The following is a 57,354-nucleotide window of genomic DNA, read 5'->3' on the forward strand; positions in this document are numbered from 1 at the left end:
CCGTGCCGGTACTCCATCGCGGCGTACGACTCGGTCCAGGACAGCGACGCCTCCTTCATCTTCAGCGCCGCCTCATTGGCGAGCCCGGTCGTCCAGCCGCTCCCGAGGAACGTGAACTGCGTGCAGTCCACCAGGCCCTCCGGCAGCGGCTCGGCCAGCGCCCGCTCCGCGTCCCGGACCACGGCGTCGGTGTGCAGACCGAGGTGCGCGCGCAGCAGCGTGAGCAGCGTGGTGGCGAACCGGGTCTGGACGACGGACCGTTCGTCCGCGAAGCCGAGGACGACGACCGCGTCGGCGGCGGTCATCACCGGGGTCTCCGGGTCGGCGGTGATGGCCACCGTGGGCGTGGTGCCGCGCAGCCGGCCGAGGAGTTCGAGGACCTCGGTCGTGGTGCCGGAGCGGGTGAGCGCGACGACCCGGTCGTAGCGGCGGCGGGCGGGGAACTCGGACGCGGCGAAGGCATCGGTCTCGCCCTGCCCGGACTCCTCACGGAGCGAGGCGTATGCCTGAGCCATGTAGAACGAGGTGCCGCAGCCGACGACGGCGACGCGCTCGCCCGGCGCGGGCAGCGCGGCGGCGTGACTCGGTGCCAGCTCCGCTGCGCGGCGCCAGCACTCCGGCTGACTGGCGATCTCGGTCTCGACAAATGACACTTTTGCACTCCGTACTGGTGATGGGATGCTCGTTTACGCACGTTACTCGCGATGAGCGAGCATTATCAAGCATTCCGCGTGCACGGGGCTTGACTCGCCGGAGCCTTGTGCGACCCTTGCGCCTGTCCGGTGATCGCGCCCAAGGGGATGGGCGCACGCAGCCCGGACCCGTGAGGAGAACCGTCTTGTCCAGGGATGCCCGGTGGAACGCGCTGCTGGAACTCGTAGGTAAGAACGGCCGGGTGGACGTCGAGGACGCGGCGAAGGCGCTGGACGTCTCGGCCGCGACCATCCGGCGCGACCTGGACCAGCTCGCCGAGCAGCAACTTCTCACCCGCACCAGGGGCGGCGCGATCGCCCACGGCGTCAGCTACGAGCTGGCCCTCCGGTACAAGACGGGGCGCAACGCCCCGGAGAAGCAGGCCATCGGCCGCGCCGTCGCCGAACTCGTCGCGGTCGGCGAGGTCGTCGGCCTCACCGGCGGCACCACCATCACCGAGGTGGCCCGCTCGCTCGCCGTCCGCGCGGACCTGGTGGGCGACGGCGCCGGCGGCGCGGCGGGGCAGCCGACGCTGACGGTGGTGACCAACGCCCTCAACATCGCCAACGAGCTGGTGATCCGGCCGCAGATCAAGATGGTCGTCACCGGCGGAGTCGCCAGGCCCCAGTCGTACGAGCTGACCGGCCCGCTGGCCAGCGGGGTGCTCGGCGAGATCACGCTCGACGTGGCCGTGCTCGGCGTCAACGCCATCGACACCGAACGCGGCGCGTACGTCCACCACGAGGGCGAGGCCAGCATCAACCGGCTGCTCGCCCAGCAGGCCCAGCGCGTGGTGGTCGCCGCCGACTCCTCGAAGATCGGCAAGCGGGCCTTCGCCCGGGTCTGCGACCTCTCCCTGGTCGACTTCCTGGTCACCGACCGGGGTATCGCCCCCGAGGCGTCCGCCCGCTTCACCGAGGCCGGCGTCACGGTCATAGCCGTCTGACTCCTCGCCGCACCCGCAGCGGGCCGCCGCGACCTCGCGTGGCGGCCCGCTTTTTCGCGCATACCCCCACCGCATCCGATGACTCTTGCCGCGTATAAATGTTTGCTTCTTCATCGAAATGAACAATTCTTGCCATGCAGCCGCGCGGCCATCGGGCTCGGCCTGTGCCGGTCCATCGCGATGTCGGCCGAACGCGGCCAGGTCCGTTCCTGACGGCTGGATCAAGGCCCCCGGCGCACCGCTTCCACGCGGTCGCGACGGGGGCTTTTCGGCGTCTGTTTTCAGCCATGCTCAGTGGGTAATCGGCCCCTTCCGGTTTGACAGCGCCCTCTCCCGTAATGGTGACGAAGGCGGTCCGAAGTGGTGCCGTACGGTCACCGCCCAGTCGCTCGTGCAGTGGGTCAAGGTCTGTTTTCAGCCAAACACGTGCCTATCTGGCCAGGTTCGAACGCGCGACCGGAAACCGGTCGGCATAATCGCGTCCATGTCGATCACGGGTGGGGATGTCGTTGACCTTGGCAGGGGCCTGTACGCCTGGCTCCCGCCGAAGCGTGGCTGGGGGCTGGCCAACTGCGGCCTGCTCGTCTCGCCCCGTGGCGCGCTGTGGATCGACACGCCGTACGACCCGGTGCTCGCCGGCCAGTTCCTCGACGAGTCCACCAAGCGGCTGCCCGACGGCGTCACCATCGACCGGGTGGTCGTCACGCACGCCAACGGCGACCACTTCTGGGGCGCCGGTGTGCTCCCGGACGCCGAGATCATCGTGACCCGCGAGGCCAGGGAGCACATCCACTACGAGCCCTCGCCGCAGCAGCAGCACGCGCTCGTCACCGGAGCCGACCCGGCCACCCCGCTCGGCGCCTACCTCGCCCGCCACTTCGGCCCGTTCGACTGGTCGCGGACCGATCCCGTCCGGCCGACCACCTACTTCACCGGCGAGCTCGAACTGAGCCTCGGCGACTACCCGGTGCAGATCACCTCGCTCGCCCCCGCGCACACCACCGGCGATCTGATGGTCCACCTGCCCGCCCAGTCCACCGTGTTCAGCGGCGACATCATCTTCTCGACGTCCGACGCGCAGCCCGGCGACCACCCGATCCACTGGGAGGGCCCGCTGAGCAACATCATCGGCGCCTGCGAACAGGTGCTGGCCACCGGCGCCGAAACGATCGTCCCCGGCCACGGCCCCGTCCTCGACCGGAACGGCGTCCGCGAGCACATCGCGTACCTCGAACACATCCAGGAGCGCGCCCACGCCCTGCACGCCGCGGGCGTCCCCGCCATCGACGCGGCCCGCCGGGTCATCGCCGAGGGCCGCTACCCGGGACTCGGCCTGCCCGAGCGGCTGGTGGTCACCATCGGCAGCGAATACCGGCAGCTCGACGGCTCGGAGCGGCGCAGCGTCGTCCAGGTCATGACCGACGTCGCCACGGTCGCACACGAAGTGGAGCAGGCCGGTGAGCCGGCGGGCAGCGCGGGCTGACCGCGCGGCCCCGCCCCGCGCGCACCGGCGGACCGACCCGACGAGAGAAACGCGGTAACGGCATGGCATGGATCGTCGCAGTGATCGCCGTCGTCGCCGCGGTGGCGGGCTTCACGCGCGCCTACCGGACCGGCCTCCTGGAACAGCAGGCCGTCACCCGCGCCGAACTCGCCGAACGCCAGGCCAAGGCCGCCGAGGCGCGCACCGCCGCCCTCCTGGACGAGATCCGGCAGCTCGCGCGCAGGCGGATACCCGCCGCCGCCCTCGCCCTCTCCCACCCCAGCGCCACCGTCCCCGGACTGCGCGAGGCGGCCGAGGTCGACGGCGGCGCCGCCCTCCTGCTCACCGAGGCCGTCCAGGCCGCGCGGACCGCCGTCCTCGAAGAGCGCGGCCGCGTCGACGCGGCGGCCCGCGCCGCGATGCGCGGCACCTCCGCCAAGATCCAGTCACTCCTGAACCAGTCCCAGCAGCTGCTGCACGAGCTCCAGCACGAGTACGACGACCCGCGCATCCTCCAGCTCGACTTCCGCAACGAACTCGCGCTGCGCCGCACCCAGTCCACCGCCGTCCTGTGCGACGCCTGGCCCGGACTCGCCCGGCAGAACTCGCCCCTGGTCGAGATCGTCCTCGGCGCCCAGTCCCGGGTCGCCGGCTACGAGCGGATCAAGGTCTCCAACCATCTGCGCGACGAACGCCTCGCGCTCGCCGCCCGCGCCGCCGAACCCCTCGCCATCGCCCTGGCCGAACTCCTCGCCAACGCCACCGCGTACTCCCACCCCGACACCGACGTCCAGGTCACCGTCCAGCAGAGCGGCGGCCGGGGCGCGTTCCTCGTCGTGGACGACGCCGGCATCGGCATGGACGAGGACGCCCTCGAACGGGCCCGCGCCCTGCTCGCCGGACCCGCCGAGGTCCTGCTCACCGAGCTCGGCGACCCGCCGCAGACCGGCTTCGCGGTCGTCGGCCGGCTCGTCGTCCAGTACGGCTTCGACTGCCACATCGAGGCGTCCCCGTTCGGCGGCATGCGGACCATCCTGCGCGTCCCGGCCCACCTGCTCACCGTGCTGGACGAGGACCGGAACCTCTCCGCCCTCGCCCCGGCGCCCATGACGGCCGCCCCGGCCCAGCCCGCCCCGGCCGGCACGGACACCCCCGCGCCGGACGCCGCCGAGCCCACCGGACTGCCCAGCCGGCGCCGACGGGCGCCGCGCCGCACCCCCGCCGCGGCCCCCGCCACCCGGGCCGCCGAGCCGGACGCCGCCCAGCCCGCCCGTACTCCGGAGGCGGCAGGGGCTTCCTGGGCGGCCCTCCAGCAGGGCACCCTCAACGGCAGGAGCGTCACCGGGCGGCCCCCCGCACCGGACACCGGCGCCCCCGACCACCAGGACGACCAAGGAGACGACGAGAAGTGAGCGCCCCCAGCCCCAACTCAGGCGACCTCGCATGGGTGCTGACCCCGCTGCTTGAGCTGCCCGGAGTCCAGCACGCCGTGGTCGCCACCGGCGACGGCCTGGTCGAAGGCGCCTCCCCCGGCCTCGACCGGGCCTCCGGCGAACGGGTCGCCGCGATGACCGCCACCCTGCACGCCGCCGCCCGCGCCTTCACCACCGCCTTCACCGACGCCGAGGCCCCGCAACTGGCCCAGACCGTCGTGGAGTCGGACCTGGGCTTCGCCATCGTCGTACCGGCGGGCCGCAACACCACCCTCGCCCTGTTCGCCGAACCCGGCGCCAAACTCGGCGACATCGCCTACCAGATGCAGGTCCAGGTCACCGCGCTTACCCGGGCGATGCACGCACCCGCCCGCCAATCGGACACCGCCGCCCGGCCATGACCCCCGGCCCAGCACGCCGTCTGATCCCCGCCTATCTGGTCACCGGCGGCAGGTCCCGCCCCGCCGGCCCCGCCCTCGACCGGCTCGCCGTCCTCGTACGCACCGACGCGCCCGTGCCCGACGACGCCGGAACCCAGGCCCGCAGACTCTGCGACCTGCTGGAACCGGGTGCCCTCACCGTCGTCGAGTGCGCGGCCCACCTGGACCTGCCGGTCAGTGCCACCGTCTTCCTGGCCACGGACCTCGCGGCCACCGGACTACTGCTCACCCGACCGCCGATACCCAGTGCCGGGCAGATCGACAGGTCGCTTGTCGAGAGGCTGCTCGATGGACTCCGCTCCCTCCCCTGACCGGACCGGCGTCGGCTATCTGCCGGCCGCCGCCCGGACCCTGATGAAACTCGTCGTCACGGGCCCCTTCGGCGTGGGCAAGACCACCCTGATCCGCACCCTCTCGGAGATCGCCACCCTGCACACCGAGGAGGCGATGACCCAGTCCAGCACCCGCGTCGACTCCACCGCCGGACTCCCCGACAAGACCACCACCACGGTCGCCATCGACTTCGGCCGCCTCACCGTCCTTGACGACCTGGTGCTCTACATGTTCGGCACCCCCGGCCAGGAACGGTTCCTGCCGCTGTGGGAGGACATCGCGCGCGGCGCCCTCGGCGCGCTCGTCCTCGTGGACACCCGGCGGCTCGCCGACTCCTTCGCCGTGATGGACATGGTCGAGGAGCAGGGACTGCCGTACGCCGTCGCGGTGAACCGTTTCCCCGACGCCCCCGCACACAGCGACGAGGTCCTGCGCAAACACCTCGACCTGGACGACACCACCCCGCTCATCCAGTGCGACGCGCGTGAGCGGCGCGGCAGCATCGACGCCCTGATCGCACTCGCCGAACACGTGCTGACCCGCATGCCGCAGCCCGAGGACGCCTCATGACCACGTACGCACCGCCGCCGCAGCCCCTCGCGCTGTTCGGCCCGGCCTTCGCGGCCGACCCGCGGGGCCACTACCGCGCCCTGCGCGAGCACGGCCCGCTCGCGCCGGTGCGGATCGCCCCCGACGTCGAGGCGCTGCTGGTCACGGACTACCAGGCCGCCATCGACCTGCTCCGCGACACCCACACCTTCAGCAAGGACCCCCGCGCCTGGCAGGCGACCATTCCGCCGGACTCGCCGGTGCTGCCCGTGCTCGGACACCGGCCCACCGCCCTGTTCAGCGACGGCGCGGTGCACGCCCGCTACCGCGAGGCCATCAACGACAGCCTCGCGCTGATCGAACCGCACGTCCTGCGCGCCGAGGTCGCCCGCGTCGCCCGCCAGCTCATCGGCCGGTTCGCCGCCACCGGCAGCGGCGACCTCATCGCCCAGTACGCCCGCCGGCTCCCCATGCACATCTTCGTCACCTGGTTCGGCGCCGACCCCGAGGACGGCGAACGCATCGTGGACGGGGTCGCCGGGATGATGAACTCGGCCGCCGACGCCGCCGCCGCGTACGCCGATCTGGTCGACGTCGTCACCCGACTCGTCGCCGACCGGCGCGCCCGGCCGCGCCGCGACCTGACCTCGTACTTCCTCGCCCACCCGGCGGGGCTCGACAACGACGAGACGGTACGTCAGATCACCCTGGTGATGAGCGCCGGCAACGACCCGATGACCAACCTCATCGGCAACGCCACGCTCCACATGCTCACCGACGAACGCTACGCGGGCTCGCTGCACGGCGGCGCGATGACCGCCCACGAGGCGATCAACGAGGTGCTGTGGCGCGACCCGCCGATCGCCAATCTGGCGGCCCACTACCCGCGCCACGACACCGAGTTCCACGGCGTCCGGCTGAGTGCCGGACAGCTCGTCCTGGTCTCCTACGCCGCCGCCAACTCCCAGTCCCCGCCGCCCGCGTCCGACGACGGACTCCGGTCCGGGGCCAGCGCCCATCTCGCCTGGTCGGCCGGGCCCCACCGCTGCCCCGCCAAGCAGCCGGCCCTGCTCATCGCGATGACCGCCATCGAACAGCTCACCAGCCTCCTGTGCGACGCGCGGCTCGCCGTGCCGCCGGACGAGCTGCTGTGGCGCCCCGGCCCGTTCCACCGCGCGCTGGCCCACCTCCCGATCCGCTTCACCCCGCTGGACACCGCCGCCCCGAGCGGCGCCATCACGGTCGCGGAGCCCTCGGACGTGATTCCGGCGGCGGCAATCGACTCCTGAGCCGTGTCGCTCGTAGGCCGAACGGGTGAGGGAGGGGACAATCGCCCGATGAACAGTGAGCGTGACCGGCACAACGCCGACCGATGTGCCGACGGGGTGGTCCGGTGAGCAGGTACGACAGGTACGACGTCACGGACGAGCAGTGGGAGGGGCTGGCCCAGGTCGTACCGCTGCGCAGCCGCAACGAGTGGCCCTCCCGGGTGGACCACCGGGCCGTCCGGGACGATCCGGAGCCCGCCGAGCAGCGGCGCATGGTGGTGCTGCGGGTCCAGGTGTTCGCCGACGCCCGCGAGGTCGCGGAGTACCTGGTCGCCCAGGTGCCGGTGCTGCTCGACCTGACCAGCGCGGAGGCCGATGTGGCCAAGCGCATCCTGGACTTCGCCAGCGGTGTCGTCTTCGGGCTCGGCAGCGGCATGCACCGGGTGGACCGCAACGTCTTCCTGCTGTCGCCCGCCGGCATGGAGGTCGAGGGCGTCACGGCGGCCGGGGTGCCGGGGGTGTAGGCGGAGCGGTGACCGAACTCGACGTACGGACCCTCCAGCGGCGGCTGGCCGCGTTCGCGGACGCGCGCGACTGGGGGCAGTACCACACCCCGAAGAACCTGGCCTCGGCACTGAGCGTGGAGGCCGCCGAACTCCTGGAAATCTTCCAGTGGCTGACGCCCGAGCAGTCGGCGCGGGTCATGGCGGACCCGGAGCGGGCGCCGCGTGTGGCGGACGAGGTCGCGGATGTGCTCGCGTATCTCCTCCAGTTCTGCGAGGCGCTGGGGATCGACGTCCTCGCGGCGCTCGCGGCCAAGATCGAACGGAATGAGTCGCGCTTCCCGGTCCCGGGATCAACGAGCGACCAAGATCGTCACTCTTCGGAGTGATCGACTTATCCACATTCGATTGAGTGTCCACAGATTTCCGAATTCCTCTGGTGTTTCGGTGCGATAACCCTCACTGTGGGTAATGAACGTGGTGAGTGGGTTTTCCGCAGCGACGAGCGGGATTTCGCGTCGAACGGGGGCAGTCGATGGAAGCGGAACGGCTGGTAGCGGTCATCAGGCAGGCGCTGGCGCAGAGCCGGGGCACGCCGGACATCATCGCCGAGGCGTGGCAGGCGCAGGCCCTGGCCCAGGCGGTCGGCAGCCGGCTGGCCGCGGCCGGTCCCAAGGAGCTGCGGGCCGAGGCGGGCGCCCTCAGCGAGACCGGGGGCAGGAGCAGCGGCGCGCTCGACCATCCGGCGGCCCGCGCCGGGGTGGCCCGCGCGGCCCGGCTGACCGAGGTCGCCGATCCCCGCGCGGCCCTGACGGGCCTCGCCGCGCTGCTCGGGGAGGTCGGCATGGCGCTGGTCGGGGTGGCGTGCGAGACCGATGAGCAGAGCCTGTACTGGCAGTGCATGGAGGCGATCGACGCCGCCGACGAGTCCACGGACCGGGTCCGCTCCATGCTCCGTCTCCTCGACGAACGGGAGCGCGAACAGCGGGAGGACCTGGAGCGCGGCCGGGAGCGGGACGGCCCGCACGGGATACTGCGCGCGTCGGTGGGCCCGGTGACCGGTATCCAGTGAGCGGTACGTAGACCGGTACGCACTCCGATGCGCCTTCCGGTACGCCCTCCGAGGCCGCGACGCCGAGCGGCCGGTGTCCCGGATAAGGGCGGGCGGCGCGCGCGGGTGCAGGATGGAGGCATGGATCTTCGCATCTTCACCGAGCCCCAGCAGGGCGCGAGCTACGACACCCTCCTCACCGTCGCCAAGGCCACCGAGGACCTCGGCTTCGACGCCTTCTACCGGTCCGACCACTATCTGCGCATGGGCCAGGGCGACGGCCTGCCCGGCCCGACGGACGCCTGGATCACCCTGGCCGGACTGGCCCGCGAGACCAAGCGCATCCGCCTGGGCACGCTGATGACGGCGGGCACCTTCCGGCTCCCCGGTGTCCTCGCGATCCAGGTCGCGCAGGTCGACCAGATGTCCGGCGGCCGGGTCGAACTGGGCCTGGGAGCGGGCTGGTTCGAGGAGGAGCACAAGGCGTACGGCATCCCGTTCCCGAAGGAGAAGTTCGGCCGGCTTGAGGAGCAGCTCGCGATCGTCACGGGGCTGTGGGCGACCGAGGTCGGCAAGACGTTCAGCTATGACGGCACGTACTACCAGCTGACGGACTCACCGGCGCTGCCCAAGCCGGCGCAGACCAAGATCCCGGTGCTGATCGGCGGGCACGGCGCGAAGCGCACCCCGCGCCTCGCCGCCCAGTACGCGGACGAGTTCAACATCCCGTTCGCCTCGCTGGAGGACAGCGAGCAGCAGTTCGGCCGGGTCCGGGAGGCGGCCGAGGCGGCGGGCCGCACCCCCGGCGACCTGGTGTACTCCAACGCGCTGGTCGTCTGCGTCGGCCGGGACGACGCGGAGGTGGCGCGCCGGGCCGCCGTCATCGGCCGGGACGTGGCCGAGCTGAAGGCCAACGGGCTCGCGGGGTCGCCCGCCGAGGTGGTCGACAAGATCGGGCGGTACGCGGCGATCGGGGCGTCGCGGATCTACCTCCAGGTCCTCGACCTGGACGACCTGGACCACCTGGACCTGATCGCGTCCCAGGTCCAGTCCCAGCTGGGCTGAGAGCGGGGACGCGATGACACCGGGGCCCGCCCGTCCGCTGGCCGCCGCGCTGGCCGAGGGCACGGTCGTTCTCGACGGCGGGCTGTCCAACCAGCTGGAGGCGCAGGGCTGCGATCTGTCCGACGAGCTGTGGTCCGCCCGGCTGCTCGCCGACGGACCCGGGCAGATCGAGGCCGCCCACACGGCGTACGTGCGGGCGGGGGCCCAGGTGCTCATCACGGCCAGTTACCAGGCGAGCTACGAGGGGCTCGGGCGGCGCGGCATCGGGCGGGACGAGGCGGACCGGCTCTTCGCCCGCAGCGTGGAGCTGGCCCGCCGGGCGGCCGGCACGGTGGACCGGGACGTCTGGGTCGCGGCCTCGGTCGGCCCTTACGGGGCGGTGACGGCGGACGGCGCGGAGTACCGGGGCCGCTACGGACTCACCGTCCGTGAGCTGGAGCGCTTCCACCGCCCCCGCGTCGAGGCGCTGGCCGCCGCCGGGCCCGACGCGCTGGCCCTGGAGACGGTGCCGGACATGGACGAGGCGCGGGCGCTGCTGCGGGTGGCGGGGGACTGCGGGCTGCCGGTCTGGCTCTCCTACACCGTGTCCGGGGACCGGACCCGGGCCGGACAGCCCCTGGACGAGGCGTTCGCCCTGGCCCGGGCGCACGACGAGGTGATCGCGGTAGGCGTCAACTGCTGCACCCCCGCCGACACGGAGGCCGCCGCCCGGACGGCGGTGGAGGCGACGGGCAAGCCGGCCGTGGTCTACCCGAACAGCGGCGAGGACTGGGACGCGGCGTCGGGGACGTGGGGCGGGGGTGCTACGTTCGGCCCCGGTCGGGTGGAGGCGTGGCAGCGGGCCGGTGCCCGGCTGGTCGGCGGCTGCTGCCGGGTGGGGCCGGCGGAGATCGCGGAGATCGCGGGGCTGGTGGCGGCGGGAGGCGGCCGGGAGGCCGGGTGACTCCAGCGGCGGGGCGGGGCAGGGGAGGGCCCCGGGAAATTGCCTGGTGGGGGAAGGGTGGGCGGATCATACTCAAACGTGTGTTCTTGACGATCAGTACCACCGGCTCCCCGGAACGCCCTGCCACCGACCTCGGGTTTCTGCTGCACAAGCATCCCGAGCGGGCGCAGGCGTTCTCCACCTCCCACGGCACCGCGCACGTCTTCTATCCCGAGGCGTCCGCGGAGCGGTGCACGGCGGCCCTGCTGCTGGAGGTCGATCCCATCGCGCTGGTGCGCAAGGGGAAGGGCAAGGGCCGGGGCGGGGCGCCCGACGCCGCGCTCGCGCAGTACGTCAACGACCGCCCCTACGCGGCATCCTCGCTGCTGTCCGTCGCGATGAGCACCGTCTTCAAGTCCGCGCTGAGCGGCGCCTGCAAGGCGATGCCCGAGCGGGCGGCGGCCCCCATGGAGCTGCGGATCGAAGTGCCCGCCCTGCCGGCCCGTGGTGGTGCCGAGCTGGTGCGCAAGCTCTTCGGTCCGCTCGGATGGACGCGGGTGGCGGCGGAGCCCGTACCGCTGGACGAGACGTTCCCGGAGTGGGGCGACTCGCGGTACGTACGGCTGGTGCTCGAAGGCGAGCTGCGGCTCGCCGACGCGCTGCGCCAGCTGTACGTGCTGCTGCCGGTCCTCGACGACGCCAAGCACTACTGGGTGGCGCCCGACGAGGTGGACAAGCTGCTGCGCGCGGGCGAGGGGTGGCTGGCGGAGCACCCCGAGCACAAGCTCATCACCAGCCGGTACCTGGCGCGGCGCTGGGGGCTCACCCGGCAGGCCATGGAGCGGCTGGAGCTGGTGCGGCTCGCGGAGGCGGACGACCTCGACGTCGAGAGCGTCGACAACGCGGTGGACGAGCGCTCCGACACCGAGGAGCGGCCGGTGCCGCTCGCCGTGCACCGCCGGGACGCGATCCTGGCCGCGCTCACCGCCGCCGGAGCCGGCCGGGTGCTCGACCTGGGCTGCGGACAGGGGCAGTTGGTGCAGGCGCTGCTGAAGGACCCGCGCTTCACGGAGATCGTCGGCCTCGATGTGTCCATGCGCGCCCTGACCATCGCCTCGCGCCGGCTGAAGCTGGACCGGATGGGCGAGCGGCAGGCCGCCCGCGTGACACTGCGCCAGGGCTCCCTGACGTACACCGACAAGCGGCTCAAGGGCTACGACGCGGCGGTGCTCAGCGAGGTCATCGAGCACCTGGACCCGGAGCGGCTGCCCGCCCTGGAGTTCGCCGTGTTCGGCTCCGCGCGCCCCCGCACGGTCCTCGTGACCACGCCCAACGTCGAGTACAACGTCCGCTGGGAGACCCTTCCGGCCGGCCACACCCGCCACGGCGACCACCGCTTCGAGTGGACCCGGGCCGAATTCCGGTCCTGGGCCGATGCGGTGGCCGCACGGCACGGGTACGGCGTCGCCCACGTGCCCATCGGCCCGGACGACCCCGAGGTCGGCCCGCCCACCCAGATGGCTGTGTTCACGACGGGCACCGCCACCACCGACGAGACCCAGAAGGAGGCGAAAGCCGCATGACCACCAACGACAACGAGCGTGCCCCGCGCACCCTCCCCGTCACCGACCTCTCCCTCGTCGTGCTCATCGGCGCCAGCGGCTCCGGCAAGTCCACCTTCGCGCGGCGGCACTTCAAGCCGACCGAGGTCATCTCCTCGGACTTCTGCCGGGGCCTCGTCGCCGACGACGAGAACGACCAGAGCGCCAGCAAGGACGCCTTCGACGTCCTGCACTACATCGCGGGCAAGCGCCTCGCCGCCGGCCGGCTGACCGTCGTGGACGCCACGAACGTGCAGCCGGAGGCCCGCCGCCAGCTCGTCCGGGTGGCCCGGGAGCACGACGTGCTGCCCATCGCCATCGTGCTCGACCTGCCCGAAGAGGTCTGCCTCGCCCGCAACGCGGCCCGCCCGGACCGCGCCGACATGCCCCGCCACGTCATCCAGCGCCACCGCCGCGAGCTGCGCCGCTCCCTGCGCGGCCTGGAGCGCGAGGGCTTCCGCAAGGTGCACATCCTGCGCTCCGAGGACGAGGCCGAGCAGGCCGAAGTCGTGCTGGAGCGCCGCTACAACGACCTGCGCCACCTCACCGGACCGTTCGACATCATCGGCGACATCCACGGCTGCCGCTCCGAGCTGGACACCCTCCTCGGCAAGCTGGGTTACGTGGACGGCGCCCACCCCGAGGGCCGCACCGCGGTCTTCGTCGGCGACCTGGTCGACCGCGGCCCCGACAGCCCCGGCGTCCTGCGCCGCGTGATGTCGATGGTGGCCGACGGCAACGCGCTGTGCGTCCCCGGCAACCACGAGAACAAGCTCGGCCGTCACCTCAAGGGCCGCAAGGTCCAGCTCACCCACGGCCTCGCCGAGACCGTCGAGCAGCTGGAGCGGGAGGACGCCGAGGACCCGGACTTCCGCAAGCAGGTCGGCGCGTTCATCGACGGGCTCGTCAGCCACTACGTGCTGGACGGCGGCCGGCTCGTCGTCTGCCACGCCGGGCTGCCCGAGAAGTACCACGGCCGCACCTCCGGCCGGGTCCGCTCGCACGCGCTGTACGGGGAGACCACCGGCGAGACCGACGAGTTCGGGCTGCCCGTGCGCTACCCGTGGGCCGAGGACTACCGGGGCAGCGCCGCCGTGGTCTACGGCCACACGCCCGTGCCCAACACCTCGTGGATCAACAACACCATCTGCCTGGACACCGGTGCCGTCTTCGGCGGGAAGATGACCGCGCTGCGCTGGCCGGAGCGCGAGCTCGTCGACGTACCGGCGGAGCGGGTCTGGTACGAGCCCGTGAAGCCGCTGGAGACGGAGGCGCCCGGCGGCCGGGAGGGCAGGCCGCTGGACCTGGACGACGTGCAGGGCCGCCGGATCGTGGAGACCCGGCACATGGGCCGCCTCGCCGTTCGCGAGGAGAACGCGGCCGCCGCCCTGGAGGTCATGAGCCGGTTCGCGGTCGACCCCCGGCTGCTGCCCTACCTGCCGCCGACCATGGCCCCCACCGCCACCTCCCGCGAGGACGGCTACCTGGAGCACCCGGCCGAGGCGTTCGGCGAGTACCGGGCGGCCGGTGTGGCGAAGGTCGTGTGCGAGGAGAAGCACATGGGCTCCCGCGCCGTGGCCCTGGTCTGCAAGGACGCCACCGCCGCCCGGGAGTGCTTCGGCACCGCGGACGGCGGGCCCGCCGGCGCGCTGTACACCCGCACCGGCCGCCCGTTCCTGGACGACTCCGCGCTCACCGAGACGGTCCTCGGGCGGCTGCGCGCGGCCGTGACCGCGGCCGGGCTGTGGGAGGAGTGGGGCACCGACTGGGTGCTGCTCGATGCCGAGCTGATGCCCTGGTCCCTGAAGGCGCGCGGCCTGCTTCGCTCGCAGTACGCGGCCGTGGGCGCCGCGTCCGGCGCGGTGTTCCCCGCCGCCACCGGGGCCCTCGCGGCGGCCGCCGCGCGCGGCGTCGACGTGGGCCCGCTCGCGGACCGGCAGCGGGCGCGGGCCGGCGACGCGGCGGCGTTCACGGCGGCGTACCGGCGCTACTGCTGGGACACCGACGGGCTGGACGGCGTGCGCCTCGCGCCGTTCCAGATCCTCGCCGTACAGGGCCGCTCCCTCGCCTCCGTACCGCATGACGAGCAGCTGGCCTGGCTGGACCGGCTGGTCGAGCACGACCCCACCGGGCTGCTCCAGGTCACCCGGCGGCTCGTCGTGGACACCGCCGACGATGCGTCCGTCCGCGCGGGTACCGACTGGTGGCTGGAGATGACCGGCCGGGGCGGTGAGGGCATGGTCGTCAAGCCGCTCGGCGCGCTCGTCCGGGATGCCAAGGGCCGTCTGGTGCAGCCCGGCATCAAGGTGCGCGGCCGGGAGTACCTGCGGATCATCTACGGCCCCGAGTACACCCGCCCGGACAACCTGGACCGGCTGCGCGGCCGCTTCCTCGGCCACAAGCGCTCGCTGGCCCTGCGCGAATACGCCCTCGGTCTGGAGGCCCTGGACCGGCTCGCGGACGGGGAGCCGCTGTGGCGGGTCCACGAAGCGGTGTTCGCCGTCCTGGCGTTGGAGTCAGAGCCGGTGGACCCCCGGCTCTGAGGACGCGTCGGGCTGGGCCGGCGGAACAGGCTGGCGATTCGCCGGGTGAACGGCGCGCCGCGCGGTGAGGATGTGGGCATGGGATTCCATGTCGACTCCGAGGCCGGGCGGCTGCGCCGCGTCATCCTGCACCGCCCCGATCTGGAACTGAAACGGCTCACGCCGAGCAACAAGGACGCGCTCCTGTTCGACGACGTGCTCTGGGTGCGCCGGGCCCGCCAGGAGCACGACGGCTTCGCGGACGTGCTGCGCGACCGGGGCGTCGAGGTGCACCTGTTCGGCGATCTGCTCCGCGAGGCGCTGGAGATCCCGGTCGCCCGGCGCCTCGTGCTGGACCGGGTCTTCGCCGAGAAGGAGTACGGCCCGCTCGCCACCGAGCATCTGCGCGCCGCCTTCGAGGAGTTGACCGCCGCCGAGCTGTGCGGGGCGCTGGTCGGCGGAATGACCAAGCGGGAGTTCCTGGAACGGCACAAGGAGCCGGTCTCGGTGCGCTTCCATGTCATGGACCTGGACGACTTCCTGCTCGGGCCGCTCCCCAACCACCTGTTCACCCGGGACACCTCGGCCTGGATCTACGACGGCGTTTCCATCAACGCCATGCGCTGGCCCGCCCGGCAGCGCGAGACGGTCCACTTCGAGGCGATCTACCGCCACCACCCGCTGTTCACCGGCCCGGAGGCGGGTGCCTTCCACCACTGGTCCGAGGGGCAGGACGACTACCCTTCCACCATCGAGGGCGGTGACGTCCTCGTCATCGGCAACGGCGCCGTGCTCATCGGGATGAGCGAGCGCACCACCCCGCAGGCCGTCGAGATGCTGGCCCGGGGGCTCTTCGACGCGGGCTCGGCCCGGACCATCGTGGCGCTGGACATGCCCAAGAGCCGGGCCTTCATGCACCTGGACACCGTGATGACCATGGTCGACGGGGACACCTTCACCAAGTACGCGGGCCTCGGCATGCTCCGCTCGTACACCATCGAGCCCGGCGACGGCCCGCGCGACCTCAAGGTCACCGACCATCCGCCCGAGCAGATGCACACCGCCATCGCCGAAGCGCTCGGGCTCGGCTCGATCCGGGTGCTCACCGCGACCCAGGACGTGCACGCGGCCGAGCGCGAGCAGTGGGACGACGGCTGCAACGTGCTCGCCGTCGAACCCGGCGTCGTCGTCGCGTACGAGCGCAACGCCACCACCAACACGCATCTGCGCCGCCAGGGCATCGAGGTCATCGAGATCCGGGGCAGCGAGCTGGGCCGGGGCCGGGGCGGTCCGCGCTGCATGAGCTGCCCGGTGGTGCGGGACCCGGTGTGACGGGGCGGCGGCGGGGCATCCGTACCGCGAGACGGGCCTGTATAGCGATGCATTGCGTCGTATAGGGTTCCAGCGTTACGGTATGCGTCCCCCCGTCCGACCCAGGAGCAGTCACCATGGCCATAGACCTCGCAGGCCGCCACTTCCTCAAGGAGCTGGACTTCACGGGCGCGGAGTTCCGCGGCCTGATCGAGCTGGCCGCCGAGCTCAAGGCTGCCAAGAAGTCGGGCACGGAGGCGCGGCGGCTGCGCGGCCGGAACATCGCGCTGATCTTCGAGAAGACGTCGACCCGCACCCGGTGCGCGTTCGAGGTGGCCGCCGCCGACCAGGGCGCGTCGACCACGTATCTCGACCCCTCCGGCTCCCAGATGGGGCACAAGGAGTCGGTCAAGGACACCGCGCGCGTCCTCGGCCGGATGTTCGACGGGATCGAGTACCGGGGCGACAGCCAGGCGGCCGTCGAGGAGCTGGCCGCGTACGCCGGGGTGCCGGTCTTCAACGGGCTGACCGACGACTGGCACCCCACCCAGATGCTCGCCGACGTGCTGACGATGACCGAGCACAGCGACAGGCCGCTGGAGGAGATCGCGTTCGCCTACCTCGGCGACGCCCGCTTCAACATGGGCAACTCCTACCTGGTCACCGGCGCCCTGCTCGGCATGGACGTGCGCATCGTCGCGCCCAGGGCGTACTGGCCGGCCGAGACGGTCGTCGCCGAGGCCCGCGCGCTCGCCGGGAAGTCCGGCGCGCGGGTCACGCTCACCGAGGACGTGGCCGAGGGGGTGCGCGGCGCGGACTTCGTCGCCACCGACGTCTGGGTCTCGATGGGCGAGCCCAAGGAGGTCTGGGACGCCCGCATCGCCGCCCTCATGCCGTACGCCGTCACGATGGACGTCCTGCGGGCGACCGGGAACGCCGGGGTGAAGTTCCTGCACTGCCTGCCCGCGTACCACGACCTCGGCACCGGGGTGGCGCGCGAGATCCACGAGCGGCACGGGCTGAGCGAGCTGGAGGTCAGCGACGAGGTGTTCGAGTCCGAGCACTCCGTCGTCTTCGACGAGGCCGAGAACCGCATGCACACGATCAAGGCCGTCCTCGTGGCGACGATGGCCGGCCGGTAGCCCGGCGGCCGCGGCCGTCAGCTGCCCGCCGCGCTCTCCGCCGTACCGGCCGACGGCGGCGTGATCGGCCTGCCCGCCTAGAGCGGCGGCAGCCGGAACCAGACCGCCTTGCCGCGTTCGGTCGGGCGGTGGCCGCAGGACGAGCTGAGCGTGCGGATCAGCAGCAGCCCCCGGCCGTGCTCCTGCCACGGGTCCGGTACGTCGTCGGGCTCCGGGCGGGACAGATCGCCGGGCGGCGCCGGGTCGCCGTCGTGCACCTCCACCTGGCAGCCGGCCGGAAGCAGCTCGACCACCAGCTCTATGGGGTCGTCGCCCGGGGTGTGCTCCACCGCGTTCGCGACCAGCTCGGCGGTCAGCAGTTCGGCGGTGTCGCTGTCGGCGGGCGCGTCGATGTCCGTCAGCACCGACCGGATCAGCGCGCGGGCGATCGGCACGGCGGCCGCGTCGTGCGGCAGGGAGATGCGCCAGGAGGGGGGTGGCGGTCCGTCGGGGGGCACGAGGTTTCCGTTCGGGGGAGCGGCGGGGGTCCTGGGCTCAGACGGTTCCGCGCTCAAGACGTGTCGGGTCCAACCTTACGAAGCGGCGCGACGCGGACAAGAGTCTGCCGTCCGGGAGCTTGGGGACATTCGTCACGGGACCGGGCACGCGCCGATGTATCGCGTACTCGTGACGGCAGTCACGTAACGGTGATAAATTCGGGGTCAGCAGCAGCGACGGCCGAAGGGGATACCCCGCCATGAGCCCGTTCACCGGCTCCGCACCGCGTACGCAGCACTGGCGCCATCTGCGGGTCACCGTCGAGGACGGCGTCGCCACCGTCACCCTCGCCCGGCCCGACAAGCTCAACGCCCTGACCTTCGGCGCCTACGCCGACCTCCGTGACTTGCTGGCCGAGCTGGCCCGGGAGCGCTCCGTGCGGGCCCTGGTGCTGGCCGGCGAGGGGCGCGGCTTCTGCTCCGGCGGCGACGTGGACGAGATCATCGGCGCCACCCTCGCGATGGACACCGCCCAGCTCCTGGACTTCAACCGGATGACCGGCCAGGTCGTCCGCGCGGTCCGCGAGTGCCCCTTCCCCGTCGTCGCCTCGGTGCACGGGGTGGCCGCCGGGGCCGGCGCCGTCCTCGCCCTCGCCGCCGACTTCCGCGTCGCCGACCCCACCGCCCGGTTCGCCTTCCTCTTCACCCGGGTCGGGCTCTCCGGCGGTGACATGGGCGCGGCCTATCTGCTGCCCCGGGTCGTCGGCCTCGGCCACGCCACCCGGCTCCTGATGCTCGGCGAACCGGTCCGCGCCCCCGAGGCGGAGCGGATCGGCCTGATCAGCGAGCTCACCGACGAGGGCGACGCCGACCAGACCGCCGCCGCGCTCGCCCGCCGCCTCGCGGACGGCCCCGCGCTCGCCCTCGCCCAGACCAAGGCGCTGCTCACTGCCGAGCTGGACATGCCGCTGGCCGCCGCCGTCGAGATGGACGCCGCTACCCAGGCCCTCCTGATGCACGGCGAGGACTACGCCGAATTCCACGCCGCGTTCACCGGGAAGCGGCCGCCCGCCTGGCGGGGCAAATGACCGGCCCGCAGCGGATCGCGGTCATCGGCGGCGGCCCCGGCGGGCTCTACGCGGCGGCGCTGCTCAAACGCCTCGGCCCGGACCGCGCCATCACCCTCTGGGAGCGCAACGCCCCCGACGACACCTTCGGCTTCGGCGTCGTCCTCTCCGACGAGACCCTGGGCGGCATCGAACACGCCGACCCGGTCGTGCACCGCGCCCTCCAGCGCGAGTTCGTCCGCTGGGACGACATCGACATCGTGCACCGGGGCCACACCCAGACCTCCGGCGGCCACGGCTTCGCCGCGCTCGGCCGCCGCCGGCTCCTGGAGATCCTGCACGAGCGCTGCGCCGGACTCGGCGTCGACCTCCGCTTCCGTACGCAGGCCCCGCCCGCCGCCGAACTCGCCGCCACGCACGACCTGGTCATCGCCGCCGACGGTGTGCACAGCGCCACCCGCGACGCCCACGCGGACAGCTTCCGGCCCCGGATCACCGGACACCGCTGCCGCTACATCTGGCTCGCCGCCGACTTCGCCCTGGACGCCTTCCGCTTCGAGATCGCGGAGACCGCGTACGGCGTGATGCAGCTGCACGCCTACCCGTTCGCACGGCCGCCGGAAGGCGGCGGCTCCTCCACCGTCATCGTGGAGATGCGCGAGGAGGTCTGGCGGGCGGCCGGCTTCGACGTACCCGACCCGGCCGAGTCGGTCGGCCAGTGCGCCAAGATCTTCGCGAACGCGCTCGGCCACCGCCCGCTGCGCTCCAACAACTCCGCCTGGCTCACCTTCCGTACCGTCGTCAACGACCACTGGTCGCACGGGAACACCGTCCTCATCGGGGACGCCGCGCACACCGCGCACTTCTCCATCGGCTCCGGCACCAAGCTCGCCGTGGAGGACGCCCTCGCGCTCGCCGCCTGCGTCGAGGAACAGCCCTCGCTGCCCGCAGCGCTCGCCGCGTACGAGAGCGAGCGGCGGCCCGTCGTGGAGTCGACGCAGCGCGCGGCGGCGGCCAGCCTGCGCTGGTTCGAGGAGCTGGGCCGTCACGTGGACCAGCCGCCCCGGCAGTTCGCGTTCAACCTCCTGACCCGCAGCCGCCGCGTCACCCACGACAACCTCCGGCTGCGCGATCCGGCGTTCACCGCCGGGGTGGAGGAGGAGTTCGGCTGCCCGCCGGGCACCCCGCCGATGTTCACCCCGCTGCGGCTGCGCGGCCTGGAGCTGCGCAACCGCGTCGTCGTCTCGCCGATGGACATGTACTCGGCCGGTGACGGCGTCCCCGGCGACTTCCACCTCGTCCACCTCGGCGCCAGGGCGCTCGGCGGCGCCGGGCTCGTCATGACGGAGATGGTCTGCGTCAGCCCCGAGGGCCGCATCACCCCCGGCTGCACCGGCCTCTACACCGACGAACAGGCAGCCGCCTGGACCCGGGTCACCGACTTCGTGCACACCGCGTCCCCCGGCACCGCGATCGGCGTCCAGCTCGGCCACTCCGGCCGCAAGGGCTCCACCAAGCTCATGTGGGAGGGCATCGACCAGCCCCTGGACCACGGCAACTGGCCGGTGACCGCCGCTTCGCCGCTGCCGTACGCGCCCGGCGTCAACCAGGTCCCGCACGCCCTGGACCGGGCCGGTCTCGACGAGGTCCGCGAGCAGTTCGCCGCCGCCGCCCGGCGCGCCGACGCCTGCGGGTTCGACCTCCTCGAACTGCACTGCGCGCACGGCTATCTGCTCTCCGGCTTCCTCTCCCCGCTCACCAACCGGCGCACCGACGCCTACGGCGGACCGCTCGCCCACCGCCTCCGCTTCCCGCTGGAGGTCTTCGACGCGGTCCGCGAACTGTGGCCCGACGACCGGCCGATGACCGTCCGGATCTCCGCCACCGACTGGGCGGAGGGCGGCACCACCGCCGAGGACGCCGTGGAGATCGCCCGCGCGTTCGTCGCGCACGGCGCCGACGCCATCGACGTCTCCACCGGCCAAGTGGTGCCCGGCGAGCGGCCCGAGTACGGGCGGTCCTACCAGACGCCGTACGCGGACCGCATCCGGAACACCCTGTGCGTGCCGGTGATCGCGGTCGGCGCGATCTCCTCCTGGGACGACGTCAACTCGCTGCTCCTCGCGGGCCGCGCCGACCTCTGCGCCCTGGCCCGCCCCCACCTCTACGACCCGCACTGGACGCTCCACGCGGCCGCCGAGCAGGGCTACACCGGCCCGGGCGCCCCCTGGCCCCTCCCGTACCGCGCGGGCAGCCGCACCCCGCCGACCGGCCGCACCGACGCCCCGAAGCCGCGCCTCAGTCTGGGGTGACCGGCAGGCACTCGTGGCACAGGCACGGGTCCGGATGCGGGGCCGCGTGGTGGGTGTTCCGGCCCAGGCGCGCGATCCGCTCCAGGAACTCCGCCCACTCCACCGCCTCCTCCCTCGACCACACGAGCCGGTCCTCGCAGCGCCGGAGCACGGCGGGGGAGTACACCAACTGCGCCCGGAAGGTGTGCAGGTGGCGGGTACCGGTGTCGATGGTGATCCAGTGACCGGTGTGGCGGCCGTGGCCGATCGCCGTCAGCTGCTCGTTGCCCATGCCGGGGTAGGTGTCGACCACATAGACCTTCGCGCCCGCCCGGAACGCCTTGGTGCCGGAGCGGAACTCCTGGCCCAGCTCCCCGTACCGCCGCCACCGCACGACGTTCGCCGCGACCAGCCAGCGCGGCTCGGGCGCCTCAGCCATGGTCCGGCTCCGCGCCGACCACCAGCCGGTCCGCGACCGGCCGGAAGCCGATGCGCCGGTACACGCCGTTGCTCGTCGGGTTCGCCGGGTCCGCGAACAGCAGGACGTGCTCCGCGCCCCCGTCCAGCGCGGTCCGGGCGACCTGCGCGGTGACGGCGGCGGCGTGGCCCCGGCCCCGGTGTTCCGGCGGGGTGTAGACCGCGACGACGCGGACCGCTCCGGCGACGCGCGGCGAGACCACCGCCATCGAGACCGGGGCGCCGCCGTCCTCCCAGAGCGTCAGCCCGTCCCCGCTCAGCCGCCGGTCCGCCGCAGCCTCCGCCCCCGTGTCCGGGCGCCCCGGATCGGCCGCGAAGCCCCGGTGCCAGCGCACCAGGAGCGCCCGGTCGCCGGGGCGCGCGGACCTCGCCCGGCCCGGGGGCGCCGGGCACGGCGGGACCAGCCCGTCCAGCCGGTAAAGCCGGCGCTCCTCGTCCACCCGGTGCCCCGGCCAGTGCGCGGCCACCGCGAGGGCCGTCGCCCGGTCCGCGTTGGCCGAGGTCAGCGGGCGGGCGGCCAGCAGCGCGGCGACCGCGTCGGGGCCGAGCCCGTCGAGGAGCGGCGGCCTGGGCGGGGTCTGCACCAGGGTGCCCGCCACCTCCCCGTCCGGCCCGCGCCACCAGCCCAGCACCGGGGCCGGTGCGCCGTCGGCACCGGGGACGCGCCCGCGCAGGGCGGCGGTGACGGTGAGCGGCACGGTGTGCTCGGCCGGGCGGGCGGCCAGCCAGGCGCCGGCCGCGTCGAGGAAGACTCCGGGGGCATCGGTGAAGGTCCAGCTCATGGACCCGCATTCTGCCGCGCCCGGTCCGGCCCGGCAGCGCTATTTCCGGTGCGCGAACTCCGCCCCCGCGTCCCGCAGCCGCTCGTGCAGTGCCCGGAACACCTCGGCCGACCTGGCCCCCGGCCATCCGGCGGGCAGCAGCTCCCCGGGCAGCCCGGGGTCGGCGTAGGGGACCCGGCGCCAGGAGTCCAGCGCGGTGAGGTAGTCCCGGTAGGCCGCCTCCGGGTCCACCGCCGCGTCGCCGCGCGCCTTCCAGGCCCTGAGCACCGGTTCGTGGCGCTCCAGGAAGCCGTGGTGGAGCCGGGCCACCGCGTCCAGGTCCCACCAGCGGGCGACGGCCTCCCGGGTCGCGGAGAAGCCCAGGTGCTCGCCCCGGAACAGATCGACGTACGGGGCGAGTTCCAGCCGTTCCAGGGTGTGCCGGGTCTCGTCGTACAGCCCCGCCGGGGCGATCCAGACACCGGGGGCAGCGGTGCCGAAGCCGAGCCGGGACAGCCGCGAGCGCAGCAGATGCCGCTTGTGGCGCTCCGCCTCGGGTACCGAGAACACCGCCAGCACCCAGCCGTCCGCCAGCGGCGGGTCCGGGCGGCGGTAGATGCGCCGGTCGCCGTCGTCCAGGAGCTGGCGGGCGTCCGCCGACAGCGCGTATCCGGCCGCCCCGTCCGCCGTGCGCTCGGCGACGAGCAGCCCGCGCCGCTTCAGCCGGGAGACGGACGAGCGTACGGCGGGCGCGTCCACGCCGACGGCGCCGAGCAGCCGGACCAGACCGGCCACCGGCACCGGCCCGTCGCCGGGGGTGCGGCCGTACGCCCCGTACAGGGTGACGATCAGTGAACGGGGGGTGTGCGGTTCGACCATGTGATCATTCTCGGCCCGGTGCGGCCCCGGCCGCACCGGGTTCGCCCGCGCGGAGCCTGAACCGTTGCAGTTTCCCCGTGGCCGTACGGGGCAGGGCCGGCAGGAACGTGAAGCGGCGGGGGCACTTGTGCGGGGCCAGCTCCGCCCGCATGAACGTGCGCAGCCGGTCCGCCGTCAGCTCCGCGCCCTCCCGCGGTACCACGTACGCCGCCACGATCCGGCCGCGCAGCTCGTCCGCCTGCCCCACCACCGCCGCCTCCGCCACATCGGGGTGGCGCAGCAGGGCCTCCTCGACCTCGGGGCCCGCGATGTTGTACCCGGAGGAGATGATCATGTCGTCGGCGCGGGCCACGTACCGGAAGTAGCCGTCCGCGTCGCGCACATAGGTGTCGCCGGTGATGTTCCAGCCGTGCCGTACGTAGTCGCGCTGCCGCTCGTCCGCGAGGTAGCGGCAGCCGACCGGGCCGCGCACGGCCAGCAGGCCCGGCTCCCCGTCCGGCACGGGCGCGCCGTCGGCGTCCACCACGCGGGCCTGCCAGCCGGGGACCGGGACGCCCGTGGTGCCGGGGCGGATCGCGTCGTCGGCGGCCGACACGAAGATGTGCAGCAGCTCGGTCGCGCCGATGCCGTTGATGATCCGCAGCCCGGTCCGCTCGTGCCAGGCGTGCCAGGTCGCCTCCGGCAGGTTCTCGCCCGCCGAGACACAGCGCCGCAGCGCCGACAGGTCGTGCCCGTCGAGCTGGTCCAGCATCACCCGGTAAGCGGTCGGCGCGGTGAACAGCACCGAGACGCGGTGCTCCGCCAGGGCGGGCAGCAGCTGCTTCGGGCCCGCCTGCTCCAGCAGCAGCGCCGACGCGCCCACCCGCAGCGGGAAGACCACCAGGCCCCCGAGCCCGAAGGTGAAACCGAGCGGCGGACTGCCCGCGAACACGTCGTCGGGCCCGGGCCGCAGGACGTGCCGCGAGAAGGTGTCGGCGATGGCCAGCACATCGCGGTGCAGATGCATGCAGCCCTTGGGCCGGCCGGTGGTGCCCGAGGTGAACGCGATCAGCGCCACATCGTCCGACGCGGTGTCCACCGCCCGGTACGGGCCCGGCCGGGCGGCCGCCAGCCGCAGCAGGTCGTCCGGCGCCTCACCCCCGTACGCCGTGATCCGCAGCCCGGGCACCTCCGCCTGCGCCAGGTCCTCGACCGACCGGGCGTCGCACAGGGCGTGGCTCACCCGGGCGATCGAGCAGATGGTGGCCAGCTCCGACGCCCGCTGCTGCGCCAGTACGGTGACGGCGACCGCGCCCGCCTTCAGCACCGCCAGCCAGCAGGCGGCGAGGTGGGGCGTGGTGGGGCCGCGCAGCAGGACGCGGTTGCCGGGGACGACTCCCAGGTCCGAGGTGAGGACATGGGCGATCCGGTCGACGAGCCCGCGCAGCTCCCCGTAACTCAGCACCCCGCCGTCCGGCGTGCGGAAGGCGGGGCGGTCCGGGCCGAGGCGGTCGGCCGTGCGGTCCAGGAGCTCGGCGGCGCAGTTGAGCCGGTCCGGGTACCGCAGCTCGGGCAGGTCGAAGAGCAGCTCCGGCCACTGCTCCACGGGTGGCAGATGCTCCCTGGCGAAGCCGTCGATGTGCGCTGAGGTTTCCGGGTCCATGGTGTTCGGGTCCATGAAGGATCGCCCCCTTGTCGCCCTTGGAGCGTATCGTTTGGGTGACGGTAGTCAACGGTCCGCGATAAAGATGCTCAAGTGCCATCGATTTGAAAATCTTTGATCAGATTCGACCAGAGAGGCGCCGGTATGACGGCATTCTCGCTCGATCCGGCCCAGACCGCCTGGTGCGAGGAGCTGCGCACCCTGGCGCGTGACCGGCTCGCCCCGCTCGCCGCCGAGGGCGCGCCGGGGCACGTCAACCGCCCGCTGCTCGCCGCCCTCGGTGAGCTGGGTCTGCTCGACCGGCTGTTCGGCTCGGGCGCCCTGGACCTCTGCCTGCTGCGCGAATCGCTCGCCCGGGGCTGCACCGAGGCGGAGACCGCCCTCGCCCTCCAGGGCCTCGGCGCCTTCCCCGTACTCCGGTCCGGCACCCCCGCCCAGCGCGAGCGATGGCTCCCCGGGGTCCGCGCCGGCCGCCAGGTCGCCGCGTTCGCGCTCAGCGAGCCGGGCGCGGGCTCCGACGCGGGGGCCCTCGCGCTCGACGCCGCCCCGGACTCCGGCGGCTGGCGGCTGACCGGCGAGAAATGCTGGATCTCCAACGCGCCGGAGGCCGACTTCTACACGGTCTTCGCCCGCACGACGCCCGGCGCCCGGGCCCGGGGTGTCACCGCGTTCCTGGTCCCCGCCGACCGCGCCGGGCTCACCGGCACCGCCCTGGACATGCTCTCGCCGCACCCGATCGGGGCCCTCGCCTTCGACGGGGTCCGCGTCACCCCCGACGACCTGATCGGCGATCCGGACCGGGGCTTCGCGGTCGCCATGGACACCCTGAACCTCTTCCGCCCCAGCGTCGGCGCCTTCGCCCTCGGCATGGCCCGCGCCGCCCTCGACGCCACCGTGGAGCACACCGCGACCCGGACCGCCTTCGGCGCGCCCCTCTCCGCCCTCCAGGCCGTGTCGCACCAGGTCGCCGAGATGGCCACCCGCACCGAGGCCGCCCGGCTGCTGGTCTACGCGGCCGCCGCCGCCCATGACGCCGGGGAGCCGGGGGTGCCGCGCCGGGCCGCGATGGCGAAGCTGTACGCCACGGAGACCGCGCAGTTCGTCGTGGACACCGCCGTCCAGCTGCACGGCGCCCGCGCCCTGCGCCGCGGCCATCTGCTCGAACACCTCTACCGGGAGGTCCGCGCCCCGCGGATCTACGAGGGCGCCAGCGAGGTCCAGCGCACGATCATCGCCAAGGAGCTGTACGCGAACCGGGAGCCGACCGCATGAGCCCGATCCACCGCATCAACCCGCACGAACTCTCGCCCGCCTCCGGCTTCTCGCACGCGGTCACCGCGACCGGCGGCCGGCTCGTCTTCCTGGCCGGGCAGACCGCCCTGGACCAGCACGGCGAGGTCGTGGGCGACACCCTGCCCGAGCAGTTCGCGACCGCCCTCGGCAACCTCCTCACCGCCCTGCGCGCGGCGGGCGGCTCCCCGGCGGACCTGGCCCGCGTCACGGTGTACGCCACCGATGTCGCCGACTACCGGGCCCACGCCCCGGAACTGGGCAGGATCTGGCGCCGGATGGCGGGCCGCGACTACCCGGCCATGGCGGTCATCGGCGCGGCGCGGCTCTGGGACGAGCAGGCCCGGGTCGAGATCGACGGCATCGCGGTCCTGCCCTGAACGCCGAACGCTCCTGCCTTTGAACGACGGACGCCCCCGCCGATCCCGGAAACCGGGCCCGGCGGGGGCGTCACGCGTAACGGCCCGGCGGGGGCATCACACATAACGTCTCACCTCAGTACGGCTGCACCAGCACATGCGCCGCGCCCGGGATGCCGATCTTCAGCAGCTCGTCCTCCTCCGGCGTGGTCTCGCCGCCCGTCTCCTGCTTCAGCACCGCGCGGGACATCGCCTGCACCCACATGGCGCGCGGCCGGCGACGGGCCTCCCACACGTCCAGGGCCGCGTCGACGTCCGCCTCGGCGTCCAGCGACTCGGCGAGCACCAGCGCGTCCTCCACGGCCATCGCCGCACCCTGCGCGATGTGCGGGGTGCTCGCGTGCGCCGCGTCACCGGCCAGCACCACCCGGCCCACGTGCCACGGCTCCTCGACCGTCACCTGGGAGATCCGCGAGTAGACGACCGCCTCCGGACCGGTGACCTCGGCCAGCGCCTCCGCGACCGGGCCCGAGAACATCGCCAGCCGCTCCTTCAGCTGCTCGTGCGCCTTCGCCGGGTCCGGCCGGAAGTCCTCGGCCTCCGCGAAGACCGAGCCCAGGTACATCAGCTCGTCGGTGATCGGGGTCAGCAGCGCCTTCGCGGCCTGGCCCGCGGTGCCCATCACGACCCCCCGCACCTGCTCCTGGCGGGGCATGGTGACACGCCAGTTGGCGAAGCCGGTGTACTCGGGGGCGTAGCGGTCCCCGTACAGCCGGGTGCGCAGCGGCGAGCCGATGCCGTCGAAGCCGACGACCAGGTCCCAGCGGCCGGACGAGCCGTCGGACAGGGTGACGTCGACGCCGCTGCCGTCGTCGGAGAGTTCGGTGATGGTCACGCCGAACCGGATCTTCGTACCGGCCGAGGTGGCCGCCGCGCTCAGCACTCGGGCGAGCGCGGGGCGGGGGATGCCGTTGTTCGAGGGGGCGTCGCCCATGCGCGGCTGCGGTATCTCGGCCAGGGTGTTGCCGGCCGGGTCCGCGATGGTCAGCACCTCCCACTCGAAGCCCGCCGCCAGGCAGTCCTCCAGCACCCCGATCTCCCGCATCACGTGCAGGGCGTTCGACGGCTGGATGATGCCGACGCCGAGGGCGTCGAGCTCGTCGCGGAGCTCGGCCACCTCGACGGTGTGGCCCCGCCGGGCCAGGGCGGTGGCGAGCGTCAGCCCGCCGATGCCGCCGCCGTGGATCAGGACGCGCAGAGGTGTTGCCATGTCGGATCTCTCCAGAGCGAGGAAGTAAAAGGGGGGAAGGGGTCAGCCCACCGCGACGGGCAGGCTCATCAGGTGGTCCACGAGGGCCAGCAGCACATCCCGGCCGAACGGCCGCTCGCGTACGTCGCCGACCAGCAGCGGCACATGCGGGTCCAGGTCCAGGGCCGCCCTGATCTCGTCCGTGGTGCGGGTGTTGTGCCCGTAGAAGCAGTTGATCGCGACGACGAACGGGATGTCCCGGCTCTCGAAGAAGTCGATCGAGGCGAAGCTGCTCTCAAGCCGCCGGGTGTCGGCGATCACGACGCCGCCGAGGGCCCCGTTGACCAGGTCGTTCCACATGAACCAGAAGCGCTCCTGGCCCGGTGTGCCGAACAGGTAGACGACGAGGTCCTGGCTGACCGTGATCCGGCCGAAGTCCAGGGCCACGGTCGTGGTGTCCTTCTGTCCGACGCCGGCGAGGTCGTCCACACCGATGCTGGCCGTGGTCAGCAGCTCCTCGGTGCGCAGCGGGGCGACCTCGCTGACGGCCCCCACGAGGGTGGTCTTGCCGACGCCGAAACCGCCGGCTATCAGGATCTTGACGGCGGCGGGCGCCGCCTGACTGATGGTCATCTTGGGTCAGAGTCTCCGGAGTCCGTCGCGAACAGCGGCCAGTACGCCCATGTCGGCGCCGCCGGACGCCCGGGCCACCGACAGCGGGGCCCGGGCGATCAGGAGGCCGGTGGCGACCAGGTCGGCCAGAAGGATCTTGGTCACCGAGACCGGCAGGTCGAGGTCGGATGCGACCTCGGCGACCGCCGCGGGCCGGCGGCAGCGCTCCAGGATCAGCCGGTGTTCCGGCTGGAGCCGGCCCGGGCGGGCCGCCGCGCCGTGCTCGTCCCGCGGATCGTGCGCGGTCGTGAGCACGGTGATGAGGGTGAGGTCGTCCCGGTCGGGTGCCGTCCGGCCGCGGGTGATGGTGTACGGGCGCACCATCGTCCCCGCGGCGTCCTCGCCGTCGTCCTCGAATTCCCCCTGCCCGTAAGGCCAGTGGCCGGTCACGCCCGTGGCCTGTCCCCGGCGCCGAAGGCGTCGAAGTCGTCCCGCGCCGGGGTGCTGAGCTTCTGACCGACCTGGAGTACGAGGTTGTGCATGGCGAGCGACATGATCTCGGCGTCCACCTCCTGGGAGGCGATGACGGCCAGATGGGTGCCCTGGCCCGCGGAGATGATGAAGAGCCAGAGGTCCGCCAGTTCCACGATCACCTGGTGGACGCCGCCGCCGTTGAAGAGCTGGCCCACCCCCCGGGCCAGGCTCTGCTGACCGGTGCAGATCGCGGCAAGCCGCTCGGCGTCGGGCCGCTCGATGGTGCGCGAGTGGCTCACCACCAGCCCGTCGTCCGAGAGCAGGACGGCGTTGATGGTCTCGGCCACCGAGTCGACCAGACCGTCGAGGAGCCAGTCGAGATCCTGGCGGGTGGCGGTAGTGCGTGTCATGTCCGTTCTTCTCTCGTGAGGTCGGGCTGCGTCGGCGGCCCGTCGGTGGCGCGGGCGGCGCGGGAGCGGCGCTGGAAGGCTCCGATGGCCGCACCCGCGCGGTGCGGGGCGGTCCGGGGCGGCGGGTCCCCGGCCCCGACCTCCGGCCGGGCCGTGGCGGCCGGTGCGGCCGGGTCGACCCGCAGCTCGTCGGCGAGGCTGGCCTGGCGCACCCGGCGCGGCAACGGGGGCTCCCCGAGGGGCTGGTCCCCGAAGGCCGCCCCGAGCGGCGCGGGCGGCTCGGCAAGCGGCGCGGGCTGGGCGGGCGGTACGGGCTGGGCGGGCGGCGCGGCGTGCCCGCCGTGGCCCGGAAGCGGTGCGGCCGGTTCCGGCTGCGGGGGCAGGGAGACCGGGAAGCCGTCCGCGTCCAGCCCGCCCGCCAGATACGGGTCCGGGTAGCTCTGCTGCGGAGCACCGTACGGCTCCGAGGGCTCCGGGTACGCCTGGTGCGCGACCGGGTACTGCCCCTCGGCGGTCATGTACGGCTGATCGCCGTACGCGTGCTCGTCCACATCGGCGTACGGGCCGGCGGGCTCGGGCGTGGGCGTGGGCTCGGGCGCGGCGGGCGTGGCCGGCGCGTGCAGGGCGGTGACCCCGGCGAGCGCCCTGCCCCGGCCCCGGCTGGGCAGCGCGTCGCTGTCCCGCAGCGGGGCGGACGCCTGCGCGGGCTCCTCCGGCTCCGGCGCGGGGACGGCCACCGGACCGGCGTGCGGGCCGGGGACGGTGAGCGCGTCCGGGACCAGCACGACGACACGGGTGCCGCCGAACGCCGACTGGCGGAACTCCACCCGCAGCCCGTGCTGGTCGGCGAGGCGCGCGATCACGTACAGACCGAGCCGGATGTCGTCGGCGTGGGCCAGCACGTCCATCCGGGGCGGCCGGCTCATCAGCTCGTTGGCCGCCGCGAGCTGCTCCTCCTCCATGCCGAGCCCGCGATCCTCGACCTCGATGGCCAGGCCCCGGCTCACCTGGGCGGCCCTGACCTCGACGGGGCTGGGCGGCCGGGAGAAGGTGAGGGCGTTCTCGATCAGCTCCGCCAGCACATGGGAGACCGGGCCCACGGCCCGCGCCGCGAGCCACGGCGAGCCGTCCAGGTCCAGCACCACGCGCTGGTAGTCCTGCACCTCGCCCTGGGCGGAGCGCATGACGTCCAGCAGCGGTACGGGCTTGCGCCAGCGCCGGTGCGGGGAGCCGCCCGCGAGGATCACCAGGTTCTCCTCATACCGCCGCAGGCGCGCCGTGAGGTGGTCGAGGTCGAAGAGGCCGTCCAGCACCTCGGGGTCCTCGTGCTTGCGCTCCAGCTCGTCCAGCTTCTTCAGCTGCTGGCCGATGAGCTGCTGGGTGCGGCGGGCGATGCGCTGGAGCAGCCGTTCGAAGCCCCGGTGCTGGTCGGCCTGGTCGACGGCGGCGCGCAGGGCGCTGGTGCGGGCCAGGTCGAGTGCGTGGCCCAGCTGGGACAGCTCGTCCTTCGCACCGGGATCGCCGCCGTCACCGATCGCCCGGGCCTCAGCCTCGACGTCGATGCGCTCGCCTCTGCCGAGCCGGTCGACCACGTCGGGCAGCGCCTTCTCCAGCTCCTCGGCCCGCTCCTGGAGCCGGCTGATCCGGCGGCGCAGGGTGCGGGAGAGCCGCCAGGTGAACCAGATGACCGCGACGACGGCGGCGAGGCCGACGACCGTGGTCAGGACGACCTTGATGAGGAGGGAGATGACGCTGTCCTTGCCCTCCGCGACCACCATGTCGGTGCGGGCCTCCATCAGCTCGACCAGCTGGGGCGTGAGCTCGTCCATCGCACCGCGCCAGTCCGCCTCCTTCGCGCCGAGGGAGACGGCGCCGGCGGAGTCCGCACCGGCCGGGCGCAGCACCTGGGTCTCCACCCGGGTCTTGGCCTTCCACGCCGTACTGTCGAAGACGTCCTGCCACTTGGCCCGCTCGTCCGCCGGAAGATAGGGGACGACCTTGGCCGTGTACTGGAACGACTGGGCGGAGACGGCCTGCCGGACCTCCTGGAGGTCCGCGGTGCTCAGCTCGCCCTTCTTCCAGCCCCGGGCGAGCAGCGCGTCCGAGCGGGAGATCATCTCCTTGGCCCAGAACATGTCCACCAACGGCTGCGAGATCGTGGTCATCCGGCCGTTGTCGACATGGCTGAGGGACGTGAAGAGCTTCAGGTCGACGGCGATCAGGTCCGTGTAGTAGCGGTACACGGCCTTCTGCTGGTCGTTGTCGCCCTCGTCCACGAGCGCGCGCTGCGCCGGGAGTTGGGTGATCGCCGTACGGGCTTCGCCGACCGCGTCGCGTACCTCGCCGGGGGCGTCGTCGGTGTCCGTGTCGGACAGCGACTGGAAGCTCGTGATCGCCTTGTCGGTCAGCTTGCGCTGCTCGCGCAGGGCGTCGGCGGCGCCTCCCTTGCGGGCCAGTGCCTCGGCGCTGAGCCGCCGCTCCTCCTGGAGGTTGTAGTACACGATGTTGGACGGCTGGCCGGCCTTCTGGGCCAACTGCCCTTGGGCCGCTTGCTTCTGGAAGTCGAGCAGAGTCTGACCACTGGTGACGGCCCAGAGGGCGGCCAGGGCTACACCGGGGACGACGGCCAGTACGAGCAGGGCCGTCCGCAGCGCCATTGTGGTCGAGCTGCTCCGCCGTGACGCGCGCGTGCGCAGGGCATGCTCCTTGACGTGGTACCGACCTCACGGCCGGTCAAATCCGTTGAGAACCAGGACGGATAGATAGTAGTCACAGTGCAAAAAAGAACTGTAAGTGGGATCACATGTTCAACATCTGGGACACACGTGATCGCCACGGAGCGGTGGCGACTCCTGTGATGTGACCGGCCGCCCGGGGTGCGGCGGGTCGGACGGGTGAAGTGGCGCCGGGGATATATCTGTATTTAGTGCTCTCTGTCCGTTCGGTAGCCCCGCACACCCCGCCGCCCGCCACCGCACCCCGCAGCCCCGCCGTATGACCGCGCTCATCGTCGCTCACTTCGTCCTCGCGGCCTTCGCACGCCCGCTGGTGCGACGGCTGGGCGCGCGCGCCTTCCTCGTCCTCGCGCTGCCGCCCGCCGCCACCACCTGCTGGGCGTTCACCCGGTGGGAGAAGGCGGCATCCGGCTCCTCGGTGGACTGGTCCTGGGCCTGGATGCCCGACTACGGCGTCTCCGTGGACCTGCGCCTCGACGCGCTCGCCGAACTCATGGTCCTGCTCGCGTCCGGCGTCGGCACCCTCGTCCTGCTGTACTGCGCCTCCTACTTCAGCGACACGACCCCCCGGCTCGCCGGATTCGCCGGGAACCTCCTCGCGTTCGCCGGCGCGATGCTCGCCCTCGTCCTCAGCGACGACCTGATCTCCCTCTACGTCTTCTGGGAGCTCACCACCGTCTTCTCGTACCTGCTCATCGGATACGACAGCGAGCAGCGCCACAGCAGACGCTCCGCACTCCAGGCGCTGACCGTCACCACGCTCGGCGGCCTCGCCATGCTCATCGGTTTCCTGATCATCGGTCAGGAGGCCGGGACCTACCGGATCTCCGCGATCCTCGCCGACCCGCCCCCGGCCGGCACCGCCGTCGAGGTCGCCGTCCTGCTGATCCTGTGCGGGGCCCTGTCCAAGTCGGCGGTCTGGCCGTTCAGCCTCTGGCTGCCCAACGCCATGGCCGCGCCCACCCCCGTCAGCGCCTATCTGCACGCCGCCGCGATGGTCAAGGCCGGGGTCTATCTGGTCGCCCGGCTCGCCCCCGCCTTCGCCGACGTGCCCGGCTGGCGGCCCGTCGTGATGATCTTCGGCGCCGCGACGATGCTCCTCGGCGGCTGGCGCGCCCTCAGACTGAACGACCTCAAGATCGTCCTGGCGTACGGGACCGTCAGCCAGCTCGGCTTCCTCACCCTCCTCGCGGGCGTCGGCAACCGCGACGCAGCGCTCGCCGCCGCCGTCATGATCCTCGGCCACGCCCTCTTCAAGGCCCCGCTCTTCCTCGTCACCGGCATCGTGGACCACGCCGCCGGCACCCGCGACCTGCGCAAACTCTCCGGCGTCGGACGCGCCCTGCCCCATGTGTACGCCGTCGCCGTGCTCGCCGTCCTCTCCATGGCCGCCCTGCCCCCGATGCTCGGCTTCGCCGCGAAGGAGTCCGCGTTCGAGGCGCTGCTGCACGGCGACACGGCGGACCGCTGGGCGCTCGGCATCACGGTCGCGGGCTCGGCGCTCACCGTCGCGTACACCGCCCGGTTCATCTGGGGCGGCTTCCTGCGCAAACCCGGGGTCGCCGACACCCCCGTGCACCGGGTCGGCCCGGCCTTCCTCGCCGCGCCCGCCGCGCTCGCCCTCTGCGGGCTCGTCCTCGGCCCCGGCGTCGGCTGGACCGACCGGCTGCTCAGCGCCTACGCCGACGCGTTCCCGGCCCCCGCCCACCCGTACCACCTCGCGCTCTGGCACGGCTGGGGCACCGCGCTCCTCCTCTCCGCCGTCGCCACCGCGGGCGGCGCCGTCCTCTTCGCCGCGCGCGCCCGGGTCGCCCGGCTGTCCCGGCGCGTCGCCTGGCCCACCGCCGACGGCGTCTTCGGCCAGCTGCTCCTGGGCCTGGAACGGCTCTCCCTCCAGGCCACCGGCTTCGTCCAGCGCGGCTCCCTCTCCGTGTACCTCGCGACGACCCTGCTGGTGATGCTCGCCGGACAGCTCTCCGTGCTCATCGCTGACCAGCCCTGGCAGGGCGCGTCCGCGCCCCGGCTCTGGGACGTTCCGCTTCAGGGCGCCGTCGCCGCCCTGACCTGCGCGGCGGCCCTCCTCTGTCTCACCGTCAGGCGCCGGATGAAGGCCGTGGTCCTGGCCGGACTCACCGGCTACGGGACCGCCCTGCTGTTCGTCGTCCAGGGCGGCCCGGACCTGGCGCTCACCCAGTTCTGCGTCGAAACCGTGTCGATGATCGTGTTCGTGCTGGTCCTGCGGCGGATGCCGGTGCACTTCCAGGAGTCCGTCAGCACCTGGCGGCGGGCCGTGCGCATCCCGGTCGCCCTGGCCGCCGCCGCCACCCTCGGCGTGGTCGTCTGGGTCGCCGCCGCCGCGCGCACCGCGGCCCCGGCGGGCGCCGCCATGGTCGAGGAGACCGCGCACCACGGCCTCAAGGACGTCGTCGCCACGATCCTCGTCGACCTCCGCGCCTGGGACACCATGGGGGAGTCCGCCGTGCTCGCCGCCGCCGCGATCGGCGTCACCAGCCTCATCTACCTGCACCGCCGCGCCGAGGGGGCGGCCGCGCCCGCCGAAGCACGCGGACACACCGCCTGGTCGGTGACCGCCGAGCCGCTGACCGGGGTGCCGCAGGGCGACGAGGGGGCGCCCGAGCGCGGCTGGCTGGCGGCCGGTGCCACGCTGGCGCCCGAGCACCGGTCCGTGGTCTTCGAGGTGGTGACCCGGCTGCTGTTCCACCCGATCCTGGTGCTCTCGGTCTACCTGCTGTTCTGCGCCGAGAACATGCCGGGCGGCGGCTTCGTCGGCGGCCTGGTCGCGGGCCTCGCCCTGATCACCCGCTACCTCGCGGGCGGCCGCTTCGAACTCGCCGAGGCCGCGCCCCTGCAACCCGGCCTCTTCACCGGCCTCGGCCTGTTCATCTCCACCGGGGTCGCCCTGATCGGCCTCTCGGACGGAACGGTCCTGCACGCCTGGACGTACCACGGCCGTCTGCCGCTCATCGGCGACTACGAGTTCGGCACCCCGGTCATCTTCGACTGCGGGGTCTATCTGCTGGTCCTCGGCGTCGTCCTCGACATCGTGCGGGCCCTCGGCGCCAAGATCGACCGGCAGATCGAACGCGCCGCCGCCGAGAAAGCCGCCGCGAAGGCCGCCGCCCGCCGGGCCGGACCGGAGACCGGAGAGGCCACCCCGTGACCGTCAGCGCCTCGCTCCTCGCCACCGCGGCGGTCCTCTGCGCCGTCGGCGGCATCCTCATGCTGACCCGGCCCCTCACCCGCATCCTGCTGGGCGCGGTCATCGCCGGGAACGGCATCAACCTGTTCATCCTGTCCGCCACCGGCACGGCCGGCCGCGAACCCCTGCTGTACGGGGTCGACCTCGCCCGGGTCACCGACCCGCTGCCCCAGGCCATCGCGCTCACCGCCATCGTCATCACCCTGGCCACCACCGCGTTCCTGCTCGCCATGGCCTACCGCGGCCACCAGCTCACCGGCACCGACGAGGTCCACGACGATCTGGAGGACCGCCGCATCGTCCTGCGCGCCGAGGTCCTGGACGAGCGCGACGAGCTGCGCGAGCGGTTCCGGGCCGACGGCGACCGCAGCGCCGGGGCCCGCCGCGCCTACCGCGACGAACGCCGCCGCCTCCGGGCCCGGCTGCGCGCCGACCGGGCCCTCCAGGCGCGCGGCCGCGACGCCACCGGCGACCTGTGGCACGACGTCCTGGGCGCGGACCCGGAGGACTACGCGACGAGCGCCGAAGCCCCGCCGAGCCCGCCGAGCCCGCCGAGCCCGCCGAGCCCGCCGAGCCCGCCGAGCCCGCCGAGCCCATCGGGCGGCGACCCGCGGCGACCCGACCCCGACAACCCGGAAGGCACCGGATGAACGCCCTCGTCCCGCTGCCGGTGCTGCTGCCGCTCTGCGCGACCGGCCTGAGCCTCGCCTTCGGCACCCGGCTCAAGCAGATCCAGCGCCTCATCAGCGTCGCCGTGCTCACCGCCGTACTCGGCCTCTCGGTCACCCTGATGATCGCCGCCGACACGGACGGGCCGCTTTCCGTGCACCTCGGGGACTTCGCGCCGCCGCTCGGCATCACCCTGGTCGCCGACCGGCTCTCCGGGCTGATGCTGACGGTCTCCTCCGCCGTCACCCTGTGCGTCCTCGTCTACTCCCTGGGCCAGGGCATGGCGGACCGGGACGAGGAGACGCCCGTCGCCGTCTTCCACCCCGCGTACCTGATCCTGGTCGCCGGCGTCTCGTGCACCTTCCTCGCCGGAGACCTGGTCAACCTCTACGTCGGCTTCGAGATCATGCTCGTCGCCAGCTTCGTCCTGCTCACGCTCGGCGGCACCGGTCCGCGCATCCGGGCGGGCTCCACGTACGTGATCATCTCGCTGTTCTCCTCGATGCTCTTCCTGACCGCCATCGCCATGACGTACGCGGCGACCGGCACCGCCAACTTCGCCCAGCTCGCCGAACGCCTGGGCGCGCTCCCGCTGGGCGTCCAGACCCTCATCCAGGCCATGCTGCTCACGGTCTTCGCGATCAAGGCGGCCGTCTTCCCGCTCGCCGCCTGGCTGCCCGACTCCTACCCGACCGCGCCCGCCCCCGTCACCGCCGTCTTCGCCGGACTGCTCACCAAGGTCGGCGTCTACTGCATGCTGCGCACCGAGACCCTGCTCTTCCCCGGCAACCGGCTCGGCGACCTGCTGATGGCGGCGGCCCTCGCCTCGATGATCGTCGGCATCCTGGGGGCCGTCGCACAGACCGACCTCAAGCGGCTGCTCTCCTTCACCCTCATCAGCCACATCGGCTACATGGTCTTCGGCATCGGCCTCGCCACCCGGGGCGCGTACGGCGGCGCGATCGTCTACGTCGTCCACCACATCACCGTCCAGACCACGCTGTTCCTGGTCGCCGGGCTGATCGAACGCCGGACCGGCACCACCGAACTCACCCGGATCGGCGGCATCGCCCGGGCCGCCCCCGCCCTCGCCGTCCTCTTCTTCGTGCCCGCGATGAACCTCGCCGGCATCCCGCCGCTCTCCGGCTTCATCGGCAAGCTGGGCCTCATGCGCGCCGGTGTCGCCGACGGCGGGGTGTGGGCCTGGATCCTCGTCGTCGGGGCGACCGTGACCAGCCTGCTCACGCTGTACGTGATGGCCAAGGTCTGGAACCTCGCCTTCTGGCGGGCCGCGCCCCCCGGCCAGGCCGCCACCGGCACCGTCCTGGAGTCCGACGACGACAGCGACGACGACGATGCCGACGAGGGCCCCGACCGGATCGCGGGCACCGGCGACGAGGGCGTCCGCGTCCGCCACCAGCCCGCCGGGCTCGCCGTCGCCGCCACGCTCCACGGCCACGCCGTCACCACCACCAGCGTGCTGCCCCGCCCGATGACCTGGGCGACCGCCGCCGCGGTCGGCCTCGGACTCGCCTTCACCGTGTTCGCCGGCCCGCTCACCTCGTACACCGACCGCGCCGCCGCCGAACTCCTCGCCCGCACGCCGTACACCCAGGAGGTGCTGGGCCCGTGAAACGCCTCGTCACCCTCTCCTTCCGCAACAAGGACCTGCCGCCGTTCAGCGCCGCGTTCGGCGCCCGGCGGCGGGTGCTCGACCTGCCGCTGATCGCCTGGCTCACCGTCATCTGGGTGCTGCTCTGGTCCAGCCTCAACTGGGCGAACCTGCTGACCGGGGCCGTCGTCGCGGTCGTCGTCTGCCTGGCCTTCCCGCTGCCCAAGGTCGACCTGGGGCTGCGCCTGCACCCCTGGGGCATCCTGCGGCTCGCCGGCTATCTGCTGTACGACATGTACACCTCCGGCATGAAGGTCACCCGGCAGATCCACGGCCGGCAGCCGCGCCGGGCGGCCGTCATCGCCGTACCGCTGCGCTGCCGCTCCGACCTGATGCTCACCGCGACCGCCGTCGGCGTGTCCAACGTGCCCGACAGCTCGGTCGTCGAGGTGCGCCGCGCCACCGCCACCGTCTTCGTGCACGTGCTCGACGGCCGGCCGGCCGAACTGGCGGCGGCCAAGCGGTCCGTATGGCGCATGGAGGAGCTGATGGTACGGGCCTTCGGCACCCGCGACGAGATCGAACGGGTCGCCGCACCGCCCCCGGACCGGCCGAACACCGGCGAACGGCCGGGAGACCAGGAGGAGGGCACATGAGCGCGCCGGAAACCGTGGACCGGGTCCTGCTCGTCGCGGCCGTCGTCGTCACCGTCGTCGCCGGCGCGCTGCTGCTCGCGCGCATCTGGCGCGGTCCGTCGATGCTGGACCGGGCCATCGCCCTGGACGTCTGCGCCGCCCTGATCATCGCCGGCCTCGGCGCCAAGTCCGCCTTCGCCCGCGACCCCTTCTACTTCCCGATCATGCTGGTCCTGGCCTTCCTCGGCTTCACCGGCTCGGTCGGCATCGCCCGCTTCATCGCCGTACGCGACCGGCCGCCGGGCCATCCGCACGGGGAGCGGACCCGGAACGGCGGGGAGGAGAGGCCATGAGCGTCTGGCTCCAGATCCTGGACACGGCGGGCGCCGCGCTGGTGCTGACCGGCGCCGCGATCTGCCTGCTCGGCGTGATCGGCATGCTGCGCCTCCCGGACGTCCTCTCCCGCAGCCACGCCGCGACCAAACCACAGGCCCTCGGCATGCTCATCGTGCTCGCCGGCGTCGCCCTGCGGCTGCGCAGCGGCATGGACCTGGCGACCCTGGCCCTGATCGGCTTCTTCCAGCTGATGACCGGCCCGGTCGCCGCCCACCTCGTCGCCCGCTCGGCATACCGCACGGGCCAGGTCGACCACACGGAACTGCTCTTCGACGACCTGGACGAACAGCTCACCGAGGAGACGTGAGCGACGGCTCTTCTCACACCCGCGGCCCGCCCGGTGTGCGACGAGCGTTACCGCCCATGATCGGCCGGTGCCACACCGGCGTAACGGCGCCTTCCTACCGTCGGAGCACGATCCGATTCACGGAAGGTCCCCCGGTGCCCCCACAGAGCTCGTCGGCCGACGCCACTCAGGTCCGTACGGTCTGCTCGTACTGCGGGGTGGGCTGCGGCATGGTCCTCGACATCGCGGCCGGGCCGGACGGGCGGCGTACGGTCCGCAAGGCGTCGGGCGACAAGGCGCACCCCGCCAACGCGGGGCGGCTCTGCACCAAGGGCGGGACCACCGCCGACATGCTCGCCGCGCCCGGGCGGCTGGCCACCGCGCTGGTGCGGCCGGAGCGCGGTGCGGAGCCCGTACCGGTGGGTGTGGACGAGGCGGTCGCGGCCACCGCGCGGCGGCTGCGGGCGGTCATCGACACGCACGGACCGGACGCCGTCGCGTTCTACGTGTCCGGGCAGATGACCCTGGAGGCGCAGTATCTGGCGAACAAGCTGGCCAAGGGGTTCGTCCGCACCAACCGCGTCGAGTCCAACTCGCGGCTGTGCATGGCGAGCGCGGGCAGCGGATACAAGCTGTCGCTGGGCGCGGACGGGCCGCCCGGCTCCTACGACGACCTGGACCGCGCCGACGTCTTCCTCGTCATCGGCGCCAACATGGCCGACTGTCACCCGATCCTCTTCCTGCGCCTCCTGGACCGCGTCAAGGCGGGCGCCAAGCTGATCGTCGTGGACCCCCGGCGCACCGCCACCGCCGACAGGGCCGACCTCTTCCTGCGCGTCAACCCGGGCACCGACCTGGCCCTCCTCAACGGCCTCCTGCACCTGCTGCACGCGGACGGGCACACCGACCCCGCGTTCATCGCCGCGCACACCGAGGGCTGGGAGGAGATGCCGGAGTTCCTAGCCGACTACCCGCCCGCCACCGTCGCGGAGATCACCGGCATCCCGGAGGACGACCTCCGGCAGGCCGCCCGGTGGATCGGTGAGGCGGGGGAGTGGACGAGCTGCTGGACCATGGGGCTCAACCAGTCCACGCACGGCACCTGGAACACCAACGCGCTGATCAACCTCCACCTCGCGACCGGCGCGATCTGCCGCCCCGGCAGCGGCCCGCTCTCGCTCACCGGCCAGCCCAACGCCATGGGCGGCCGCGAGATGGGCTACATGGGCCCGGGGCTCCCCGGACAGCGGTCACTCCTGGACGACGAGGACCGTGCCTTCACCGAAGAGCTGTGGGGCCTGGCCCCCGGCACCCTGCGCAAGGACGAGTGCGGCCGGGGCACGGTCGAGATGTTCGAGCGGATGGCGGCCGGTGACATCAAGGCGTGCTGGATCATCTGCACCAACCCCGTCGCCTCCGTCGCCAACCGCCGCACCGTCATCGAGGCCCTGGAGGCCGCCGAACTCGTCATCACCCAGGACGTGTTCGCCGACACCGAGACCAACGCCTACGCCGACGTCGTGCTGCCCGGCACCCTGTGGAGCGAGGCGGAGGGCGTCCTCGTCAACAGCGAACGCAACCTCACCCTCGCCCGCCCCGCCGTCGAGCCGCCCGGCGAAGCCCTCCCGGACTGGCGGATCATCGCCCGTATCGCCTGCGCGATGGGGTACGAGAACGCCTTCACGTACGACAGCGCCGAGGAGGTCTTCGAGGAGATCAAGCGCGCCGCGAACCCCCGCACCGGCTACGACCTGCGAGGCGTGACGTACGAACGGCTGCGCACCGCCCCCGTCCAGTGGCCCGCGCCCACCGCCGACGGCCCGGACCGCAACCCGATCCGCTATCTCGCCCCGGACGGCGGCGGACCGGTCTTCCCGACCCCGGCCGGACGCGCCCGCTTCTTCGCCCGCCCCCACATCCCGCCGGCCGAGATGCCGGACGACGACTACCCCTTCCTGCTCAACACCGGCCGGGTCCAGCACCAGTGGCACACCCTGACCAAGACCGGCAGGGTCGCCAAGCTCAACCGCCTCAACCCCGGACCGTTCGTGGAGGTGCACCCAAAGGACGCGGCCCGCCTCGGGCTCGCGGAGGGCGACTCGGTGGAGGTCGAGTCCCGGCGCGGGCGGGCCGTCCTGCCGGCCGTGGTCACCGACCGCGTGGCACCCGGCTGCTGCTTCGCTCCCTTCCACTGGAACGACCTCTTCGGCGAATACCTCAGCGTCAACGCGGTGACCGGCGACGCCGTGGACCCCGTCTCCTACCAGCCGGAGTTCAAGGTGTGCGCGGTGACCCTGACGAAGGTGGCGTCCGCCCCTGCTCCTGGCCCGGCCCCGCTGCCGGTGGCGGCGCCCGCCCAGGCACCCGCCGCCGTCTTCGGCCTGGACACCACCCCGCCCCCGGTCCTCGCCGAGCACGAGCGGCAGTATCTCGTCGGCTTCCTCGCCGGGCTGCCGCTGGGCGCCCCCGGCGTCCCCGTCCTGCCGCCCGGTGCCCCCTTCAGCGCCGAGCACGAGCGCTGGGTCAACGGCGTCCTGGCCGGCATGTACTCGCGCACCGGGCCGCCCGCCGAGGACCCCGTGCCCGTCCCCGCCGCCGAGGCCCCCGCCCGCGAGGTCGTCGTGCTGTGGGCTTCGCAGACCGGCAACGCCGAGGAGTTCGCCGCCGCCACCGCCGACCGGCTCACCGCCACGGGCCACCGCACCCGGCTCCTCGGCATGGACGAGGCGGACCCGCGCGCCCTGCCGCCGGCCGCCGACCTCCTCCTGATCACCAGCACCTTCGGGGACGGCGACGCGCCCGACAACGGCTCCGGGTTCTGGGAGGCCCTGACGGCCGCCGACCTCCCGCCCCTGGACGGCCGGCGGTTCGCGGTCCTGGCCTTCGGCGACTCCTCGTACGACGACTTCTGCGGACACGGGCGGCGGCTCGACAACCGACTGGACGAGCTCGGAGCCGTCCGCCTCGCCCCGCGTACCGACTGCGAACCCGACTACGAACCGTCCGCGCTGAGCTGGCTCGACCAGGTCCTCGCCGGGCTCACCGCCCCGCCCGCCGACCCGGCCCCCGCGCCCGACCCGGCCTCCGTGCCCCTGCCCGCGCCCCCGCCCGCCCCGGTCCGCACCCCGAAGCCCGCGCCCGTCACCGCCCGGCTGGCCGGCAACCGGCTGCTCGGGCTGCCCGGCTCCGGCAAGGAGGTCCGCCGGTTCACCTTCGACACCAGCGGCACCGGGACCGCCCTGGAGTACACGGCCGGGGACGCGCTCGGTGTCCACGCCGCCAACCACCCGGACCTGGTGGCCGAATGGCTCTCCGTGACCGGGCTCGACGCCAACGCGGAGATCGAGGTCCCCGGCCTCGGCGGCCTGCGGCTGGGCGACGCGCTCCACACCCAGCTGGACATCACCCGCCTCACCCCCGCCCTGCTCGGCTTCGTCACCGAACGCACCGGCGACCGTGACCTGAAGAAGATGCTGCGGCCCGACAACAAGGGCGAGCTGGCCCGCTGGTCCTGGGGCCGGCAGGCCGTCGACGTCCTCGCCGAATACCCGGTCAAGGCCACCCCCGAGGAGTGGGCGGGCATCCTCAAACCCCTGCAACCGCGCCTGTACTCGATATCGTCCAGCCCGCTCACCGCCCCCGACCGCCTCTCCCTGACGGTCTCCGTCGTCCGCTACGAGAACACCCGCGGCCGCCCCCGCTCCGGGGTCTGCTCGCCGTTCCTCGCGGACGCCGCCCCCGACACCGGCGTCCCGGTCTTCGTCCGCCGCGCCCCGAACTTCCGGCCACCGGCCCGCCCCGACGCCCCGATGGTCATGGTCGGCCCCGGCACCGGAGTCGCCCCCTTCATCGGCTTCCTGGAAGAGCGCCGCGCCCGCCGCGACCCCGGCCCCAACTGGCTGTTCTTCGGGGAGCAGCACCGGGCCACCGACTTCTTCTACGAGGAGGAGCTGACGTCCTTCCTCGCGGACGGCACCCTCACCCGCCTGGACACCGCCTTCTCCCGCGACCAGCGCGCCAAGATCTACGTACAGGACCGGATGCGCGAGCACGGCGCCAAGCTGTGGACCTGGCTGCGCGACGGCGCCCACTTCTACGTCTGCGGCGACGCGGCCCGGATGGCCAAGGACGTCGACCGGGCGCTGCGCGACATCGCCGTCGCGCACGGCGGGCTCGACCCGGAGGCCGCCGGCCTGTACGTGAAGCAGCTCGCCGCCGACAAGCGGTACGTGCGCGACGTCTACTGAGGTTCAGAGGGCAACGAGCGTCACTTCGGTCGCCTTGACGCTGGTCCAGACCCGCGCCCCGTCCGCGAGGGACAGCTCGGCGGCCGCCTGCGGGGTGATCTCGGCGACCAGGTCCGGCACCTGATCCGACCCCACCAGGACCCGCAGCCGGCTCCCGCCCGTCGTTATCTCGCGCACCGTCCCCGGCCACACGTTGCGCGGGCTCCCGGCCGGCTTCTCGCGGTGTACGGAGACGGCCTCGGGCGCGATGACCGCGAGCGCGGGCACCCCGGCCGGCAGCGGGTCGGCCGCGACGAGACGACCGCCGCCCGAGGGCTCCAGGCCGTCGGCGGTGGCGGTGCCCGGCCAGGCGTTGCGGCCGAGCATCCGGGCGACCCAGGGGGAGCGCGGGTGCCGGGTGACGTCGGCGGGCGGGGCGTCCTGAAGCGTGCGCCCGTCCTCCAGGACGAGGACCCGGTCGGCGAGCGCCACGGCCTCCACGGGGTCGTGAGTGACGATGAGGCAGACGCCGCCGAACCCGTCGAGATGGCGGCGCAGGGTGTGCCGGACCTGGGACCTGGTCGTCTGGTCGAGCGCGGCGAGCGGTTCGTCCAGGAGCAGCAGGCGCGGCCGGGCGGCCAGCGCGCGGGCCAGCGCGACGCGCTGCGCCTGGCCGCCGGAGACCTGGGCGGGGCGGCGCGAGGCCAGCTGCCCGACCCCGAGCCGGTCCAGCCACTCCTGCGCGGTGCGTCGGGCCTCGGCACGCGGTACGCCCCGGGCGCGCAGCCCGTACGCGGTGTTGGCGAGGGTGCTCAGATGCGGGAACAGCGCGCCGTCCTGCGGGACCCAGGCGACGCCCCGGCGGTGGGCGGGCAGGGCGGTGACGTCGGTGTCGCCCAGGAGGAGCCGGGCGTGGGCGCGCGGGGTGAGGCCGAGCAGGGCGCGCAGCAGGGTCGTCTTGCCGGCGCCGTTCGGGCCGACGACGGCGATGGTCGTCCCGGCCTCCGCGTCGAGGACCAGCTCGTTGAAGCCGGTGACCTCGGCGTGCAGCGGCCAGCTCTCCCGTACGTCCTTCGGAACGGAGACGGCGGGATCGGCGCGCACGTCGGTCCCCGGCTCGTCGTCCGCGGCGGCCTCCCGCCGCGTCCGCTCCGGCGGCGTCCCGGTCCACCGCCCGCGCAGCGCCAGCAGCACCGCCATGGCGATGACCAGCAGCAGCAGCGACACCGAGGTCGCCGCCTCCGGGCTGTCCTGGAGCAGCAGGTAGACCTGGAGCGGCAGGGTCTGCGTGGTGCCCGGGAGGTTTCCCGCGAAGGTGATGGTCGCGCCGAACTCGCCGAGTGCCCGCGCCCAGGTCAGCGCCGCTCCGGCGGCAAGACCGGGCGCCACCATCGGCAGGGTGACCGTGAAGAACACCCGTACCGGCGAAGCACCCAGGGAGGCGGCGGTCTCCTCGTAACGGGGGCGCAGCCCGCCCAGCGCGCCCTCCAGGCTGATCACCAGGAACGGCATGGCGACGAAGGTCGCCGCGAGCACCGCGCCCGAGGTGTGGAACGGCAGCGTGATCCCGAACCAGTCCTCCAGCCACGGCCCCAGCAGCCCGCGCCGGCCGAAGCCGAGCAGCAGGGCGACGCCGCCGACCGTGGGCGGCAGCACCATCGGCAGCAGCACCAGCGAGCGGACGAAGACCTTGCCGGGGAAGTCGACCCGGGCGAGCAGCCAGGCCAGCGGCACCCCGAGGACGAGCGAGAGGGCCAGCGCCCAGCCGGAGACGATCAGCGACAGCGTCAGCGCCTGGGTGGTGCCCTCACTGGTGAGGTGGCCGCCCAGCTCGCCCCACGAGGTCCGGGCCAGGATGCCGGCCAGCGGCAGCAGCAGGAACGCGACGGCCAGGAGCGCGGGGAGGGCCAGCACGATCGGCGCGCGGCCGCGGGGACGGTTCATCAGGATGATCCCTGGGGCTGGGGGCGGGGGGCCCGGCGCGTGCACGGGCCCCCGGTTACGTTACGGCTGCTGGAAGCCCGCGCCGGTCAGGATCTTCTGCGCCTCGGGGGTCGACAGCCATGCCACGAACGCCTCGGCTGCCGCGCTGTGCTTGCCGGCCTTGAGGGTCGCCGCCGGGTACGAGGCGACGGCGTTCTGCTCGTCCGGGATGTCGACCGAGTCGACCTTGCCCTCGGCCGAGGCGACATCGGTCTTGTAGACGAGACCGGCGTCCGCCTCGCCCAGCTCGACCTTGCTGAGCACCGCGCGCACGTTGGGCTCCTGCGAGACCGGCTTCACGGTGATCTTCTGGGCGTCCAGGATCTGCTTGCTGTACCGGCCCACCGGCACCTCGGACGCGGCCAGGACCACCTTCAGCTTGGTGTCGGCCAGGTCCTTGAGATTCTCGACCTTCTCCGGGTTGCCCTTGCCGGTCGCGATGACGAGACGGTTCTTCGCGATGACCGTGGGCGTGCCGGTGTCCGACTTCAGGCCGTCCATCGTCTTCGTGTCGGCGGTGACCAGCGCGTCGGCGGGGGCGCCCTGCTTGACCTGCGCGGCCAGCTCCTGGGACCCGGCGAAGGAGAACGTCACCTTCGTGCCCGGGTGCTCCTTCTCGTACGCGGCGCCCGCCTCCTTGAACACATCGGTGAGGGAGGCGGCGGCGAGGACGGTGAGATCGGCCGCGGGCACGCCGGACGCGGAGGCGCTGGAGCCGGTGGACGCGTCCTTCGTGTCGTCGTCGCTGCCGCACGCGGTGAGGGGCGTCAGCAGGCCCACGACGACGAGAGCCGCGGCAGCGCGTCGGCGGGTGAGGGCGGGGGTGAAGGACATGAGGGCGGAGCTCCTTGGGAACGCGAGAGGGCGATGCCGCCGGGCCGGTGAGCGGACCACCCGGTGGCGGGAGACAGCATGTGCCGAAGAATACGTGTTCGGGGATGGCATTTACACATGTCCATGCGAAAACACATGGCAGATGCGCACCGGCCTGGAGGAAGGTCCGAGCCGTGCGCGGAGGGTGCGACGGGGCCCCGGGCGATCCGGCGCCGGGTCCGTTGTCAGTGCCGCCGCCTACGGTGAAGACGTCGCTTGGGGAGCCTCGCAGAAGGAGCAGCAGTGCCTGCCAACAAGATCCAGCACAAGGTGAATCACGTCGCGCTCGTCGTGGACTGCTCGGGCTCCATGCGCCCGCATCAGGGGCAGCTCGTGCGCGTCGTGGACGAGTTCGTGGCCGGCCTGAAGGCCGAGTCGGACAGCCTCGGACACGAGACCCGGATCAGCCTCTACTCCTTCGACCACCGGGTGGAGAACCTGGTCTGGGACATGGACGTGAAGCATCTGCCGTCCATGCGCGGCCTGTACAAGGTGAACAACGGCGCGACGGCCCTCATCGAGGCGTCCCTGAAGTCCCTGGACGACCTGGGCCACATCTGGGAGGAGTACGGCGAGCACAGCTTCCTCCAGATCGTGGTGACCGACGGCGAGGAGAACGCCTCCGGCGGCGACCGCAGGCACGACGGGGACATGACGATCCTCGGCCCCTGGCTCGACCGCATCTCGGCGAAGATGGGCGCCCTCCCGGGCCACTGGACGTCGGCGATCCTCGTCCCCAACTCCCTGGCCAAGCGCACCGCCCAGAACTACGGCTTCCCGGCCGGCAACATCGCGATCTGGGACGCCGACTCGAAGGAGGGCGTCGAGGAGGCGATCGGCACCGTGCGCGCCGCCGCCACCAGCTTCCTGCGGGGCCGCGAGCAGGGCGTGCGCGGCACGAAGAACCTCTTCGCGGTCGGCCAGGACATATCCGTGGACGACGTCCGGGCCAGTCTCGAACCGGTCCCGGCCGACAAGTACCGGCTCCTGAAGGTCGACAAGGAGGTCGAGATCCGCGCCTTCGTCGACTCGCACCCGGGCGTCACCTACGAGCGCGGCGCCTGCTACTACCAGTTGGGCGCCCGCGTCCAGGTGCAGCCCGACAAGGAGGTCATCGTCGTGGAGAAGGACACCGACCGCGCCTACTCGGGCGACGCGGCCCGCAATCTGCTGTTCGGCTCCGGCGTCCGCGGCACGGTGTCCGTGAAGGCGGGGAACAACCCCGATCTGGAGGTGTACGTGCAGAGCCGTTCGGTCAACCGGAAGCTCAAGCCGAAGACCCGCCTGCTGATCATGCTCTGACGGCTCCGGCCCTGATCGGCACGACACCCCCTCGGGGCCTCCCGGAGCCGGGCGCCCGGGACCCGTCCGGAACCGGCCAGTAGAGTGCGGGAGCGTCAGCCCCCGAGACCCGAGGTACCGTCCGTGACCCCCGAGCACCCCCGCCCGCCCGCAGTCACCGTGGTCGGGATCGGAGCCGACGGATGGGCGGGCCTGCCCGACCCGGCCCGTACGGAGCTGGCGGCCGCCCAGGTCCTGATCGGCGCCGGGCGCCAGCTCGACCTGCTGCCGCCCGAGTGCGCGGGCACCCGCGTGCCCTGGCCCTCGCCGCTGCGCCCCGCGGTGCCCGGCCTGCTCGCCGCGCACACGGGCCGCCGCATCGCCGTCCTGGCCAGCGGCGACCCCATGTTCTACGGGATCGGCCGGGCCCTCACCGAGATCCTGGGTCCGGACCGGCTGCACGTCCTGCCGCACCCCTCGTCCGTCTCCTACGCCTGCGCCCGGATCGGCTGGCCGCTGGAGGACACCGAGGTCGTCACCCTGGTCGGCCGCCCCGCCGCCCGGCTCGCCGCCGCCCTCCACGAAGGACGCCGGCTGCTCGTCCTCAGCGCCGACGCCACCACCCCGGCCACCGTCGCCGCACTGCTGCGCGACCACGGCTTCGGGCCCAGCCGCCTGCGGGTCCTGGAACAGCTCGGCGGCGAGGACGAGGCGTGCGCCGAGGGCACGGCGGACGGCTGGGACCACCCGGCCGGCGACCCGCTCAACGTCGTCGCCGTCGAGTGCCGGGCCGCGCCGGGGGCGCTGCGCCTCGGCGCCGTACCGGGCCTGCCGGACGAGGCGTACGCGCACGACGGCCAGTTGACCAAGCGTCACGTCCGGGCCGTCACCCTGGGCGTGCTCGCCCCCGCCCCCGGCGAACTCCTCTGGGACATCGGCGGCGGCTCCGGCTCCATCGCGATCGAGTGGATGCGCGTCCACCCCTCCTGCCGGGCCGTCACCGTCGAACGCGACCCCGTTCGCGCGGCGCGCATCGCGGCGAACGCCGACCGGCTCGGGGTTCCCGGCCTCCGCGTCGTCACCGGCCGGGCGCCCGGCAGCCTGGCCGGGCTGCCCGCCCCGGACGCCGTGTTCATCGGCGGCGGCCTCACCGCGCCCGGCCTCCTCGACACCTGCCTCGCCGCGCTCCCGCCCGGCGGCCGGCTGGTCGCCAACACGGTCACCCTGGAATCCGAAGCGCTGCTCGCCGCCCGGCACAAGGAGCACGGCGGGGAGCTGACCCGCCTCGCCGTGGCGCACGCCGTGCCGGTCGGCACGTTCACCGGCTGGCGGCAGGCCATGCCCGTCACCCAGTGGTCCGTACGCAAGCCCTCGGACGCCGCAACGGCCCCCGCACAACCCTCAGGAGACGACAACAGATGACCGTGTACTTCATCGGCGCGGGCCCCGGCGCCGCCGACCTGATCACGGTGCGCGGCGCGCGCACGCTCGCCGCCTGCCGGGTGTGCCTGTACGCGGGCAGCCTGGTGCCCCGCGAACTCCTGGCCGAATGCCCGGACGACGCCCGCCTGGTGGACACCGCGCGGCTCGACATCGACGCGATCACCGCCGAACTCGTCGCCGCGCACCGGGCCGGCCACGACGTGGCGCGGCTGCACTCCGGCGACCCGTCGGTGTTCAGCGCGGTCAACGAGCAGATGCGCCGCCTGGACGAGGCGGGCGTGCCGTACGAAGTGGTCCCGGGCGTGCCCGCGTTCGCGGCCGCGGCGGCCGCCCTCAAGCGCGAGCTGACCGTGCCGACCGTGGGCCAGACCGTCATCCTGACCCGGATCGCCCAGCGGGCCACCGCCATGCCCGAGGGCGAGGACCTGGCGACGCTCGGCCGTAGCGGCGCCCTGATCGTCCTGCACCTCGCGGCCCGTTACGCGGACCGCGTCGTCGATGAGCTGCTGCCGCACTACGGGGCGGACTGCCCGGCCGCCGTCGTCGCGATGGCCTCCCGCCCCGACGAACTGGTGCTGCGCGGCACCCTGGCGGACATCGCGGAGCAGGTGAAGGCCGCGGGAGTCATCCGTACCGCCGTGATCATGGTCGGCCGCACCCTGGGCGCCGAGCAGTTCCACGACAGCCACCTCTACTCACCCGCCCGCGACCGCCACACCTGCTGACCGGGGGCCTGTCCGGTGGCCGGCCGGGTCAGCGTGCGGAGCTGCGCCCCACCACCGTGCCCGCCCGGTCGATGCAGATCACGTCCACGGCCACCGGCGCCCCCCGCAGCACCGACAGCGCCTCGTCCCGCGCGGCCACGGCCACCAGATCGCCCAGCGGCACCCCGCGCGCCTGGCACAGCTGGAGTGCGGCGAGCCCGGTGTTGGCGACGGCGATCGCGGAGGCCAGGGCCTCGTCGGCACCGCCGCGCCGGGCCAGCTCCGCCAGATGCGCCTTGTCGACCTGGGAGCGCCCCGAGTGGAGGTCCAGATGCCCGGCGGCGAGCTTCGACAGCTTGGCGAACCCGCCGCAGATCGTGAGCCGGTCCACCGGGTGGCGGCGTACGTACTTCAGCACCGCGCCCGCGAAGTCGCCCATGTCCAGCAGCGCGATCTCCGGCAGCCCGTATTCGGCGACCACCGTCTTTTCCGAGGTGGACCCCGTGCACCCGGCGACATGGGTGTGCCCGGCCGCGCGCGCCACGTCCACGCCGCGCCGGATCGAGTCGATCCAGGCCGAGCAGGAGTACGGCACCACGACCCCGGTCGTGCCGAGGATCGACAGACCGCCCAGGATGCCCAGGCGCGGGTTCCAGGTGGAGCGCGCGATCTCCTCGCCGTCGTCCACGCCGATCGTCACCTCGACGTCCCCGGACCCGCCGTGCGCCGCTGCGACCCGCGCGATGTGGTCCCGGATCATCTGCCGCGGCACCGGGTTGACCGCCGGTTCGCCGACGTCCAGCGGCAGCCCCGGCAGCGTCACCGTGCCGACGCCCGGGCCCGCCCGGAACACCACCCCCGAGCCCGGCGGCAGCACCCGCACGCTCACCCGCACCAGGGCGCCGTGCGTCACATCCGGGTCGTCGCCCGCGTCCTTCACCACGCCCGCCGACGCCCGCCCGTCGCCCAGCTCCTCCACGGCGAGCGCGAACGCCGGGGTCTGGCCCCGGGGCAGCGTGATCGTCACCGGGTCCGGGAAGTCCCCGCTCAGCAGCGCCGTGTACGCGGCCGTCGCGGCGGCCGTCGCGCAGGCCCCGGTCGTCCAGCCGGGCCGCAGACCGGTGTGCTTGAGTTGGGCGCCGCGCCCGCCTTTCGTCTCACTCATGGATGGTCCCTGTGCACGTACTGATTCTGGGCGGGACGACGGAGGCCCGCCGGCTCGCCGAGCTGCTGGTGGCAGAGCTGCCCGCCGGGAGCAGGGTCACCAGCTCCCTGGCCGGCCGGGTGGCCCGGCCGAAGCTGCCGCCGGGGGAGGTCCGGGTCGGCGGCTTCGGCGGGGCCGACGGGCTCGCGGACTGGCTTCGCGAGCACCGGGTGCACGCGCTCATCGACGCCACCCATCCTTTCGCCGGGACGATCACCTTCAACGCGGCCGTCGCGGCCGCCGCCGCCCATGTTCCCCTGCTCATGCTGCGCCGGCCCGGCTGGGTGCCCGGCGCCGGTGACGACTGGCACCCGGTCGGCTCCCTGGCCGAGGCGGCCGAGGCGCTGCCCGCACTGGGGCGGAGGGTGTTCCTCACCACGGGGCGGATGGGGCTCGCCGCCTTCGCGGACCTGGACGGGCTGTGGTTCCTGATGCGGTCCGTGGACGCCCCGGAGCCGCCGTACCCTGCCCGGATGGAGACCCTGCTCGACCGGGGCCCCTTCACCCTGGAAGGCGAGCGCGAGCTGATCCGCCGGCACCGCGTCGACGTCCTCGTTACCAAGGACAGCGGCGGCGCCGCGACCGCCCCCAAACTGACCGCCGCCCGCGAGGCCGGCATCCCCGTGGTCGTGGTCCGCCGGCCACCGGTCCCCGAGGGGGGCGCGGTGGCCGGCACCCCGGAGGAGGCCCTGGGCCGGCTTCAACGGCTGACGGATCAGCTCTCCGGGTAGCGGCGCGGCGTCCACACGATCCGCGTGCCGTCGCCCCGCCGCCCCCACCGGGTCTGCGAGGACCCGACGATGAGGATCGTGCGCATGTCCACCTCGGCCGGATCGAGGTCCGCGAGGCGCACACTCCGTACGCTCTCGGCCGGCCCGCCGACGTCCCGGCCGAGGACCACGGGCGTGTCCGGCGAGCGGTGTTCCAGGAGCAGATCCCGGGCCTTGCCGACCTGCCAGGTCCGGGACCGCGAACCGGGGTTGTACAGCGCGAGCACCAGGTCCGCCGAGGCGGCGGACCGCAGCCGCTCCGCGATGACCTCCCACGGCTTGAGCCGGTCCGACAGCGAGATCGTCGCGTAGTCGTGGCCGAGCGGCGCGCCCGCCCGGGCCGCCGCCGCGTTGGCCGCCGTCACCCCGGGCAGCACCCGCACCGGCACGTCCGCGTACTCCTCCTGCGACGCGACTTCGAGCACCGCCGTCGCCATGGCGAAAACCCCCGGGTCCCCGCCGGACACCACGGCGACCCGCCGCCCGCGCCGGGCCAGGTCGAGCGCGAACTCCGCCCGCTCCGACTCCACCTTGTTGTCCGAGCCGTGCCGGATCTGCCCCGGCCGGACCGGCACCCGGTCCAGGTACGTGGTGTAGCCGACCAGGTCGTCGGCGGCGGCCAGCGCCCCGCGCGTCTCGGGCGTCAGCCACAGCGGGCCCGCCGGGCCCGTGCCGACGACGGTCACCTCACCGTCGCCCGGGGCGCGCTCCGGGCGGGCGTCGATCCGGCTCGGCAGCACGGCGACCGCGAAGTACGGCACCGATTCGGCGTCCGTGTCCGCGAGTTCGCCCAGCCGCTCGCCGGCCATCGTGGCGCGCTCCACATAGCGGGCCTCGGGCAGCCGGCCCGACGCCTCGAACGCCCGGCGCACGGCGGGGAAGGTGCGGCCGAGCTTCATCACCACGGCCGCGTCGGTCGCGGCCAGCCTGGCCGTCAGCTCATCCTCCGGCAGCGTGCCGGGCAGGATCGTCAGGACCTCCTCGCCCTCCGCGAGCGGGGCCCCGAGCCGGGCGGCGGCCGCGCTGACCGAGGTCACCCCGGGAATCACCTCGGTCGGATAGCGGTCGGCCAGCCGCTTGTGCATGTGCATGTACGAGCCGTAGAACATCGGGTCGCCCTCGGCGAGCACGGCGACCGTGCGCCCCGCGTCCAGGTGCACGGCGAGCCGGGCCGCCGCCTCGGTGTAGAAGTCCTCCAGCGCGCCCCGGTAGCCGCCCGGGTGGTCCGTGGTCTCCGTCGTGACGGGGTAGACCAGGGCCTCCTCGATGTGGTCGGCGCGCAGGTGCTTCGCCGCGATGGACCGGGCGATGGACCGGCCGTGCCGGGCGCTGTGGTAGGCGACGACATCCGCCGCCGCGATGACCTCCACGGCGCGCAGGGTCATCAGATTCGGGTCGCCGGGGCCGAGCCCGACCCCGTAGAGCCGGCCCGCCCGCTCGTCCGGCCGTCCCGTCTGCTGCTCGCTCACGGTCACTCTTCCTCGCTGGCGATGGCGTTGAGCGCGGCGGCCGCGATGGCGCTCCCGCCGCGCCGGCCGCGCACGATCAGGTGGTCGAGCCCCGACGGGTGGGCGGCCAGGGCGTCCTTCGACTCGGCGGCCCCGACGAACCCGACCGGGACCCCGATGACGGCGGCGGGGCGCGGGGCCCCCTCCTCGATCATTTCGAGCAGCCGGAAGAGGGCGGTCGGCGCGTTCCCGACGGCCACCACCGCCCCGTCGAGCCGGTCCCGCCACAGCTCCAGGGCGGCCGCCGAGCGGGTCGTGCCCAGCTCTGCCGCGAGCCCGGGCACCGCCGGGTCGGACAGGGTGCACACCACCTCGTTGTCCGCCGGCAGCCGCTTGCGGGTGACCCCGCTGGCGACCATGGCCACATCGCACAGGATGGGCGCGCCGGCCCGCAGCGCGGCGCGGGCGCGGGCGACCGCGCCGGGCGTGTAGCCGAGGTCGCGTACGAGGTCGACCATCCCGCAGGCGTGGATCATCCGGACCGCGACCTGGCTCACGTCCGCGGGCAGCCCGGCGAGGTCCGCCTCCGCCCGGATGGTGGCGAAGGACTGGCGATAGATGGCCGGTCCGTCCTTCTCGTACTCGTACACAGTGGTGTCGCTCTCTTCTTGGGGCGGGGGTGGGTCAGGAAAAGTGTGGGGCGGTCAGGTGCGAGGGTTACGGGCCGCCGCCACGGCGTCGGCCAGCGCGACCGGGTCGTCGGCGACGCGGACCGGGGCGCCGCGCCCGCCGTCCCGTACGACGGACACCCGGTAGCCGCCGTCCGGACCGGCGACCACGTCGACCCACGCACCGCGCGGGTGCCCGCACCGCCGCTCGCACCCGGACCAGTGCACGGGCAGGGCGTCCACGGGCGGGGCGACGGGCAGCGCCGACGCGGCGTCACCCCGCACATCGGCCAGGGACTTCGCGCACCCCGGCCGCCCGATGCACGCCCCGACCCCGGTCCACGGCGAGCGGTCCCCGGTGACGAGGCCCACGGCCGCCAACACGTCGAGCGCACCGGCCGCCCGGTCCCGCCGGACCCCGGGCACGACGACTCCGCGCCACGGGGTGAGCCGAAGTTCACCGGCGCCGTGGTCCCGGGCGAGGTCCGTCAGCGTCCGCCACCGCACCGCGTCCGCCCGCCCGAGCGGCAGCCCGACGGACAGCGCGTCCGCTTCCCCGGACCCCGTCACCACACCGAGCGCCGGGGGAGTGCCGTCCGGCACCGGTACGGTCCCGAGGGCGACGGGCAGCCCGGCGGCGCCCAGCCCCCGTACCACCGCGTCGAACACCGGTTCCGCGCCCCCGGGCAGCTCGGCCACCCGCCAGGCGCCGGAACCGGCCGCCAGGGACAGGAACACCGTCGCCGCGAGCAGCGCGGCGCGCGGCGCCCCGGCCGCCGGAATCCGGGCCACCGAGTCCAGCGCCCCGATCCGCAGCTCCGCGTCCCCGTCCGCCCGCGCCCGCAGCGTCACATCCGCGCCCAGCGCGTCCACGTCACCGCGCCCGTCGTCCAGTGCGAACAGGAACCGGCCCGAAAGCCCGGCCGCCTCCTCGCTCGCGCACACCAGCGCGTCCAGCGCGGTCAGCCACGGGCGGACATCGCGCTCACCGAGGCCGTCGATCCCGGACAGCGGGGAGGCCACCACATTGCGGACCCGCTCATGCCGCTCGGAGGGCAAAAGTCCCATTTCGTACATGCGTGAGGCGAGTTCACCCCCGCACTCCGCACCCAGCCCGCGCAGCTGCACATTGCCGCGCGAAGTGAGATACAGCTCACCATCGCCCAGCCGTCCGGCCAACTCCCGGAGCCCGTCCGCCTGCTCCACACCGAGCGCGCCACCGGGCACCCGGACCCGCGCCAACGCCCCGTCGTCCGCCCGGTGCAGCCGCAGCGCACCGGGGCAGGCGTCGCCGCGCGACCGGAAACGGGCGTCGTCGGGCTGGGCGAAATGGGGGGCTGGGGGAGGCATGGCGGCGAGCATACCGACCATCTCATCCGATCCGTATGACCCACCGGACCCCCCGGCCCGTACTATGCCTGCGGGGCCCGTCTTCGCGGACGGACCCCGGCGGACCTCCGGGTCCGTCGTCGCCACAGACGGCGACAGGGGAGGAAGCCCGGTGCGATTCCGGCGCGGTCCCGCCACTGTGAGCCCGGCCCACCAGGCCGGGCGAGTCAGGAACTCCCTTCCCCGCACGTTCGGCAGGTCCGAGCAGGGGATCACGACACCGCCCGGGGCGTGGACACCCCGAGGAAGGCCAGACGCCGCATGATCCTGCTCCTGTCGACGTCCGACACCGACCTGCTCAGCGCCCGCGCCTCCGACGGACCCGTCCGCTACCGGTACGCGAACCCCTCCCGCCTCCCGCTCCAGGACCTGCCCGCACTCCTGGACGGCACCGACCTCGTCGTCGTACGCCTCCTCGGCGGAGTCCGCGCCTGGCAGGACGGCCTCGACCACCTGCTCGCCACCGGCCGCCCCGTCGTCGTCCTCACCGGCGAACAGGCCCCCGACGCCCAGCTGATGGCCGCCTCCACCGTCCCGATCGGGATCGCCGCCGAGGCCCACGCCTACCTCGCGCACGGCGGCCCCGCCAATCTGGACCAGCTCGCCCGCTTCCTCTCCGACACCGTGCTGCTCACCGGCCACGGCTTCGAACCGCCCGCCGCCGCACCCTCCTGGGGCCCGCTGGAGCGCACCCCCCGACAGACGGCGGACGACGCCCCCACGGTGGCCGTGCTCTACTACCGCGCCCACCACATGAGCGGCAACACCGCCTTCATCGAGACCCTGTGCCGGGCCGTCGAGGCCGAGGGCGCCAAGGCCCTCCCGCTGTACGTCGCATCCCTGCGCAGCCCCGAACCCGAGCTCATCGACACCCTGCGCGGCGCCGACGCGATCGTCACCACGGTCCTCGCGGCGGGCGGCACCCGGCCCGCCGAGGCGTCGGCCGGCGGCGACGACGAGTCCTGGGACGCGGGCGCGCTCACCGCGCTCGACGTCCCGATCCTCCAGGCGCTCTGCCTCACCGGCTCCCGCACCGACTGGGAGGGCAACGACGAGGGCGTCTCCCCGCTGGACGCCGCGAGCCAGATCGCCGTGCCCGAATTCGACGGCCGCCTGATCACCGTTCCGTTCTCCTTCAAGGAGATCGACGAGGACGGCCTCCCCGCCTACGTCGCCGACGACGAACGCGCCGCCCGTGTGGCCGGCATCGCCGTCCGCCACGCCCGGCTGCGCCACATCCCGAACGCCGAGAAGCGCGTCGCGCTCGTCCTCTCCGCGTACCCGACCAAGCACTCCCGTATCGGCAACGCCGTCGGACTCGACACCCCCGCCAGCGCGGTCGCCCTGCTGCGCCGACTGCGCGAGGAGGGCTACGACTTCGGTACGGAGGAGGTCCCCGGGCTCGCCTCCGGCGACGGCGACGAGCTGATCTACGCCCTCATCGAGGCGGGCGGCCACGACCAGGCGTGGCTCACCGAGGAGCAGCTGGCCCGCAACCCGGTCCGTATCCCCGCCGCCGACTACCGCCGCTGGTACGCCACGCTGCCCGCCGAACTCCGCGAGGGCGTCGAGGAGCGCTGGGGCCCGCCGCCCGGCGAGATGTTCGTGGACCGCTCCCGCAACCCGGAGGGCGACATCGTGCTCGCCGCGCTGCGCCGGGGCAACCTCCTCATCCTCATCCAGCCCCCGCGCGGCTTCGGCGAGAACCCGATCGCGATCTACCACGACCCGGATCTGCCGCCCTCGCACCACTACCTGGCCGCCTACCGCTGGATCGCCGCCCGCGCCGACGACAACGGCTTCGGCGCCGACGCGATGATCCACCTCGGCAAGCACGGCAACCTCGAATGGCTGCCCGGCAAGAACGCGGGCCTGTCCGCCTCCTGCGGTCCGGACGCGGCGCTCGGCGACCTTCCGCTGATCTACCCGTTCCTCGTCAACGACCCGGGCGAGGGCACCCAGGCCAAGCGCCGGGCGCACGCCACGCTGGTGGACCACCTGGTGCCGCCGATGGCCCGGGCCGACAGCTACGGGGACATCGCCCGCCTGGAACAACTCCTGGACGAGCACGCCCAGATCGCGGCCATGGACCCGGCCAAGCTGCCGGCGATCCGCGCCCAGATCTGGACCCTGATCCAGGCCGCGAAGCTCGACCACGACCTGGGCGTCGAGGACCGCCCGGAGGACGAGGGCTTCGACGACTTCATCATGCATCTGGACGGCTGGCTCTGTGAGATCAAGGACGTCCAGATCCGCGACGGCCTCCACGTCCTCGGCAACGCGCCGACCGGCGCCGCCCGCGTCAACCTGATCCTGGCGATCCTCCGGGCCCGCCAGATCTGGGGCGGCACGACGTCCCTGCCGGGCCTGCGCGAGGCGCTGGGCCTGGACGAGTCCGCGGCGACCCGCGCGGACGCGGACGCGGTGGAGGACCAGGCCCGGGCCCTGGTCCAGGCGATGGAGGACGCGGGCTGGGACCCGTCGGCCCTCCAAGCCCCTGCGGCGGGCGATCAGCCCAATCAAGCCCCTGCGGCGATTGAGCAGCGGGGTCCGGGGCAGAGCC

At 73.5% G+C, this 57,354-nt stretch carries 49 protein-coding genes and 1 riboswitch (2 of these 50 cut by a window edge); of the genes, 32 read left to right on the forward strand and 17 right to left on the reverse strand.

Annotation, left to right across the window (positions count from 1 at the left end; translation table 11 throughout):
* On the reverse strand, positions 1-653 hold the 5' portion of the coding sequence (locus OG338_RS24190) for an SIS domain-containing protein (RefSeq protein WP_405939315.1). 232 nt of this gene lie to the left of the window's left edge; 653 of the gene's 885 nt are visible here — the first part of the coding sequence; it begins with the start codon at positions 651-653; the stop codon falls past the left edge of the window.
* 185 nt (positions 654-838) lie between these two features.
* Between OG338_RS24190 and OG338_RS24195 the strand changes: the two genes are divergently transcribed.
* From OG338_RS24195 to argF, 16 genes are all read left to right on the forward strand, one after another.
* The gene (locus tag OG338_RS24195; RefSeq protein ID WP_405939316.1) at positions 839-1,639 is read left to right on the forward strand and encodes a DeoR/GlpR family DNA-binding transcription regulator; all 801 of its coding nucleotides are present in this window, start codon (positions 839-841) and stop codon (positions 1,637-1,639) included.
* Between the two features lie 484 nt (positions 1,640-2,123).
* Positions 2,124-3,122: an MBL fold metallo-hydrolase gene (locus OG338_RS24200; protein ID WP_405939317.1), complete on the forward strand. Its 999-nt coding sequence runs from the start codon at positions 2,124-2,126 to the stop codon at positions 3,120-3,122.
* Positions 3,123-3,184: 62 nt separating this feature from the next.
* The gene (locus OG338_RS24205) at positions 3,185-4,534 is read left to right on the forward strand and encodes an ATP-binding protein (RefSeq protein WP_405939318.1); all 1,350 of its coding nucleotides are present in this window, start codon (positions 3,185-3,187) and stop codon (positions 4,532-4,534) included.
* Entirely contained in the window at positions 4,531-4,956 is a 426-nt protein-coding gene (locus OG338_RS24210; protein ID WP_405939319.1) for a roadblock/LC7 domain-containing protein, read from the forward strand. The genes OG338_RS24205 and OG338_RS24210 overlap by 4 nt, the downstream gene beginning before the upstream one ends.
* Positions 4,953-5,306 (forward strand): DUF742 domain-containing protein, encoded by a 354-nt coding sequence (locus OG338_RS24215; RefSeq protein ID WP_018105822.1) that lies wholly within the window; start codon positions 4,953-4,955, stop codon positions 5,304-5,306. The genes OG338_RS24210 and OG338_RS24215 overlap by 4 nt, the downstream gene beginning before the upstream one ends.
* Positions 5,284-5,898 (forward strand): GTP-binding protein, encoded by a 615-nt coding sequence (locus tag OG338_RS24220; RefSeq protein ID WP_405939320.1) that lies wholly within the window; start codon positions 5,284-5,286, stop codon positions 5,896-5,898. Before OG338_RS24215 ends, OG338_RS24220 begins: the two co-directional genes overlap by 23 nt.
* Complete coding sequence (locus OG338_RS24225) at positions 5,895-7,166, forward strand: cytochrome P450 (RefSeq protein WP_405939321.1); 1,272 nt, start codon at positions 5,895-5,897, stop codon at positions 7,164-7,166. Before OG338_RS24220 ends, OG338_RS24225 begins: the two co-directional genes overlap by 4 nt.
* 104 nt (positions 7,167-7,270) lie before the next feature.
* Positions 7,271-7,669, forward strand: a complete 399-nt coding sequence (locus tag OG338_RS24230; RefSeq protein ID WP_405939322.1) for a cell division protein SepF — start codon at positions 7,271-7,273, stop codon at positions 7,667-7,669.
* An 8-nt stretch (positions 7,670-7,677) separates the two neighbouring features.
* Entirely contained in the window at positions 7,678-8,037 is a 360-nt protein-coding gene (locus OG338_RS24235) for a nucleotide pyrophosphohydrolase (RefSeq protein ID WP_405939323.1), read from the forward strand.
* A 146-nt stretch (positions 8,038-8,183) separates the two neighbouring features.
* A complete protein-coding gene (locus OG338_RS24240; RefSeq protein ID WP_405939324.1) occupies positions 8,184-8,720 on the forward strand; it encodes a DUF6099 family protein in 537 nt (178 codons plus the stop codon).
* Positions 8,721-8,840: 120 nt separating this feature from the next.
* Entirely contained in the window at positions 8,841-9,764 is a 924-nt protein-coding gene (locus OG338_RS24245; protein ID WP_405939325.1) for an LLM class F420-dependent oxidoreductase, read from the forward strand.
* Between the two features lie 13 nt (positions 9,765-9,777).
* Positions 9,778-10,707 carry a homocysteine S-methyltransferase gene (mmuM, locus tag OG338_RS24250; RefSeq protein WP_405939326.1) on the forward strand — a complete coding sequence of 310 codons (930 nt, stop codon included), beginning with the start codon at positions 9,778-9,780 and terminating at the stop codon, positions 10,705-10,707.
* Between the two features lie 80 nt (positions 10,708-10,787).
* Entirely contained in the window at positions 10,788-12,269 is a 1,482-nt protein-coding gene (locus OG338_RS24255) for a 3' terminal RNA ribose 2'-O-methyltransferase Hen1 (RefSeq protein WP_405939327.1), read from the forward strand.
* Complete coding sequence (locus OG338_RS24260; RefSeq protein ID WP_405939328.1) at positions 12,266-14,830, forward strand: polynucleotide kinase-phosphatase; 2,565 nt, start codon at positions 12,266-12,268, stop codon at positions 14,828-14,830. The genes OG338_RS24255 and OG338_RS24260 overlap by 4 nt, the downstream gene beginning before the upstream one ends.
* 78 nt (positions 14,831-14,908) lie before the next feature.
* Positions 14,909-16,141, forward strand: coding sequence for an arginine deiminase (locus OG338_RS24265; protein ID WP_405939329.1), 1,233 nt, complete (start codon positions 14,909-14,911; stop codon positions 16,139-16,141).
* Between the two features lie 116 nt (positions 16,142-16,257).
* Positions 16,258-17,262 (forward strand): ornithine carbamoyltransferase, encoded by a 1,005-nt coding sequence (gene argF, locus OG338_RS24270; RefSeq protein WP_405939330.1) that lies wholly within the window; start codon positions 16,258-16,260, stop codon positions 17,260-17,262.
* Between the two features lie 77 nt (positions 17,263-17,339).
* On the opposite strand, the gene OG338_RS24275 is transcribed toward argF, so the two are convergent.
* Complete coding sequence (locus OG338_RS24275; protein ID WP_405939331.1) at positions 17,340-17,759, reverse strand: ATP-binding protein; 420 nt, start codon at positions 17,757-17,759, stop codon at positions 17,340-17,342.
* Positions 17,760-17,998: 239 nt separating this feature from the next.
* Between OG338_RS24275 and OG338_RS24280 the strand changes: the two genes are divergently transcribed.
* Both OG338_RS24280 and OG338_RS24285 read left to right on the forward strand, forming a co-directional pair.
* Positions 17,999-18,826 carry an enoyl-CoA hydratase family protein gene (locus OG338_RS24280; protein ID WP_405939332.1) on the forward strand — a complete coding sequence of 276 codons (828 nt, stop codon included), beginning with the start codon at positions 17,999-18,001 and terminating at the stop codon, positions 18,824-18,826.
* The gene (locus tag OG338_RS24285) at positions 18,823-21,117 is read left to right on the forward strand and encodes a bifunctional salicylyl-CoA 5-hydroxylase/oxidoreductase (RefSeq protein ID WP_405939333.1); all 2,295 of its coding nucleotides are present in this window, start codon (positions 18,823-18,825) and stop codon (positions 21,115-21,117) included. Before OG338_RS24280 ends, OG338_RS24285 begins: the two co-directional genes overlap by 4 nt.
* Here the strand turns inward: OG338_RS24285 and OG338_RS24290 are convergent.
* The 4 genes from OG338_RS24290 to OG338_RS24305 are packed head-to-tail and all read right to left on the reverse strand — an operon-like array spanning position 21,104 to position 24,870.
* Positions 21,104-21,535: a hypothetical protein gene (locus OG338_RS24290; RefSeq protein ID WP_405939334.1), complete on the reverse strand. Its 432-nt coding sequence runs from the start codon at positions 21,533-21,535 to the stop codon at positions 21,104-21,106. The two genes, OG338_RS24285 and OG338_RS24290, sit on opposite strands and share 14 nt — an antisense overlap.
* A complete protein-coding gene (locus OG338_RS24295; RefSeq protein WP_405939335.1) occupies positions 21,528-22,355 on the reverse strand; it encodes a GNAT family N-acetyltransferase in 828 nt (275 codons plus the stop codon). The genes OG338_RS24290 and OG338_RS24295 overlap by 8 nt, the downstream gene beginning before the upstream one ends.
* A gap of 39 nt (positions 22,356-22,394) precedes the next feature.
* Positions 22,395-23,213 carry a PaaX family transcriptional regulator C-terminal domain-containing protein gene (locus tag OG338_RS24300; protein ID WP_405939336.1) on the reverse strand — a complete coding sequence of 273 codons (819 nt, stop codon included), beginning with the start codon at positions 23,211-23,213 and terminating at the stop codon, positions 22,395-22,397.
* 4 nt (positions 23,214-23,217) lie between these two features.
* Complete coding sequence (locus tag OG338_RS24305) at positions 23,218-24,870, reverse strand: AMP-binding protein (protein ID WP_405939337.1); 1,653 nt, start codon at positions 24,868-24,870, stop codon at positions 23,218-23,220.
* Between the two features lie 129 nt (positions 24,871-24,999).
* Between OG338_RS24305 and OG338_RS24310 the strand changes: the two genes are divergently transcribed.
* Both OG338_RS24310 and OG338_RS24315 read left to right on the forward strand, forming a co-directional pair.
* Positions 25,000-26,127: an acyl-CoA dehydrogenase family protein gene (locus tag OG338_RS24310; protein ID WP_405939338.1), complete on the forward strand. Its 1,128-nt coding sequence runs from the start codon at positions 25,000-25,002 to the stop codon at positions 26,125-26,127.
* Positions 26,124-26,525, forward strand: coding sequence for a RidA family protein (locus OG338_RS24315; protein ID WP_161210448.1), 402 nt, complete (start codon positions 26,124-26,126; stop codon positions 26,523-26,525). The genes OG338_RS24310 and OG338_RS24315 overlap by 4 nt, the downstream gene beginning before the upstream one ends.
* A 115-nt stretch (positions 26,526-26,640) precedes the next feature.
* Here the strand turns inward: OG338_RS24315 and OG338_RS24320 are convergent, their stop codons facing one another.
* The 5 genes from OG338_RS24320 to OG338_RS24340 are packed head-to-tail and all read right to left on the reverse strand — an operon-like array spanning position 26,641 to position 31,906.
* Positions 26,641-27,774: an FAD-dependent monooxygenase gene (locus OG338_RS24320; protein WP_405939339.1), complete on the reverse strand. Its 1,134-nt coding sequence runs from the start codon at positions 27,772-27,774 to the stop codon at positions 26,641-26,643.
* A gap of 42 nt (positions 27,775-27,816) precedes the next feature.
* Positions 27,817-28,386, reverse strand: coding sequence for an ATP/GTP-binding protein (locus OG338_RS24325; RefSeq protein WP_073861300.1), 570 nt, complete (start codon positions 28,384-28,386; stop codon positions 27,817-27,819).
* A 6-nt stretch (positions 28,387-28,392) separates the two neighbouring features.
* Positions 28,393-28,815 carry a DUF742 domain-containing protein gene (locus OG338_RS24330; RefSeq protein ID WP_405939340.1) on the reverse strand — a complete coding sequence of 141 codons (423 nt, stop codon included), beginning with the start codon at positions 28,813-28,815 and terminating at the stop codon, positions 28,393-28,395.
* The gene (locus OG338_RS24335; protein WP_018105797.1) at positions 28,812-29,249 is read right to left on the reverse strand and encodes a roadblock/LC7 domain-containing protein; all 438 of its coding nucleotides are present in this window, start codon (positions 29,247-29,249) and stop codon (positions 28,812-28,814) included. The genes OG338_RS24330 and OG338_RS24335 overlap by 4 nt, the downstream gene beginning before the upstream one ends.
* A complete protein-coding gene (locus tag OG338_RS24340) occupies positions 29,246-31,906 on the reverse strand; it encodes a nitrate- and nitrite sensing domain-containing protein (protein WP_405939341.1) in 2,661 nt (886 codons plus the stop codon). The genes OG338_RS24335 and OG338_RS24340 overlap by 4 nt, the downstream gene beginning before the upstream one ends.
* 337 nt (positions 31,907-32,243) lie before the next feature.
* On the opposite strand from OG338_RS24340, the gene OG338_RS24345 reads away from it, so the two are divergent.
* From OG338_RS24345 to OG338_RS24375, 7 genes are all read left to right on the forward strand, one after another.
* The gene (locus tag OG338_RS24345; protein WP_405939342.1) at positions 32,244-35,165 is read left to right on the forward strand and encodes a Na+/H+ antiporter subunit A; all 2,922 of its coding nucleotides are present in this window, start codon (positions 32,244-32,246) and stop codon (positions 35,163-35,165) included.
* Complete coding sequence (locus OG338_RS24350; protein ID WP_405939343.1) at positions 35,162-35,854, forward strand: Na(+)/H(+) antiporter subunit C; 693 nt, start codon at positions 35,162-35,164, stop codon at positions 35,852-35,854. The genes OG338_RS24345 and OG338_RS24350 overlap by 4 nt, the downstream gene beginning before the upstream one ends.
* Positions 35,851-37,506: a Na+/H+ antiporter subunit D gene (locus tag OG338_RS24355; RefSeq protein ID WP_405939344.1), complete on the forward strand. Its 1,656-nt coding sequence runs from the start codon at positions 35,851-35,853 to the stop codon at positions 37,504-37,506. The genes OG338_RS24350 and OG338_RS24355 overlap by 4 nt, the downstream gene beginning before the upstream one ends.
* The gene (locus OG338_RS24360) at positions 37,503-38,141 is read left to right on the forward strand and encodes a Na+/H+ antiporter subunit E (RefSeq protein WP_405939345.1); all 639 of its coding nucleotides are present in this window, start codon (positions 37,503-37,505) and stop codon (positions 38,139-38,141) included. Before OG338_RS24355 ends, OG338_RS24360 begins: the two co-directional genes overlap by 4 nt.
* A complete protein-coding gene (locus OG338_RS24365; protein WP_405939346.1) occupies positions 38,138-38,473 on the forward strand; it encodes a monovalent cation/H+ antiporter complex subunit F in 336 nt (111 codons plus the stop codon). Before OG338_RS24360 ends, OG338_RS24365 begins: the two co-directional genes overlap by 4 nt.
* The gene (mnhG, locus tag OG338_RS24370) at positions 38,470-38,823 is read left to right on the forward strand and encodes a monovalent cation/H(+) antiporter subunit G (protein ID WP_405939347.1); all 354 of its coding nucleotides are present in this window, start codon (positions 38,470-38,472) and stop codon (positions 38,821-38,823) included. Before OG338_RS24365 ends, mnhG begins: the two co-directional genes overlap by 4 nt.
* A 134-nt stretch (positions 38,824-38,957) precedes the next feature.
* The gene (locus OG338_RS24375) at positions 38,958-43,049 is read left to right on the forward strand and encodes a molybdopterin-dependent oxidoreductase (protein WP_405939348.1); all 4,092 of its coding nucleotides are present in this window, start codon (positions 38,958-38,960) and stop codon (positions 43,047-43,049) included.
* A 3-nt stretch (positions 43,050-43,052) separates the two neighbouring features.
* Here the strand turns inward: OG338_RS24375 and OG338_RS24380 are convergent, their stop codons facing one another.
* Together OG338_RS24380 and modA are read right to left on the reverse strand one after the other, a co-directional pair.
* Entirely contained in the window at positions 43,053-44,972 is a 1,920-nt protein-coding gene (locus OG338_RS24380; RefSeq protein WP_405939349.1) for an ABC transporter permease, read from the reverse strand.
* Between the two features lie 60 nt (positions 44,973-45,032).
* A complete protein-coding gene (gene modA / locus OG338_RS24385; protein WP_405939350.1) occupies positions 45,033-45,845 on the reverse strand; it encodes a molybdate ABC transporter substrate-binding protein in 813 nt (270 codons plus the stop codon).
* A 282-nt stretch (positions 45,846-46,127) separates the two neighbouring features.
* Here modA and OG338_RS24390 point away from each other — a divergent pair, with 282 nt between their 5' ends.
* From OG338_RS24390 to cobM, 3 genes are all read left to right on the forward strand, one after another.
* Complete coding sequence (locus tag OG338_RS24390) at positions 46,128-47,186, forward strand: VWA domain-containing protein (RefSeq protein ID WP_405939351.1); 1,059 nt, start codon at positions 46,128-46,130, stop codon at positions 47,184-47,186.
* Between the two features lie 123 nt (positions 47,187-47,309).
* Positions 47,310-48,587, forward strand: a complete 1,278-nt coding sequence (gene cbiE / locus OG338_RS24395) for a precorrin-6y C5,15-methyltransferase (decarboxylating) subunit CbiE (RefSeq protein ID WP_405939352.1) — start codon at positions 47,310-47,312, stop codon at positions 48,585-48,587.
* Positions 48,584-49,333: a precorrin-4 C(11)-methyltransferase gene (cobM, locus tag OG338_RS24400; RefSeq protein ID WP_405939353.1), complete on the forward strand. Its 750-nt coding sequence runs from the start codon at positions 48,584-48,586 to the stop codon at positions 49,331-49,333. Before cbiE ends, cobM begins: the two co-directional genes overlap by 4 nt.
* Positions 49,334-49,361: 28 nt before the next feature.
* Here cobM and OG338_RS24405 read toward each other — a convergent pair whose 3' ends face one another.
* Positions 49,362-50,477, reverse strand: coding sequence for a cobalt-precorrin-5B (C(1))-methyltransferase (locus tag OG338_RS24405; protein ID WP_405939354.1), 1,116 nt, complete (start codon positions 50,475-50,477; stop codon positions 49,362-49,364).
* Positions 50,478-50,488: 11 nt separating this feature from the next.
* Here OG338_RS24405 and OG338_RS24410 point away from each other — a divergent pair, with 11 nt between their 5' ends.
* Positions 50,489-51,247 (forward strand): cobalt-precorrin-6A reductase, encoded by a 759-nt coding sequence (locus OG338_RS24410; protein ID WP_405939355.1) that lies wholly within the window; start codon positions 50,489-50,491, stop codon positions 51,245-51,247.
* On the opposite strand, the gene OG338_RS24415 is transcribed toward OG338_RS24410, so the two are convergent.
* The 3 genes from OG338_RS24415 to cobG are packed head-to-tail and all read right to left on the reverse strand — an operon-like array spanning position 51,232 to position 54,773.
* Positions 51,232-52,761 (reverse strand): precorrin-2 C(20)-methyltransferase, encoded by a 1,530-nt coding sequence (locus tag OG338_RS24415; RefSeq protein ID WP_405939356.1) that lies wholly within the window; start codon positions 52,759-52,761, stop codon positions 51,232-51,234. The genes OG338_RS24410 and OG338_RS24415 overlap by 16 nt on opposite strands.
* Positions 52,758-53,384 (reverse strand): precorrin-8X methylmutase, encoded by a 627-nt coding sequence (locus OG338_RS24420; RefSeq protein ID WP_143623089.1) that lies wholly within the window; start codon positions 53,382-53,384, stop codon positions 52,758-52,760. Before OG338_RS24420 ends, OG338_RS24415 begins: the two co-directional genes overlap by 4 nt.
* A 54-nt stretch (positions 53,385-53,438) precedes the next feature.
* On the reverse strand, positions 53,439-54,773 hold the full coding sequence (gene cobG / locus OG338_RS24425; protein WP_405939357.1) for a precorrin-3B synthase: 1,335 nt from the start codon (positions 54,771-54,773) through the stop codon (positions 53,439-53,441).
* 119 nt (positions 54,774-54,892) lie between these two features.
* A riboswitch (cobalamin riboswitch) is annotated at positions 54,893-54,968 on the forward strand.
* A gap of 84 nt (positions 54,969-55,052) precedes the next feature.
* Here cobG and cobN point away from each other — a divergent pair.
* Positions 55,053-57,354 carry the 5' portion of a cobaltochelatase subunit CobN gene (cobN, locus tag OG338_RS24430; protein ID WP_405939358.1) on the forward strand. It continues 1,388 nt past the right edge of the window, so only the first 2,302 of its 3,690 coding nucleotides appear in the window; the start codon lies at positions 55,053-55,055; its stop codon lies off the right edge, out of view.

Source organism: Streptomyces sp. NBC_00726 (assembly GCF_045161735.1).
Lineage (GTDB): Bacteria > Actinomycetota > Actinomycetes > Streptomycetales > Streptomycetaceae > Streptomyces.

Excerpts from the sequence above, each read along its gene's own strand:
- OG338_RS24200 (WP_405939317.1), top strand. The coding sequence starts at position 2,124 with ATGTCGATCACGGGTGGGGATGTCGTTGACCTTGGCAGGGGCCTGTAC.
- OG338_RS24205 (WP_405939318.1), top strand. The coding sequence starts at position 3,185 with ATGGCATGGATCGTCGCAGTGATCGCCGTCGTCGCCGCGGTGGCGGGC.
- OG338_RS24215 (WP_018105822.1), top strand. The coding sequence starts at position 4,953 with ATGACCCCCGGCCCAGCACGCCGTCTGATCCCCGCCTATCTGGTCACC.
- OG338_RS24220 (WP_405939320.1), top strand. The coding sequence starts at position 5,284 with ATGGACTCCGCTCCCTCCCCTGACCGGACCGGCGTCGGCTATCTGCCG.
- OG338_RS24225 (WP_405939321.1), top strand. The coding sequence starts at position 5,895 with ATGACCACGTACGCACCGCCGCCGCAGCCCCTCGCGCTGTTCGGCCCG.
- OG338_RS24240 (WP_405939324.1), top strand. The coding sequence starts at position 8,184 with ATGGAAGCGGAACGGCTGGTAGCGGTCATCAGGCAGGCGCTGGCGCAG.
- OG338_RS24245 (WP_405939325.1), top strand. The coding sequence starts at position 8,841 with ATGGATCTTCGCATCTTCACCGAGCCCCAGCAGGGCGCGAGCTACGAC.
- mmuM (WP_405939326.1), top strand. The coding sequence starts at position 9,778 with ATGACACCGGGGCCCGCCCGTCCGCTGGCCGCCGCGCTGGCCGAGGGC.
- OG338_RS24260 (WP_405939328.1), top strand. The coding sequence starts at position 12,266 with ATGACCACCAACGACAACGAGCGTGCCCCGCGCACCCTCCCCGTCACC.
- OG338_RS24265 (WP_405939329.1), top strand. The coding sequence starts at position 14,909 with ATGGGATTCCATGTCGACTCCGAGGCCGGGCGGCTGCGCCGCGTCATC.
- argF (WP_405939330.1), top strand. The coding sequence starts at position 16,258 with ATGGCCATAGACCTCGCAGGCCGCCACTTCCTCAAGGAGCTGGACTTC.
- OG338_RS24280 (WP_405939332.1), top strand. The coding sequence starts at position 17,999 with ATGAGCCCGTTCACCGGCTCCGCACCGCGTACGCAGCACTGGCGCCAT.
- OG338_RS24285 (WP_405939333.1), top strand. The coding sequence starts at position 18,823 with ATGACCGGCCCGCAGCGGATCGCGGTCATCGGCGGCGGCCCCGGCGGG.
- OG338_RS24290 (WP_405939334.1), bottom strand. The coding sequence starts at position 21,535 with ATGGCTGAGGCGCCCGAGCCGCGCTGGCTGGTCGCGGCGAACGTCGTG.
- OG338_RS24295 (WP_405939335.1), bottom strand. The coding sequence starts at position 22,355 with ATGAGCTGGACCTTCACCGATGCCCCCGGAGTCTTCCTCGACGCGGCC.
- OG338_RS24300 (WP_405939336.1), bottom strand. The coding sequence starts at position 23,213 with ATGGTCGAACCGCACACCCCCCGTTCACTGATCGTCACCCTGTACGGG.
- OG338_RS24305 (WP_405939337.1), bottom strand. The coding sequence starts at position 24,870 with ATGGACCCGAACACCATGGACCCGGAAACCTCAGCGCACATCGACGGC.
- OG338_RS24310 (WP_405939338.1), top strand. The coding sequence starts at position 25,000 with ATGACGGCATTCTCGCTCGATCCGGCCCAGACCGCCTGGTGCGAGGAG.
- OG338_RS24315 (WP_161210448.1), top strand. The coding sequence starts at position 26,124 with ATGAGCCCGATCCACCGCATCAACCCGCACGAACTCTCGCCCGCCTCC.
- OG338_RS24320 (WP_405939339.1), bottom strand. The coding sequence starts at position 27,774 with ATGGCAACACCTCTGCGCGTCCTGATCCACGGCGGCGGCATCGGCGGG.
- OG338_RS24325 (WP_073861300.1), bottom strand. The coding sequence starts at position 28,386 with ATGACCATCAGTCAGGCGGCGCCCGCCGCCGTCAAGATCCTGATAGCC.
- OG338_RS24335 (WP_018105797.1), bottom strand. The coding sequence starts at position 29,249 with ATGACACGCACTACCGCCACCCGCCAGGATCTCGACTGGCTCCTCGAC.
- OG338_RS24340 (WP_405939341.1), bottom strand. The coding sequence starts at position 31,906 with ATGGCGCTGCGGACGGCCCTGCTCGTACTGGCCGTCGTCCCCGGTGTA.
- OG338_RS24345 (WP_405939342.1), top strand. The coding sequence starts at position 32,244 with ATGACCGCGCTCATCGTCGCTCACTTCGTCCTCGCGGCCTTCGCACGC.
- OG338_RS24355 (WP_405939344.1), top strand. The coding sequence starts at position 35,851 with ATGAACGCCCTCGTCCCGCTGCCGGTGCTGCTGCCGCTCTGCGCGACC.
- OG338_RS24365 (WP_405939346.1), top strand. The coding sequence starts at position 38,138 with ATGAGCGCGCCGGAAACCGTGGACCGGGTCCTGCTCGTCGCGGCCGTC.
- mnhG (WP_405939347.1), top strand. The coding sequence starts at position 38,470 with ATGAGCGTCTGGCTCCAGATCCTGGACACGGCGGGCGCCGCGCTGGTG.
- OG338_RS24380 (WP_405939349.1), bottom strand. The coding sequence starts at position 44,972 with ATGAACCGTCCCCGCGGCCGCGCGCCGATCGTGCTGGCCCTCCCCGCG.
- modA (WP_405939350.1), bottom strand. The coding sequence starts at position 45,845 with ATGTCCTTCACCCCCGCCCTCACCCGCCGACGCGCTGCCGCGGCTCTC.
- cobM (WP_405939353.1), top strand. The coding sequence starts at position 48,584 with ATGACCGTGTACTTCATCGGCGCGGGCCCCGGCGCCGCCGACCTGATC.
- OG338_RS24405 (WP_405939354.1), bottom strand. The coding sequence starts at position 50,477 with ATGAGTGAGACGAAAGGCGGGCGCGGCGCCCAACTCAAGCACACCGGT.
- cobG (WP_405939357.1), bottom strand. The coding sequence starts at position 54,773 with ATGGTCGGTATGCTCGCCGCCATGCCTCCCCCAGCCCCCCATTTCGCC.